Raw genomic sequence first — 57,671 nt, 5'->3', positions numbered from 1 at the left:
CAATTAGTTGATCCTGCTCGAGAATCTTTTAATGTTTCAGCCACGCAAATTCGCAATAACCCATTCCAATATTGGCGGTTTATTCCAAAAGAAGTTCGCCCATTCTTTGTGAAAACTATTGCTATTTTAGGGGGCGAAAGTAGTGGTAAATCGGTACTGGTAAGCAAACTTGCCAATGTGTTTAATACCACTTCAGCCTGGGAATACGGACGTGAATTTGTGTTTGAGCAACTCGGAGGGAATGAGCAGGCTATGCAATATTCCGATTATCCGCAAATGGTGCTAGGGCATCAACGTTATGTTGATTATGCGATGAAGCACGCTCATAAAGTTGCTATTATTGATACTGACTACATTACGACCCAAGCATTTTGCATTCAATATGAAGGAAAAGCACATCCATTCTTGGATTCTATGATTAGAGAATATCCTTTTGATGTCACAATTTTACTCTCAAATAACACCAAATGGGTGGATGATGGGCTGCGAAGCTTGGGTTCTCAGAAACAACGACAACAATTTCAACAACTTTTAAAAAGATTGCTAGAAAAATATCGTATTCCTTATATTGAGATTGAATCACCAAGTTATTTAGACAGATACAATCAAACAAAAGAAGTGGTAGAGGCTATTTTAAATGAAGAGCCAATTCCATTACAATTTAAACAACATAACCTTAATGAGTAAGCATAAAATCTAACGGAAAAATAAAATGATACTTTTTGCAGGTGATCCTCACGGTAGCTACGAGCATCTTTACCCAGTTCTACAACAACAAACTGAGGAAGTGGCATTAGTGATTTTGGGAGATCTCCAATTAACTACCCCTGATGAATTAGACAAACTTTCTAAATATTGTGATATTTGGTTTATTCACGGCAATCACGATAGCAAAACAGTCGCTGCATTTGACTCTATTTGGAATAGTGCTTGGAAAGAACGAAATATCCACGGAAAAGTTGTTGAAATTCAAGGTGTACGCATAGCTGGACTTGGCGGGGTATTTCGTGGTCATATTTGGATGCCGCCAAATCGCCCAATGTTTTTTGATCCAATTCATTTTTGCCAATACTCTTCGCAAGAAAAAATTTGGCGAGGAGGATTGCCACTTAGGCACCGCTCTTCAATTTTTCCATCTGATTTTGAAGCATTAGAAAATGAAACGGCGGATATTTTAATTACTCACGAAGCTCCAAGACCTCACCCACAAGGGTTTTCTGCTATAAATCAATTAGCACAAAAATTAGGGGCAAATAAAATTTTCCACGGGCACCATCACGATAACTTTAGTTATCAAAATATTAATCGAAGCAAAGAGTACGATATTTATAACATTGGCTTTCGTAGCCTTGCAGACATTAATGGCAATTACTTAATTTTTGGTGTGGATGATCGAGAGAAATAACCAAAAATTTGATTGAATTAAATAAATTGTCATTTTTATGCTTTCCATTCCGAAATTTATAAGTAAAATGCGAACAATTTGTAACACAAAAGTTATTAAAAAGAATTTATAAAATATATCAGAGGTTTAAAAGATGAAAACCCCACAAATCTTAATTGTTGAAGATGAGTTAGTCACACGTAATATGCTAAAAAGCATTTTTGAAGGAGAAGGCTATCAAGTATTTGAAGCTTCAAATGGTGCTGATATGCATTCTATCCTTGATGCACAAGAGATCAATCTTGTGATTATGGATATTAATCTCCCCGGTAAAAACGGTTTAATTCTGGCACGAGAAATTCGAGAAAATATGAAACTACCACTAATGTTTTTAACCGGTAGAGATAATGAAATTGACAAAATTCTTGGGTTAGAAATCGGAGCTGATGATTATATCACTAAACCATTTAATCCTCGTGAACTAACTATTCGTGCACGTAATTTATTGCAACGTACAATGAATAAAGAAAAAGCAGTAACGAAAGAACAAGTTGAAGTTGAAAGTTACCGTTTCAATGGCTGGACCTTAGATATTAACAGCCATAGCTTAATTTCACCAGAAGGAGAAATCAATAAACTACCTCGTAGTGAATTTAGAGCATTACTACACTTCTGTGAAAATCCAGGAAAGATCCAAACACGGGAAGACTTATTGAAAAAAATGGCTGGCCGTGAGTTAAAACCACACGATAGAACGGTAGATGTTACTATTCGCCGTATTCGTAAACATTTTGAAGATCATCCAAATACCCCAGAGATTATTGTTACCATTCACGGTGAGGGTTATCGCTTCTGTGGTAATATTGAATAATTAGATAGGAGTTATTTATGAAAAAACTAACACTTGCACTAGCGTGCCTCTTTTCTGTTAATGCATTTGCTGCTCCCGTTGGTAATACCTTTACAGGTGTTGGCGTTGGTGTTGATCTAGCAACGACAAAATATAAAGTTGATGGTGTAAAAGGAAAACAATCTACGGGCCCGGCTTTAATTGTTGATTATGGTATTGAGCAAGGTAATAACTTTGTGGGCATAGTACAAGGTAAAGCTAAAATTGGCAGCACAAAAGTATTTAACGATGTTAAGCAAAAAAATAAATACACTATTGCATACCAACAAGGTTACCGAGTTGGTTCAGATTTACTACCTTATATTAAAGTAGATGCGAGCTCAAGCAAAGTTGGAAATGAAACGTTCCGTGGCTTTGGTTTTGGTGCGGGTGCAAAATATGCTGTTTCTAGTGATATTGAAATTGGTGCAGAATACACAAGAGACAATTTAAAGCGTAGCGGCACCAAACTAAGAGGCAATGTATTCTCGGCGAATGCAGCTTATCGTTTCTAATGATATAGGTAATAGTAAATTTCTTATAAAATTCTACCGCTTGTATGTAAAAATAGCCTAAATGACGTCTTCATTTAGGCTATTTTAGTTTCTATAGCTGATTAAGTTAGTACAACACTCGAGCTCGAATAGTACCTTCAATCGCTTTCAAACTCTGTAATGCACTATCCACATTTTCAGATTCTACATCAATCACAACATAACCAATCGTTGGATCAGTTTGTAAATATTGTGCTGCAATATTCACATTTGAATCCACAAATATTTGGTTAATTTTATTTAAAATCCCTGGGCGGTTTTCGTGAATATGCAATAAGCGTTTTGTTTTGGTATGAATTGGCAATGATACTTCAGGGAAGTTTACCGCTGATAATGTCGAACCATTATCAGAGTATTTCACAAATTTATTAGCCACTTCTGTTCCAATGTTTGCTTGTGCTTCTGAGGTTGAGCCACCAATGTGCGGAGTTAAAATCACATTATCAAACTTACATAATGGTGATACAAAAGGATCATTGATTGACGCAGGTTCTTCTGGGAATACATCAATCGCGGCCCCTCTTAACGAACCTTCTTCTAAGCGACTTGCTAAAGCATCTAAATCGACAACAGTACCACGTGCCGCATTAATTAAAATTGAGCCTTTTTTCATTTGTGCAATACGTTCGGCATTCATTAAATTCTTGGTTGATTCAATTTCAGGCACGTGTAAAGAGATCATATCGCAAGTAGAAAGCAAACTTTCAAGCGTTGGTAATTGCTGTGCGTTACCAAGCGGTAATTTATTTTCCACATCGTAGAAATATACATTCATTCCGATTGCTTCAGCAAGCACGCTTAATTGTGAGCCGATATGGCCGTATCCGACAATCCCTAACTTTTTACCTCGAACTTCATTTGAACCAGCCGCTGATTTATTCCATACCCCACGATGCACCTCTGCATTCGCAGTTGGCACCTGACGCATTAATAAGATCATCTCTGCCAGCACCAATTCCGCAACAGAACGGGTATTTGAGAATGGAGCGTTAAATACCGGAATACCACGTTTTTTAGCCGCCTCTAAATTCACTTGGTTTGTTCCGATACAAAAACAGCCAACCGCAATTAATTTTTGTGCGTGAGCTAACACTTCTTCTGTTAAAAATGTACGAGAACGAATCCCAACAAAGTGTGCATCTTTAATTGCATCAAGTAGCTCTTGACCATCTAATGCTTTTTTATGCACTTCAATGTTAGTATAGCCTGCAGCTTGTAATACATCGATAGCGTTTTGGTGTACGCCCTCAAGCAACAGGAATTTAATCTTTGATTTATCTAAAGAGGTTTTAGCCATCTTTGTGCTCCTAATGATATGTGTGTTTGCAATATAAAATTATTCTAAAATAAGTGCACCATTTGGCGTGCCAACAATGGTTACATTGGCAAAACGCTGTGCAAAAATACCGTTGGTAACGACACCTGCAATATTATTGATAGTATGTTCCATTTTCAATGGTTCCATAATTTTAAAATTATAGACGTCTAAAATCACATTACCATTATCCGTTACCACACCCTCACGGTACTCAGGTGAACCGCCCAGTGCTACTAACTGACGGGCAACATAAGAGCGAGCCATCGGGATCACCTCTACCGGAAGTGGGAAGGTTGAACCTAATACATCGACTTGCTTTGAACTATCTACAATACAAACAAATTTTTTCGCCAGCGAGCTGACAATTTTTTCTCGAGTTAATGCCGCACCGCCACCTTTAATCATCGCACCTTGTGGGGTAATTTCATCGGCACCATCAATATAAACATCTAATTCTGCTACTTCATTTGCATTAAACACTTCAATACCGATAGCACGTAAACGGTCTTCTGACGCTTTCGATGCAGCCACAGCACCTTTAATTTGTTCTTTGATTGAAGCAAGGGCATCAATAAAGCAATTTACGGTTGAACCGCTCCCTACACCTACAATCGTATTTGGTGTCACAAATTTTAATGCAGCCTGTGCTGCAATTTTTTTCATTTCTTGTTGATCCATAATATCCTCCTTTTAAGCAACAAGCGGTTAAATTTTGCAAATTTTTTACAAAAAATAACCGCTTACCATTAATTACGTTTTACCGCTTCGACAATTTCTTCCGCACAGCTTTGTGCAAGTGCTGCGTCTTCACACTCAACCATTACACGAATTAACGGTTCAGTACCAGATTTACGCAGAAGAATTCTACCTTTTCCGGCTAAGCGTTTTTCTACTTCAGCCGCCACTGCTTTTACTTCATCGCTTTCTAATGGATTCTCTGCTCCTTTTTCAAAACGAACATTTAAAAGAACTTGTGGGAATAAAGGTACGGCTTTTGCTAAATCATTTAAGCTTAATTTATGGTTTGCCATTGCGGCTAATACTTGTAATGATGCGACAACACCATCTCCGGTAGTATTTTTATCTAATACGATAATATGCCCTGAATTTTCGCCACCGAGTTTCCAACCTTTCTCTTTAAGTTGCTCTAATACATAGCGGTCGCCAACATTGGCACGAGAGAACGGAATAGCTAACTCTTTTAAGGCTAACTCTAAGCTCATATTACTCATCAATGTACCCACTACACCGCCTTGTAATTTTCCAGAGCGTAGTGCTTCACGAGCTAAAATAAATAGAATTTGGTCACCATCAACTTTATTACCTAAGTGATCGACCATAATTAAACGGTCGCCATCGCCGTCGTAAGCTAAACCGACATCAGCCCCAGCTTCAACGACCACTTTTTGTAAAGATTTAATATCTGTTGCACCACATTTTTCGTTAATGTTTAAACCATCGGGTTTCGTGCCGATTTCGAGCACTTCTGCCCCTAGCTCACGCATTACGTTTGGTGCAATATGGTAAGTTGCACCATTGGCACAATCGACCACAATTTTATAGCCTTCAAGGCTTAATTCTGAAGGGAAAGTGCCTTTACAAAACTCAATATAACGCCCTGCGGCATCGTTGATACGGCTTGCTCGCCCAAGATTTGCCGAATCGACACAATCCATCGGCTGATCTAACATCGCTTCAATCGCTTCTTCAACTTCATCTGGTAATTTTTCCCCTACTGAAGAGAAAAACTTAATGCCGTTATCATAATAAGGGTTGTGAGAGGCTGAAATAACGATTCCTGCTTCTGCACGGAATGTACGAGTTAAATAAGCAATCGCCGGTGTTGGCATTGGGCCGACAAAAACGGCGGATAATCCGGCTGCGGTTAAACCTGCTTCCAAAGCAGATTCCAACATATAGCCAGAAATACGAGTATCTTTACCGATTAAAACTTTTTTGGTTCCTTGCGTTGCCAGCACTTTACCTGCAGCCCAACCTAGTTTTAATGCAAACTCCGGTGTAATCGGAAATTTACCCACTTCGCCACGAACACCGTCCGTACCAAAATATTTACGAGCCATTATAATTCCTTGTTTTATAAAATTTTATTTTAAAAAATATTGATAAGCAGGGCTTTCACTGACATTTTGGAAGCGATAGCCAAGCTGTTCTAAATGTTGATGTAATTCTACTTCATCGCCCTGATTTAATGCAAATGCCGCAAGAATATCGCCGTAATCGGCACCGTGTGCACGGTAGTGGAACAATGAAATATCCCAATTTGTAAGGGTTTGTAAGAATTTTAATAATGCTCCTTTTTGTTCAGGAAATTCAAAACTATATAGTTGTTCATTTTTAATTGAGGAAGCTCTTCCTCCCACCATATAGCGAATATGAGTTTTGGCAATATCATCATCGGATAAATCCGCTACATCATAACCTTGTTGCTGTAACTCTTTGATAATCTCTAATTTTTCTGCTGAACCCTCAATCCGAACCCCAACAAAAATACAAGCTTTTTTATTGTCAGCGTGGCGGTAGTTAAATTCAGTTACCGCTCGATTACCCAACGTCTCACAGAATTTTAAGAAGCTGCCTTTTTGTTCGGCAATGGTAACGGCTAATAATGCTTCCCGTTTTTCCCCTATTTCACAACGTTCTGATACAAAACGTAACGTATGGAAGTTTAAATTTGCCCCAGAAAGCACACAGGCTAAATTTTTGCCTTGTAATTGATGTAGTTTGACATACTTTTTCAAACCGGCTAATGCGGTTGCCCCAGAAGGTTCAGAAATTGCACGCACATTCTCAAAAATAAGCTTCATAGAGGCACAAATTTCATCATTATCTACTAAGATTACATCATCCACATATTGCTGACAGAGGCGGAAAGTTTCATCTCCAATACGTTTTACCGCAATCCCATCGGCAAATAATCCAACACGTTCTAAATCTGTTGGTTGCCCTTGCTTTAATGCGTGGTAAAGGCAAGCGGAATCTTTGGATTCTACTCCAATCACTTTAATATTCGGCATTACTTGTTTAATTAATACGGCAATACCAGCAATTAAACCGCCGCCCCCGACAGGCACAAAAACATAATCTAAATCAGATTTTTGTTGAATTAATTCCAACCCAATCGTACCTTGCCCTGCAATCACAGCTGGGCTATCAAATGGGTGAATAAAGGTCATTCCTAATTCATAAGAAAGGGAAATTGCTTTAGCTTTCGCTTCATCAAAATTTGCACCATAAAGTAATACTTCGCCACCAAATCCACGCACTGCATCAACTTTGATTGTAGGGGTATTTTGAGGCATTACAATTAACGCTTTTAATCCTAAATGTTTGGCAGAAAGAGCCACACCTTGAGCGTGGTTCCCCGCAGAAGCTGCGATCACCCCAGCTTGTTTTTGTTCTTCCGATAAATTGGAAATCATCGCAAAAGCACCACGCAGTTTAAAACTGTGTACTGGCTGACGATCTTCACGTTTAATAAAAATTTGATTTTCTAAACGTTCAGAGAGTTTTTCCATTTTTTGTAAGGGAGTAACTTGTGCTAAATCATAGATATTTGAACTGAGAATGGCACGCAGATAGTCAATATTTGATAAGGTTTGCTTAGTTTCACTCATAGTTTGAAAGGTTGTGTTATTTTGTTATTTTTAAAGACATTGGTAAATTTTCAGGTAAATTTAACCGCTTGTTTGACTATTTATCAATGGCTTTGAAATAAAGTAAATAGTTAAATTCCCCCTTCCATAAGGGAAGAGGGAATATTGTGAAATTAGTGATGACCACCGCAACCACAGCCACCGTGGTTGTGATGATGCTCGTGATCGTGTCCGTGACCACCACAACAACCTTCGTGATCGTGATGGTGATCGTGTCCACCACAACCACAACCGCCGTGTTCGTGCCCACCGTGAACGTGTCCGTGAGCGATTTCGTCAGCAGTTGCTTCACGCACGCTAACCACTTCTACTGAGAATAATAATTCCTGACCAGCTAACATATGGTTACCATCAACAACCACTTCATCACCATCTACTTCTGTAATAACAACCGGTAACGGGCCTAAATCAGTATCCGCAATAAAACGCATACCTACTTCCAACTCATCAACACCCATAAACACATCTTTTGGTACACGTTGAACCATATTGTCGTTATATTCGCCATAGCCTTCTTCTGGTTTTACACGTACTTCAAATACTTCGCCAACTGCTTTACCTTCAAGGGCTTTCTCTAAACCTTCTACTAGATTATTATGACCGTGTAAGTATTCTAACGGTTGATTTACCGGTGCTTCATCAACTAATACACCATCTTGGGTACGAACTTGATAAGCAATACTTGGCACTAAGTCTTTTGTAATTTTCATATTGAATCCTTTATTCACATTGTTTTACTAAAAATAACGAGTCATTGTAACGCTTTATTTTATATTTGCAATCGCTCGACGAATTTTAACCGCTTGTGTCATAAGTTAATCAATAATATCAGGAGTAACTGCATCTACAACATTGACAGCGGTGCCGACTACACCGCTTACAACAGATGTAACTAAGCAGCCACTTAGCACAAAAGAAATTGAAATAATACTGAGTATTTTTACTAAATTTCTCATTCTCGATCCTCAAAACAAAAATGCAGCCCTAAGTAGAGGACTGCATTAAAAAATAGCTAAAGATTATTTTTCTTCCGCAATAAAGCGATATGCGACTGCACCAATGATCGCCCCAACAATAGGAGCAACCCAGAACAACCATAATTGTTCAATCGCCCAACTACCTTGGAATAATGCAACGCCTGTTGAACGTGCTGGGTTTACAGAAGTATTAGTTACAGGAATACTAATTAAGTGGATTAACGTTAACGCTAAACCAATAGCAATAGGAGCAAAACCTGCAGGAGCACGTTTATCTGTCGCCCCCATAATGATAATTAAGAAAAATGCAGTTAAAACAACTTCAATTAATAATGCAGCCATTAAGCTATAACCGTGTGGAGAGTGTTCTGCATAGCCATTACTTGCAAAACCTGCTGTTACATCAAATGTAGGGATACCTGATGCAATAGTATATAGCACAGCACCTGCTGCAATCGCACCAATAACTTGTGCAACAATGTAAGGTAATAAATCTTTTGAGTTAAAACGGCCACCTACAAGTAAACCAATAGAAACCGCAGGGTTAAAATGCCCGCCAGAAATATGACCAACAGCATATGCCATTGTTAATACGGTTAAACCAAAGGCTAGTGAAACACCGGCATAACCAATTCCTAATTCAGGAATACCTGCTGCTAATACTGCACTACCACAGCCGCCGAATACTAACCAAAATGTGCCGAAAAACTCAGCGAAATATTTTTTCATTTTTTGTTTCCTATTTTAATTAAGATAAAACACAGTGTGTTTTCTACTTTCTCTATGCTATAAACATAGCAAAATAAAAATATGGGTACTTTAGAAACAATACCCATATTTCTATACCTGTAGTATAAACCTTTGTTTGTTGCTAAATAAGCATACATACAAATCTATACATTTCTATACAAATCTATACAAATCTATTCAAATTCCACATTGCCTGAAGCTGAGGCCGAAATAACCGTTTTTCCAGCTTCTAAAGGAAACTCTTCCATTTTTTGCCCGGCAGAACGCTCCATAGATGCTGCAGAATACATTACTGTATTACCGAAATAAGAAGAGCCATCATTAGGTGTCTCAATATTGATATTGCTTAACTTATAATTTTTAGCGGCTAAGCCTTTTTGGATAATATCCGCTTTATGTTGGAATTTACGAATGATCTCTAATGTCATTTCATCTTCTAATTCCGCCAATTTTTCTGGCGAAACACTGAAATTAATGTAGCTTATTGCAACGTCTTTACCTAAATTTTCCAATACTTTTGCCATTGATTCAAAATCCTTGCTTTTTAGGTTAATGCGTCCAATCGCTTCCCAACCTTCAATATTATTGCCTTTCGTATTGTAAATTGCTCGATTGCTCATTCCCTCTGTTTGTATTTCAATAGAAGGATATTTTTTCGCCTCTTCTACTACTTGATTTAAAGTTAATGAAACCCCTTTTTTTAAATCAATCAATGACTTTCCTGACTTTTGACTATATACACTTGCGTGCATTAAATCTTTATCTACTGTTCGTGTAACCTTTGTTGAAAAGTTAAAAGTTGATGGTTTAGTTTGATGAGTATCTGCTATAACCGTTGCGGTTGCCACGGCAAAAGGTATGATAGTTAAAAGATATGTTAATTTCATATAAGGTTATCCTAAAAGAATAAATGTACTGCTTTGATACACTAAAATGAAGAAAGTTCCGTTGCAAGAATAGAAAGCACTTTTGCATATTCTGTTTTTGTGTTCTCTGCGTATTTAACCTGCCACCGAATATTATAACCTGCTAAATTCATTCCATAGATTCTCTCTGAAGCTTTCCCTTGTTGATAGGCAGGTCTAGGGTCTTGTTGAATAATTTCCGTAATAAAAGTAAGTGGTTGCTCAATACCAAATTTTGCAAAATTTTGGCAAAACTCAACCGCTTGTTTAGCCTCTTCACTAAAGCTTACTTCCAACTTTGCTTCTGGCTTATGTTGAGCAAAACCAGAAATGGCATTGGGTTCACTATCTGCATAAGCAATATAAGGTTTAATATCAAAAATGGGGGTGCCATTAACTAGATCGACACTACCTAATTTTAAAAATACCTCGCCATTTTCCACTTCAACGGATTCTAATTTTACTTTAGATAAACCAAGTGGATTTGGGCGATGAGTCGCTCGACTTGCAAAGACACCAACACGCTCATTCCCACCTAGACGAGGGGGTCTTACCGTTGCGTGCCACTCTCTTTTTGGAATATGATGAAAGTGAAAAATTAACCAAATATGGCTAAATTGTGATAATCCTCGTACTGCATCTGCCGTATTGTAAGGTGGAATTAAACGTAAAACCCCCTTACCTTCTGCAACTAAGTTGGGCTGGCGAGGCACAGAAAATTTTTCATCATAAGGGCTTTCAATAACCCCGATTGGCGTTAATTGAATCGGTTCTAATTGTATTGAGGTAGAGTTCATTTGTGTTTTTTTCTGATAAAATAAAAGAGGTTATCGATATTTTAAATGAAATCTATTTTATGAACAAAAATTCTCTTTTTTCTATTTGGTTTAGTACCGCTCGCCCAAAAACATTACCTTTGGCATTAGCCTCTATTATTGTGGGATCTGCACTTGCTCATTGGGCTGGAAAGTTCGACTTTATCACAACCTTGCTTGCCTTTATCACTACCATTTTATTGCAAGTATTATCCAACTTTGCCAACGATTATGGCGATCATATAAAAGGCTCAGACACTAAAGAGCGTATCGGCCCCTTACGAGCCATTCAACACGGAGCGATTAACGGCGAGCAATTAAAAAAAGCGGTGATTTTGTTAAGCCTTCTCTCTTTCGCATCAGGGGTTGCATTAAGTGCCTATGCTTATGAAACTATTCAAGATCTGTTTTTCTTTATCGGGCTTGGTGTGGTTTCTATTATTGCTGCTATTACCTATACCGTCGGCAAAAAAGCTTATGGTTATTTGGGATTAGGCGATTTATTTGTTCTTATCTTCTTTGGCTTTGTTGCAGTTATTGGGGTATTTTATTTACAAGCTCATACTGTACCGACAATAATTTTCCTGCCTGCTTTCGGTTGTGGGCTACTTTCTGTTGCAGTGCTAAACATCAATAATTTAAGAGATATTAACCAAGATAGAGAGGCAGGGAAAAACACGCTCATCGTGCGAATTGGGAGTGAAAATGGACGAAAATATCACGTAGCACTTCTAGTGCTAGCGGTTATTTCTTATCTGATTTTTGCTATTTCTGAATTTCAGCATTGGTATAGCTTTGTTTTTCTTCTCGCTATTCCATTATTGGTTAAACACGCTCGTTTTGTCTATTTACATAAAGATCCAAAAGAACTTTATCCTATTTTAGGGCAAATGGCCGGCTTAGCATTGATTACAAACTTACTCTTTAGCTTAGGTATTATTCTGGGCTAATTTGCAAAAACCAGAAAAAAATGGCCCGCTTGTTATAAACTCAAGCGGGCTATTTTTTATAATTATTTACACTATAGCTTTATTTTCTTACTCATCCTCATAAAAACCATCTTTTTCAGTACGTTGATAATCAGGATTTAGTAACTGGTTTACCTCAAACCAGCCTGCCTCTACTTCAACATCCCCTTCAGCATAAGGCCCTAATTCATAAGGTGGATAGACAAAAGTTATTCCCGATAGCGAGAAATAAAATTCCGGAGAGAGACGAAAATCTTCTTTTTTCGCAAAACCGTTATATTTCCCATTTTCACCTAAGCGGTTCATTCTATAATTTTTCCACAGAATTGCTTTTAACTTTTCTTGATTTTGCGGACTTATTAACTCATTTAAATCAATCAACACTTCTTTATCTAAATTCACATTAATATATTGCGTATAGTGCAGGCCGTGAGCTCCACCACCATAGGTATAAAACTGCATCGTAAAAGTGGCAATATTGTTACGTTGCCCAATAAATTGGCTACTTATGCTATCTTCATACCCAATAACGGGCTCTTCTTTTACATTCTCAATCATCATTTGGTAAACATTTTCTCGATGAGTACGAAAGGCTTTTTCAGTAAACTCTTGAGAAACATTTTTTTGCTCTTCAGGGACTGAATATGCTTCTTTTATCAGTAATGAATTTAACCACGCTAAATTTGTTCTCGGGATTACTACCATTGATGCAATTTCAGACTCTTCTCGACCAAATTCATCATTAGGATCAACTTCGTGTTTAATAATTTCTTGTTTATCAAACAGCTTAACCATTTCGACTTGTAACGGAACAGCTTGTTTTGCTTTATCCAATTCGCTTTTTAACGCTTCATTTTCTGCTTTTAGATCAGCCAAAGTAGTCAATTCAGCCGATTGTTTTTCCAAATCTAACTTTACTGCCTTCAATTCATTACCTAATTGAGTAATTGTTTTTTCCGCATTTTGTAATTTTTGCGTATTCTCCTGATCTTCACAACCAGTTATAGCAATACTTGCTACAACTAACAGTGCTAACAATGATTTTTTCATATGGGATCCTTTTATATAAACTTGTTACTGATAATAACAAGTAAAAAATAAGAGAAAATAGACCGCTTACAACGGTTTGAATAAAAAAATCCCCCATACCGCAGGGTATAGGGGAGATAATTAGTCATCTAAGAAACTGCGTAATGTTTCTGAACGGCTTGGGTGGCGAAGTTTGCGTAAGGCTTTTGCTTCAATCTGACGAATACGTTCACGAGTTACATCAAATTGTTTACCCACTTCTTCAAGGGTGTGGTCGGTATTCATATCAATACCAAAACGCATACGTAATACTTTAGCTTCACGTGGGGTTAAGCCTTCAAGCACCTCATTCGTTGCCATACGTAAACTTTCTGCCGTTGCAGAATCTAATGGTAACTCAAGACTTTCATCTTGAATGAAATCACCTAAATGTGAATCATCGTCATCGCCAATCGGGGTTTCCATTGAAATTGGCTCTTTGGCAATTTTTAATACCTTGCGAATTTTATCTTCAGGCATTCCCATACGTTCTGCTAATTCTTCCGGTGTAGCCTCACGCCCCATTTCTTGTAAACATTGGCGAGAAATGCGGTTAAGTTTATTAATCGTTTCAATCATATGCACCGGAATACGGATTGTGCGAGCTTGGTCAGCGATTGAACGTGTAATTGCTTGACGAATCCACCAAGTTGCATAAGTCGAGAATTTATAACCACGGCGATATTCAAACTTATCTACCGCTTTCATTAAACCGATGTTACCTTCTTGAATTAAATCTAAGAATTGCAAACCACGGTTGGTGTATTTTTTCGCAATAGAGATAACTAAACGTAAGTTTGCTTCAACCATCTCTTTTTTCGCACGGCGAGCCTTTAATTCACCATTTGCGATACGTCCGCCAATTTCACGAATTTGAGCAATCGTTAAACCTGAGCTTTGCTCTAAACTTTGTAAATTAGCAATATTGGCACGAATGTTATCAATGTAATTGGCTAACTTAGGCGCACCATTTTTCTTTGCATTAATTGCTTTTTCAATCCAAGCTTCGCTTAATTCGTGGCCTTGGAAAGCTTTCAAGAAATCCGTTTTCTTCATACCTGCATATTCAACGGCATAACGCTGAATTTGGCGTTCTTCACGGCGTACTTTTTTCATTAGTGATTGCATTGACTCAACCAATAAATCAAATTGTTTTGGCACTAAACGGAATTCTTGGAAAATTGTAGAGAGAATTTCAATTTGCTCTTTTGATTTTTTACTAGTACGTCCGTGTTTTTGAATTACTAGTAATACTTTTTCGTGCTGACTACGTAATGCTTCAAATTTTTCACGAGCAACTTCAGGGTCGATTGAACTATCATCACTATTATCTGAACTGCTGTCATTATCTTCATCTTCGTCTTCATCATCAGAAACATCTGCACTATCTGATTCTTCGTCATCAATATCCACATCTAATTCTTCGCCAGAAGCTTCTTCAGATGCATTTGGATCAACAAACGCCGTTACCAAATCAGAAAGACGCATTTCCCCATTTTCAACCTGAGCGTAACAACTTAAAAGCCCTGATAATGCCTCTGGATATTCTGCGATGGCACATTGAACTTCATTAATACCGTCTTCAATACGTTTTGCAATATCAATCTCGCCTTCACGAGTTAAAAGCTCAACAGTTCCCATTTCACGCATATACATACGCACAGGGTCAGTTGTTCGTCCTAATTCTGATTCCACGGTAGAAAGCACTTTTGTTGCTTCCTCAACCACATCTTCATCAGCAATATTTTCAGCTAACATTAAGTCATCTGTATCTGGAGCAACTTCTAATACCTTGATCCCCATATCGTTGATCATTTGGATAATATCTTCAATTTGCTCTGCATCTACAAGATCTTCTGGCAGGTGGTCGTGAACCTCAGAAATTGTTAAATAACCTTGTTCACGCCCTTGAGCGATCAGAAGCTGTAATTGAGATTGCTGTTCTAATTGTTGATCTGCTTGGTTTTCCATAGTTTATCCATTTATTATGCGAGCAAAAATAGTAGTGGATTATACCATTAAATTCCTGCTTGCTAGGTAAATTTGCAAAAAATTTATGATTTTATTAAATGTCAGGAATCGAATGATTCATTATAGTACACATCAATTACTGAAACATTAAAAGTGCATATTCTTTCTTCTCTTCTGCAGTTAAGCCAACTGTTCTATCTTTAGCAATAAGTTCAGCCTTACGTAACTCTACTAATTTTGCATAAAGAAAATCAAGTGTTTCAATAAAAGTCGTCTCTATATTTTCAGGCAACACTAAGTGTTCCCAATTTGCTAAAGCCTCAATGATATTATATTGGGGATGCTCACGATAATGTTCAAGTAGCCCCCCCATACTTATACCTGTATTTTGCTGACAATTTGCGACTAGATCCGTTAATAAGTCAAAACCTGGTTCTTTTAGGGCTTGTAAGGTTTGAAGTGCGGAAATATCTGGCACAAATTTGACTAAATAGGGGTTTTGCAGTAAAAGAGCAATTAATAATCGCATTGGTGTGCGTTTGATCTTAACCCTTTGATACACTGGGGCCTCATTTACTTTTTTATTAGGTAGCATTGCTTCAAGCTGAGTCGGATCTAACACTCCCAGTTTTTGCCCTAAAATATTGCGTAAATAAACACGTAGCATTTCACCGGGAATACGATTGATTAACGGTACAGCCAAAGCTGCCAGTTTCGACTTACCTTCTTTAGAAGAAAGATCAACACCAGCTAACAAACTATCAAAAAGAAAATCACTCAGTGATTTGGCATTTTCTACAATATATTGCTCAAACCCATCCTTGCCTTGAGAACGTACAAAAGTATCAGGATCTTCACCATCAGGTAAAAAGATAAATTTAAGTTGGCGACCATCATGCAAATAAGGCAGTGCATTTTCTAATGCCCGCCAAGCCGCATCTCGCCCAGCTCTATCGCCATCATAGCAACAGATGATTTGCTCCGTGCAACGGAACATTTGTTGGATTTGCTCCCCTGTAGTTGCCGTACCTAGTGATGCCACCGCATTATTTACCCCAAATTGGGCTAATGCAACTACGTCCATATAACCTTCAACCACAAATAGATAATCAGGGTTTTCGTTAAGTTGTAAGGTTTGATACAGACCGTATAGTTCGCTCCCTTTATGATAAATCACGGTTTCAGGCGAGTTCATATATTTCGCCCCTTGATCATCATTTGGCAGAACACGTCCGCCAAAAGCAATCACTCGCCCACGTTTATCACGAATTGGGAACATAATACGGTTGCGAAATTTATCATAAATTCGACCGCTATCATTTTTGGTTAATACACCGGTATCTAATAATTTTTGAATATCTTCTTGTGATTGCCCAAAGGCTCTTAGAGTTGAGTCAAATGCATTAGGAGCAAAGCCAATTTCAAAACGCTCAATAACCTCTGTTGAAAGCCCCCGCTCTTGCAAATAACTCTGTGCAGGAATTTGATGAGCTAAATTCTGTTGATAAAACTTGGCAACCGCAGCCATCAACTCATATAAATTACGTTTTGTTTTATAACTTGCTTGAGGCTTTCCATCACGATTAACTACATTTTCTCTTGGCACTTCCAAACCGTGCATTGCTGCAAGCTCTTCTATTGCTTCTGGGAATTCAAGCTTATCGTAATCCATTAAAAAGCTAATTACATTACCGTGCACACCACAACCAAAACAGTGGTAAAACTGCTTAGATTGGCTAACTGAAAAAGAAGGTGTTTTTTCGTGATGGAAAGGACAACAGGCTTGGTAATCTCGCCCTGCCTTTTTGAGCTTAACTCGACTGTTGATAACTTCAACAATATCGGTACGAGCGATCAGATCATCAATAAATGAACGTGGAATCATACCTTTCATTGATTTCCTCCTGCTCTTTGGGGTTACGCAAGCGGTCGGATTTTTGCAAAATTTTACAAAAAAGTAACCGCTTGAAATAGGGGATAAAAACACCAAAACCGTGAGTCTGAAGGAATCACGGTTTCGATATATTTTTGCTAATTAGAGTCTCTAATTAGTATAAACGTGTGTTACGTGCGTTCTCACGGAAGTTACGTTTAGCGTGACGTTTCGCTAAAGATGCTTTCTCACGTTTACGGATTGTAGTTGGCTTTTCGTAGAATTCACGTGCACGAACTTCTGCTAATAAACCTGCTTTTTCGCAAGAGCGTTTGAAACGACGTAATGCTACGTCAAATGATTCATTTTCACGAACTTTAATTACTGGCATATGCCATCACCTCAGAAAAATATGATTAAATAAAACCGCTCACAATTTTGGCGGCATAGAACAAAAAAGGTAGTGCATTTTACCCTAACAAAAAAACAAAGTAAAGAGCAGATTAACGCCTAAAACCCAAAGTTCGTTAAGTAGAAATCGCACTTAGTAATATTCTACTTTACCTTTAAAAAGAGATAGCTAGACATACGATGATTAGCTAGAATAAACAAAATTCACCTGATTATTTTTAGGATAAATTAATGTTACTCAATTTCAAGAAAATAGAAAAAGCACACATTGTTTTTTTCTGCAACCTACTTATTGCTACCTTTTTTGTTACGGTACTTAGCTTTAAAAAAGGTTACAGCTATATTCCTATGGCACTAGGCATTATTGCAACCTTAACCTTTCTGTTTTACCGTTTTAAACTCAAAGTAAAATGGCAATTAGACAAAGAAGATAAGTATTTTATTTTCTCACTAATTGCTTATTTTTTAACGTTTGTTATGTCTGCCATTTTTAATGGCGATGGCTTCCGAGAAATTGATAACCCAAGCAGAATTTTACTGCTTATTCCTCTAATTTTCTTTTTTAACCTTTACCCTATAAAGAAAACAACTATTTTCCACTTTATTCCTATTGGGGCATTTATGGTGGGGGGCTTGGCTATTTACCAGAAGTTCGTGATGAAATTGCCGAAGCCTTTTCCTGAAACAATGCATATTCAAGCAGGCAATATTTCTATACTATTAGGCTTATTAAGCATTGCTATTGCTTTTTACTGGTTTTCTGAGAAGAAAAATAAAATAGGTATTTTATATATCGTATTTGCAGCCTTTGGACTACTCGCTAGTATATTAACAGGAGCAAGAGGTGGTTGGATTGCTTTCCCCGCTTGTTTCTTACTAATTTTCTTTTTTAATTTTAAAGTTATTAATAAGAAAATTATTTATTTTAGTACCTTATTATTAGCAGTTTCACTCTCATTATTTATCTATAAACCTGAGTTTGGTATTCAGAAACGATACAAAGAAGCAGAAAGAGATGTTATACATTATATTGAAAAAGGTAATAAAAATACCTCTCTTGGGGCTCGCTTTGATATGTGGGAAAATGCACTTATTGCAATTAGTGAGAAACCACTATTAGGTCATGGTAGTCGAGGCTATGAGAAATTTAAAAAGAAACAAGTTGAATCTAATCAAATGGCTAAAACTACTTTAGGATATAACAGTCTCCATAATCAATATTTAGAATCTTTTGTGAAAAGAGGAATTTTAGGATTTATTGCATTATTAGCAATTCTTATTACGCCATTTCTTATTTTCATAAAAAGGCTAAAAACAAATGATACAGCAATAAAATGCATTGCTATACTAGGTATTATTCATATTATATCGCATTCATTCTTTTTCTTAAGCCAATCATCTTTAGCTCATAATTCTGGCTCATTATTCTATTTCTTTGTACTAGTTGTAGTATACTATTTGATTAAAAAGAAAGAATAAAAATCACACATATAAAATAAGGCAGATAATTTCTGCCTTACTACTATTTTAACTTCTATTTAAATGTGATTGCATCCTTTAAAGTCTTACCAGCTAAATCTTTTACAGATAAACTAGGCTCTCCATCAAGCTGCCAATCAACCGCAACTGTCGGATCATTCCAAATCAGCGAATGTTCTGCTTTTGGGTTATAGTAATCAGTACATTTATACACAAATTCAGCTTCGTTGCTTAACACATAAAAACCGTGGGCAAAACCTTCGGGAACCCAGAGCTGACGTTTGTTTTCAGCCGATAAAATTTCCCCAATCCATTGTCCAAAAGTTGTCGAACTTTTGCGTAAATCCACAGCGACATCAAAAACTGCACCACTAACTACTCTGACTAACTTACCTTGGGTATTTTCAGTTTGATAATGTAAACCTCTTAAAACACCTTTGGTCGATTTGGAATGATTTTCCTGTACAAAGGTACGCTCTGCAATATTGGCTTTAAACCACTCATCACGGAACGTTTCCATAAAAAAACCACGCTCATCACCGAATACTGTCGGTTCTAATAATTTTACATCCGGTATTTTGGTTTCAATAATGTTCATTTTTATTTCTTAATAATATGCCTGAATATTTTCCAATGCTTTTTGCCAGTTACTCGGGGTTATATCAAAAGTCTTTTGGATCTTGGTTAAATCTAAACGTGAATTAGCAGGGCGTTTGGCTGGTGTCGGGTAATCGCTAGTCGCAATGCCATTCACAAGCGGTGCTTTTTCCAATACGTTTTGTGAAACGGCTTGATTAAAAATCGCTTGGGAAAATTCAAACCAGCTGACATAAGGAAAGCCAGTAAAATGATAAATACCGTAGCTTTTTTGACCACTTAACAAACTTTCTGCAATTTGAATCAAGGTAGAAGCAATATCGCCGGCATAAGTCGGCCCACCGAATTGATCAGCGACAACGCCTAAACTTTCTCGCTCTTTGCCCAAACGGAGCATTGTTTTCACAAAGTTATTGCCGTGCTCACCAAATACCCAAGCGGTACGCAATACGACTGTACGTTCGCAATGGCTCAATGCAACCTGTTCACCTGCTAGTTTAGTTTTGCCATAAACACCTTGTGGGACAGTAGTATCGTTTTCACGGTAAGGCTTTTCGCCTTCGCCACTGAATACATAATCCGTTGAAATATGTAGCAAAATAGCACCGTACTGTTGTGCTGCTTCGGCAAGGTATTGCACACCTTTTACATTGATCGCTTCGGAAAGTGCCTGTTCACTTTCAGCACGATCAACTGCAGTGTGGGCAGCCGCATTGATAATCACATCGGGGCGGAAAGTTTCAATCGTCTGAAAAACCTCATCACGGTCGGTAATATCCAATTTATCCCGATCAACCGCTAGAATTTCAGCTTTATTTTGCAATTGCTGAGTCAAACAGTAACCCACCTGACCATTTGCACCAGTAATTAAAAATTTTGCCATTATTTTGCCCCTTTGACCAAGCGGAGTAAATATTGCCCATAGGTATTTTTCTCCATCGGTTTTGCCAGAATTTCTACTTGCTCTGTGCTTAGCCAACCATTACGCCACGCAATTTCTTCCAAGCAAGCTACCTGCATGGCCTGTACATTTTCAATAGTACGAACAAAAGACGCTGCTTCGTGCAAGCTTTCGTGCGTGCCGGTATCCAACCACGCAAAACCACGACCAAGTAATTGAACATTTAATGAACCATCGTTAAGATACATTTCATTGAGCGTGGTAATTTCCAATTCTCCACGAGCAGATGGTTTAACTTGTTTGGCAAATTCCACCACTCGATTATCGTAAAAATACAGACCTGTTACTGCCCAATCAGATTTTGGTTGTTGTGGTTTTTCTTCAATGGAAAGGGCTTTGAAATGTTCATCAAATTCCACCACGCCAAAACGCTCAGGATCTTTTACTTGATAGCCGAAAACTGTTGCCCCATTTTGACGGGCAGCCGCCTCTTTTAAGGTTTTTGAAAAATGCTGACCGTAGAAAATGTTATCTCCCAATACTAAACAAACATTATCTGAACCGATAAACTCTTCACCGATCAAAAATGCCTGTGCCAAACCGTCCGGACTTGGTTGAATGGCATATTCCAAATGGATACCAAAATCAGAACCATCACCAAGCAAGCGCTTAAAACTATCATTATCTTCAGGCGTGGTAATAATCAAAATCTCATGAATCCCTGCCAGCATTAACACGGATAACGGATAGTAGATCATCGGCTTATCATAAACAGGTAACAGCTGTTTGGATACACCACGAGTAATAGGATAAAGGCGAGTACCTGAACCGCCAGCGAGAATAATACCTTTCATTTTATGTTATGCCCTTTATTTCGTACCTAAACGCTCACGATTATACGAACCGTCTAATACACGACTCCACCATTTTTTATTGGCGAGATACCATTCCACCGTTTTGCGGATACCGCTTTCAAAGGTTTCTTGCGGTTTCCAGCCCAATTCACGTCCGATTTTGGCAGCATCAATGGCATAGCGGACATCGTGGCCGGGGCGGTCGGTAACATAGGTGATTAAATCTTCATATTTTGCAACACCAGTAGGCTTGTTTGGTACAAGTTCTTCCAACAAGGCACAAATTGTCCGTACTACATCAATATTAGCTTTTTCATTATGCCCGCCGATATTGTATGTTTCGCCAATTTTACCCTCAGTAACGACGTTGTATAAGGCTCGAGCGTGATCCTCAACAAATAGCCAATCACGAATCTGCTGACCGTTGCCATAAACCGGCAGTTTTTTGCCATCTAAGGCATTTAAGATCATCAATGGGATTAATTTTTCAGGGAAATGGAAGGGCCCGTAGTTATTGGAGCAGTTGGTAACAATAGTTGGCAACCCATAAGTACGTAGCCACGCACGCACTAAGTGATCACTTGATGCTTTGGAAGCAGAATAAGGACTACTTGGAGCGTATGGAGTGGTTTCGGTAAACAGATCATCTGTCCCTTCCAAATCACCATACACTTCATCAGTTGAAATATGGTGGAAACGGAAAGCGGCTTTGCGTTCGCTTGACAAGCTATTCCAGTAGTGGCGAACGGCTTCTAATAGGGTATAAGTACCGATAATGTTTGTTTCGATAAAGGCAGCTGGACTATCAATAGAACGATCCACGTGGCTTTCTGCTGCTAAATGCATTACTGCATCGGGTTGATGTTCGGCAAAAACACAATCGAGTGCCATACGGTCGCAAATATCGACATGTTCAAAAGCATAGCGAGGATTATTTGTTACAGCTTCTAATGATTCTAAATTACCAGCATAGGTAAGTTTATCAACATTCACGACACTGTCTTGGGTGTTGTTAATAATATGACGAACAACGGCAGAACCGATAAAGCCGGCACCGCCGGTAACTAAAATTTTCATATTCATCCTATAATCAACGAAACATACTAAAATAATGCCAGTATTTCTTAGGTATTTTATTGGCATTTTTCCCAAAATAAAATCCCATTGCTTTACTGCAAATAGTTAAAAATGAGTAAGGCAACCATACAGGAGCATTCTTTAGTAAGTAATACCATTCTTTTAAAATTAATTTTTTTCCTTCACCACTAACATTTCCAAATGTTTCCATTATCCAAGGCTCCTCTAAATGAAAGCAGCCAGTATCAAAATAACGTTTAAACTCTTGGCAAAGAGTATAATTATGGGAATGATAAACAGTAGCCTCTGCACAATAAGCAACTTGATATCCAGCTAGTACTATTTTAGCTGCTAAATACATATCTTCAGCTAGGATAACATCATTTGGAAAGCCTCCTAGTTCCTCAAATATACTCTTACGATAAGCGGCAAATGAATTAGACATAAATGCTGTTTTAATACCCAATTTAGAAATATTTGTCTTATCTTTAATAGAAGATTCAGGGGGATAATTAAATTCTCGTATAAATGTTGCTAAGGGATTGGCATTTTTATGAGGTAACTGCCGTCCACATACCGCTGCAATATGAGATTGATTCAAATATTTTACTAATTTACGTAAAGATGACGGCTCAGATAAAATCGCATCTTGAGTAAGGTAAATAAGAATATCGCTATTTCGATCGCATAATACCGCAGCTTTATTACGAGTAGCACCATGATTGAATTCTGCTTTATCGATCTGTACAACTTTAAAACCGGCTTGTTTAGCTAACAAATCAGTTCCATCTGTAGAAGAGGAATCAATAACAATTACCTCTAATGGTTGAAGGTCTTGCATCTTAACAGCTTCAATCCATTGCTTCCACATAAAGCCTGCATTATACGTAGGTACAATTAAACTAAATTTCATTAGACTGTTTGTAATTTTGTAATTTATCTATCAGTTTTTTTTCGCTACCTTTAATCATCTCTGTATAAACACTATTATTTATACCCCAAAGAGTAGAATACGCATCTTCACGATGAGAAACTAAATAAGGTAATGTTGTAACAACTCTAAGCATCCCTTGGTTTTCTATATATCTATCTATTGCATTTTTAGAAACATCACGATCTTTTTCATTCCAATTTATTAATTTATCATAAAATGATTGATTATAAATATTCATAACCATACTAGTCATTTTATCTAGATAAATATATTCTTCCTCGTTTTTATTTTCAATATAAATAATTTCTGTTTTAGGATGTAAATCAGCGATCAATCCTGCGAAAATATTCCAATCATTTCTTTGATTGAGAAAGTTTTTTACTTGTAAATAGCGTGTGTAAAAGTCCTTATTGAATAATACATCATCCTCACAAATTGTTAGCTGTGGAAAAGATGATTCTTTTGCTTTTTTTAATAACAATTTATAGCTCATTCCACAGCCAACCCAACCGAATTTATGCCTTAATCCTGAAAAAAATTGAATTCCATACTGATTCTGATGTTCAAAAAGCGTTCTTCTTTCAACAGTCTCAGGTAAACCTAAACAAATAAAATCTTTCTCTAACTTAATATGATGAGAAACTAAATCATAAAAAACATCAAATTCAATCCAATCATTTGCCAACATAAAGCGTAAAAAGTAAAAATTAAATAGATTTGGAGAGGCATTAAGATAATCAATGTTATTGGTAACTTTTTCTTTTCTTATTTGCTCATTCTTAAGCCAGAAATTAACCCGGCTACACATCTCCTCAATATTACCTTCTTCGACAAAATCTACAGTTTCCTCAAGTTGTGGATACAAATATAAATCAGCACTTTTTTCAGAAATAACTAACTTATTAAGGGATAAACATTCATATAACCGAGTTGTTTCCAATAATGCATTATCATAATAATGGATATTAACGATGATCTTTGCTTTTGCAATTTCTTGATAAAGCTCATTACCAAAACTATTTTTTATTACTTTTACTCGATATTTTGATGCTAATTTATCAATATATTTTTTTCTTCTCTCATTTTTTATATCACCATAGAACAACACATCATATATTTCGTTTTCTTCCATATGATTAAAAAAAGAGGGGTAAAATCCTAAAGGAGAAAAAAATATTTTCTGAAAAGATAAGCCATTCTTTTGTAAAAAAGAAATATTATCTAAAGAATAATCAAGTACAGCATAAGCATTACTAAGTTTATTTAAATATTCTTTATTAAACCATCGAGAAGTTACTGACTGCTCTAATTGGAAAGCAATATATTGCTCAGGTAGTTCATTAAACATTTGTGGGCAAACCACAAAATGAACTCCATTTCCAAATCCATTCTGTGGTACATCAAAAACAATTTCACTTTGAAAAGAGAGATTATTTAACTGTTTTTGAATAAGTCTAGCAATAAAATAACAATGTCTTGTAGTTAAAATAAATATCTGTTTTTGCTCTTTGATATTTACCCATTCTAACTGCCTGTTAAAATTAGGCGTATAAGGCGTCAGTGCTTTTTTTAAAGCATATTTAATACCGTATTTTTTAGCCGATGTAACCCCCTTTAATATTAAAGAAGGTTTTTTCAGTAAATGAGAAACCAAATTTATTATTCTTTTATAATTCATAAACTTAACATTTTCTCTCTTAACTCTAATTTATATTGGTTACTTTATACATATAGCCCCAGCCCCTAAATTTTTAAACAAATTTGATTACCCTTGCAATAAACTTTAATGCCATTTACATTCTTAACTAACTCTCTATTAGTTACAAGTGGTACTCTCTTAGAAAGACCTTTAATCATTATATGGATAAACAGCTGATAATCTCCAGTAGGAACATCACTAATATCAATACCCTTATACTGATAAGTAGTAAACCAACCTTTATCGTAAATAACTAGATATTTACCATCGAAAAACTCTTTAGTTAAATAAGGTTTATGAGCTTTAGCAAGTGGTTTCACAATTTCTTTACTGCCTTTGAATATTAACTCGTACGCAACATCATTATAATCTACTAAATGATATCCTTTCAGTAAGGCAACACCATCAATAAATAAACGTCCATTTTTTATATCTAATAAATATGTATCTACAATCGGCTCTCCAGTTTTATTTTCTATCGGTAAAGGTTGTGAGCCAAAGAAATGGATTTCATTATTAGGGAAATGAGGTACACCACCTGAAGTTAAAAGATAATACAACCCAAGTAATGTTGATGTATGATGTGAAGTAATCTGATTATGCTCACGACAAAAAACCGAATAGCTTTTAATGAGATTAAAATTAGAGTATTTTCTAAGATCGTCTAGTATTGGCTTAATTTCTGACTCATACTGAATATCAGCTTCTGATGTTAGTAAATAGATATTCTTTTCTCTTCTAATATCTGTTCTCAATAATTGAATAATTAACTTGTCTAAATAATCTTGTTTAGCTTGGCTTAGCTCTCCCATCATATGAGAAGCCACCTGAGGCCAGTTCTTAACCACATAGCTACCGATTTTAATTTGAGGCACAGTCGTAACAATATTTGCTACAGGTAATTTTAAACCATAATAAAGAGCGGCACTTCCACCTTTACTAAAACCCGTTACTGTTACTTTCTCATAATCTAGTGACAATGCTTTAATTTGGATATCAATAAATTCTTTAATTGCTTCCTCAACCTTAAAATTCATATCAACACATAAATAATAAGTGTACATATCTTCAAAATTATCATTAATCCAAATGACATCGGCAGGACAATCATTTAAAGCATTATTAAAATCATAATTTCCTGGTTTTGCATTTAAAAAACCAGAAAAGACAACAATAAGATGATTAAAATCGTACTTTCTTGGTTTATGTTTATAAATCACTTTTACACCATTCGTTGCAGTATAAGTCTGTTCTAGTCTTTGCATTTCTATTCCTTATATTAATAAGGCGAGCTATGCTCACCTTATTAACGAAAGTTACTTAGATAATGAAATTAGCTTCATTAAATTATTTTCTTTATCTTTGGTTGGATATTTCGCAATCATCTGTCTTAAACAGTATTGTGCTAACTCTAAATTACCAAACATAATTGCCAAATCAGAAACTACTTCTAAGTAGCCATACTCAGTATTTTCTTTTGGTTGAATATGTAATTTATAAGCTTCATCTAGTTTACCAAGCCTTGTCTTCGAAAGCACTAATGGATAAATCATTGACTCCATACCATTTTCATAACACTCAGTTGAAAGTAATTCAAGTTTATTCCAGTTCTCTTGCTGAATCAGCATATTTGCAACAAGACTCATCAATGTTTCATCATTCTTGTATCGCTCTGAAATTTTAGCCAATAGTTTCATACTTTCAGAGCTATTACCAAGTTTTTCTGTTGAAATAATATATTCAGTTAAAGATGTTACAGGTAAATCCAATATATCTTTAAAAGCCGTTCTGTTTAACTGTGTAATAACCTTATCATTATTATTTTGCACAAATGCCAAATGAGCAATTTCTAATCTGCAATCAGTATCGCCTGCTATATGTTTTTCATAAGCAATCAACTGCTCGTGAGCTTTTGTATAATCTCCTACTACACGATAAGCTCGTGCTAATAAAAGTTGTAGTTTATCACGTTTTAATAAACTGATATCTAGTTCCTCAACCTTCGGTTCTAATAATACAATTACATCATACCAACGTTCCTCACTTATTGCTAACCAGCAATCTAAAAGCACTTTGTACTCTTCATCAAGCTCTAACTTTTCTTGTAAAGCGGCTAACTTACCTGTTTCATTTAATTCTGCATAGCATTGAGCCAACATCATTGCTTCATCACCAGATAATGTGTTTAATGTGTTTAGTACTGTAAATTTATTAGCTGCTGCTAACCATTTTTGCTGAATAAATAACTGTTTTGCTTTTAATGATAGTTGCTGTTGATGAGTAATATGCTCTAACGATATTTTCTCAAATTCTTCAAATTGATAAGCTCCTACTAATGCTTGTAGTTTTAGCTGTTTAGTCATTGCTTGATCTGCTTCATCTCCATATTTCTCTAACAACTCACAACGGGAGAGTAATAATGTCCAAGCTTTATTATTATAAGCTGATTTAACCGCTTCTCTTAGAATATCTAAATCAACTTCCTTCCTTTCTGACTCATTTAAAGCTTTGATAGCTTGATAAACACGCTCACAGTTATTCCCATCACGGAATGGGAAAGTATTTTCAATTCTTTGTTTATATGGCTCTACTGGTTCACCTGCTTTCTCTAAAATGTCTTTAAGAGATGCTAATAAATCATCTAAATTCTCAACAATAGGCCCGAATCCGTGATCTTCGTAAGAGAAATAGCCCTTTTGGTAAGTATGTTCGCCACCAAATACTAATTCTTTATCAAATTGATAATATAATACTTGTTTGCCTAAAAATGCCATTTCAAAGGCTACCGAAGAGTAATCGGTAATCATAAACTTTGCATTTCTAAAGAGATCTTGAATTTTGCCGTCTTTAGCTTTCCACACATTAATATAATCTGGAATAGAAAACTCATCTAAATAAGGCTCTATATTTGCGTGTGGTGCAAATGTAACTTTAAAACCAGATTCTTTAACTAAATGCTCCAATTCTGGGCTCGCTAAAAACTCAGACCAATGCTTATAGTATAAGGTTTCAGTAAAGAATTTATTTTTTTCTCGCTGAAATCCTCCAGCAATTACATTGCCCACAATATAACTACGCCAAGTTGGCATTATTAATATTTCTTTATTTGATAAAGTATTACCCTCTAATAAAGAATCGTGTCTAGGCAGGCCTGACAATATAGTATCACGCTCAGAAAAAATATAAGGTGATAAATTACCAGCAATAGACTGATATTCGCCTTCAGTTGTTGTAATAAAACAACTTATATCCTTTTTCTTATTTAACCAAGAAGACAAGTTATGTTTTATTACTCCGTGCTGTAAAAATATAAATTTCTTACTACCTGCATAATGATCTTGAAAATAATTATCCATATAATCATCAGCGTGACTACTAATAATTTTTGCTGATTTACATAGAATATCCTCGAACTCTTTTGTGCCATAATCTAAGAGATTAAACCCTTCTTTATATAAACGTTCCCAATCATGAGATTTAGAACTTAAAGCAAAATAAGCTTCTTGTTCTGGATAGTTAGCTTTAATATAACGATATAGATGCTCTGCATTATCATCTGCTTGCATATCTCTATCAATTAAAAGCCAAATATCTTTATGATGCTGGTTATATTTAGCGGGGACTTGAAAATCAGCTATAATTGTATTAAATGGTACCTCTTTATTATGCCATTTTCCTTTTAGATTTAGTTGGACATTTTTTCCATCAACTAGCAACTGAAAACTTTTACTCTCAATACCATCATAGGATAACCAAACTCGTTTTTCAAACAACACTGTTTTTCCTACAAAGACTTTATGCAAAGTTTTGCTCCAAATTGGTAATAACTCTTGACCATCAGATAGTATAAAACTCTCTAAATATTCTTTAGGTGAAGTAAAGTAAGAAATAAGAACCTGTTTTTTAGTTCTATCTATTTTCTCAATATAACCAAAATATCTAGGCAAATCTTCTTGTTTTAAACCTGCTATCATTGCAGCCTTATGCAAGAACCAAATGCCACATAATTCAAAGCTCATAATATTTTTGGTTTCAATATAAGTAAAAATTTCTAATAAAACATTATGGAAGTTTTCTTTTTCTTCATTATTTAAGAAACTGCTTCTTGATTCATTATCTAATAAGTGCTTAACATACCAACAAACATCATAAATAACAGTTCTTTGAATATGTAATGGGACTTTGCCATATTTAGCATAATAATCTTTTAGCATTGGTAAATATCCATAAGCTAAAACATTATAAAATTTTTCTTTTTTCTTCCAAGCAGTATCTAAAGTAGAACTACCATCTTCCCTTTTTCTATATAGATAATGGCTATCTCTCACAAAAGAAACCTTACCTCCTGATAAAGTAAGTAAGTAATCAGCAATAAATTTACCATCTTCAAATGTAGGCTTTACAGTGTGGTTAAATAAAAGTTGGTTTTCTAAAATATCACTAGTCTTAAAAATAGTGGCAGCTGCAGATAAATTAATGCAATTTTGTAGATCATTAGCATTAAGCTCTCTAACTTTATCTGAGAATCTATATTTTAGAGGGTGAGCATCTCTGTATGTTTTTGTTGCCTCCATCCAAAAAATAAAATTGGAGACTAGCATTTTGGTATTTTTATTAATCGCACGATCAATATTAAAAAAATAATCTCTATTAATAAAATCATCAGGATCGATAAAAGTTACCCAATCAGTTTTAACATAGTCAATTCCTAAATTACGAGCAGAAGCCTGCCCACCATTTTCTTTATAATAATAGTGAATATTATCTGGGTATTTTGATTGCCATTTTTTAATGGTCTCGGCAGTATTATCAGTTGAACCATCATCTACACAAATAATTTGAATATGTTTTTTAAAGTCTAAAGTTTGAGAAATAATACTAGTAAAAAACTCATCTAAATAATTACTAACATTATAACAGGCAGAGACAATAGAAAATTGGTTTTTACTTTTATATTTAATCGGAATATGTTTTCTAACACGATGATATAAATGTTTGGTATCTCCCTTAATATCAGATAAAATCATATTCAAAGCATCATTTGGATTTTGTTGAAATTTATATTTTACTTTTTTTATTGTTACCTTAGGCTCTAAAATAACCTGCTTTACACGACTTATAACGTTAGACATTTCTATTCTCCATAAAATTAATTACATAGCTCCTGTTCTTTTAAAAACAGCTGGTACAGTTTTACATAAAATTACTATATCATTCCAAACCGACCAATTTTTCACATACCAAGCATCAAAATAGACACGAGTATCATAACTGACATTATTACGCCCAGAAACTTGCCAAAGTCCTGTCATACCTGGTTTAGACATAAAATAATAATCTAAACTATTACGGTAATATTTAAGTTCATCGCTTGTTATAGGTCTAGGCCCAACTAAGCTCATTTCTCCAACTAATACATTATATAATTGAGGTAGTTCATCTAAACTAAACTTTCTTAGCAAATCTCCAAATTTAGTAATACGAGGATCATTTCTTAACTTTCTTTCTCTATACCATTCATCATAGGCTTGAGGATTTTCATCTAAATAAACTCGCAAAATCTCATCAGCATTTTTTTTCATTGAGCGAAATTTCCAGCATTGAAAAGGTTTTCCTTCACGTCCAATTCTAGTATGAGAATAAAGTGCTTTCCCTCCACTACAACTAATTATCAGCCAAATAAAAAATAAAATAGGAGAGAAGAAGAATAGCAATATAGAAGATAATGCAATATCCATTGTTCTCTTAATAATTTTTGAACTTCTCTTTGCTAAATTATGGTTAATTCTTAATAAAATAATTTCATAACTAAATAAGAACGACATATCTGTGCTATATAGCGGTAATCCTCTTAAACTTGGAATAATAGAGATAAAGCGGTAACCTTTTTTCGTTAAATTACGAATCCAAGTATCTCTTTTTGTATTTTCACTATCTTCTAATGCGATCATAAATTGCGTACTAGGAGCAAGTATTTTCCAATATTCATCTAACTGCTTATAAGAAAGAATATCTTTCCCTAGTGCTTTAAGATTAGCATCAGGTGTATCTGTAATAAAATATTTTATATTTAACCCTAAATAACGTTCATTAATAATAGCATTATAGGTATCAACAGCATTGGCTTTACCACCAATAATAACGGTGTCTTTTAAAAACCATCCTTTTCTTATTAAACAACTTTTTAATAAAATGCGACTTAATGGAAATAATACTAAAATAATTAGCCATGTAAAAAGCCAAACATACCGAGAAACATATAATTTAGATAAGCTCAAAATTGCAAGATCAATAACCGAGAAAATTAATAACGTTCTTAGAATTTCTTTTAATTCAAACCAAAATGGCTTTCTATATGTATAATGCCTTAATCTGCCCCAAAACCAGCCTACACAAAGCAGAGCAAGCCCGAAATGAATTAGGGCTCTTTCTTCCATTTCTCCTAATGGTATAAATTTACTAAGTTCACCAAATGTTGTTGAAATCAATAATAATACTAAAAAAAATGATAAACAGAATGAAAATAAATCCATTCCAATCATTGCATATTTAGATGCTTTTTGATGATTCATTATGCCTTTAAACTCTCAATGTATTTTGGTAAAACATCTTCTGTTTTCCCACATCCTTTGACTATGCCTTTATCAAGCCACAGTACATTTTTACATAATTGCTTTACTTGATGACTAGAATGAGATACAAACAATAAAGTTGTACCATCGGCCAGCATTTCAGTCATTCTTTTACGACATTTTTCTTGAAATGCTTGATCGCCAACAGCTAAAACTTCATCTACAATTAAAATTTCTGGCTTTACAATAGTTGCTATAGAAAACCCTAAACGAGCAGACATACCTGATGAAAAATTCTTAATAGGCATATCAACAAATTCAGATAATCCTGCAAATTCGACAATTTCATCAAAATGTTCTTGCATAAACGATTTCTTATGCCCTAAGAGTGCTCCATTTAAAAAGATGTTCTCTCTTGCTGTCAGTTCACGATCGAATCCTGCACCTAATTCAATTAATGGAGCTATATTTCCTCTCACACTCACCGTGCCTTTATAAGGTTTTAAAATTCCACAAATTAATTTTAAAAGGGTAGATTTACCAGATCCATTTGTCCCAATGATCCCCCAAGATTCTCCCCTTGCAATTTCTAAATTAATATCTTTTAATGCCAAAAACTCTTCAAACATTAGTTCTTTTTTAATAAGTCTAATAAAATATTCTTTTAAACCATTATAATGAATAGATGCTTTATTAAATCTTACCGTAGCATTCTTTACTTCAACAACAATGTCTCTTTTAATCATATATATAAAATAAACTCATCTTGTTTTTTATTAAATACCCAAGCACCAAAACAAAGTACCACAATAGCAAATAAACTTCCCATTAAAATTAATTGCGTATCAGGAAATCTTGCATACACTATGATATCTCGAGATTGAGTAACATACCAATACATAGGATTCAGCATTTTATAAAGCTCTCGATAACTCTCTGGAATAATAGAAACTGGATAAAAAATTGGAGTTAAATACATCCACATAGGTAAAATAACCCCCCATAAATATTGAATATCTCGAAAAAAAACTGACATAGAAGCTAATAAAAGGCCAACGCCTAGAACAAATACAAAGACCTGTAAAACGAGAAATGGGAAGAATAATAAATTCCAAGAGAAAGTGGCTTTAGTAAAAAGCATTACTAATAATAACGCCCCCATAGAAAATAAGAGATTTACTAAAGAACTACCAACTTTTGATAAAGTAAATATGTATTTAGGAACATAAGTCTTTTTAATCAAAGAAGCATTATTTGAAATAGAAGACACTGCCATATTAGTTGCTTCTGCCATAAAGCTAAAAATAATCTGACCTGAAATTAAATACAATGGAAAATTATCAATATCAAAACGTGTAAATAAATGTGAAAATACAATGACTAGTACCGTCATTGTCATAAGGGGGTTTAGAATACTCCAAATATAACCTAAGTAACTACGTCTGTATTTAATTTTAATATCTCGAATGATCAGTTGTTTAAGTAACTCATCAAATGCTCGAAGACGTGCTATTTTTCCTGATAATTTTAGAAACATAATTATAGAACCACAAAGCTGTTTATTTATTAAACAAAATGTTAGAAATTTAAAATTACTAGCAATTATAACATACAAAATCACTTAACCTATCCAATATTTTCCATTGCTCTTATATGATAATTATTAGATAATACTTAGAATTTTTAAGAAGTTTGATCTAAAACAAAATGAGTGATATCCAAATTCCTTTAATCTTTACCGATGCGGCAGCTCGTAAAGTAAAAAGCTTAATTGAAGGCGAAGATAACCCAAATCTTCGCTTGCGTGTTTATATTACTGGTGGTGGGTGCAGTGGGTTCCAATATGGTTTTACCTTTGATGATCAGGTAAACGATGGTGATTTAACTATTGAAAATCAAAATGTGGGCTTGGTGGTTGATCCTATGAGCTTACAGTATTTGATTGGTGGCACTGTAGATTATACTGAAGGGCTAGATGGTTCTCGCTTTGTGGTTATAAACCCAAATGCAAGTTCAACCTGTGGTTGTGGCTCTTCATTTAGTATTTAATTACCCCCTTTACATTTATACATCTGCGGTGCAGGTGGCCTTGTATATGCCTGCTAGTAAGTAAAATATTCTCTTTATCAAGACAGTCTAGATGCTTTGCTATTTAGGCTGTTTTTCATTTTTATGGTGTTTACAACTGCAAGGTGGGACAGGGTCATCTCCCCCTTCACTAAATGGATGGCAACGTAAAATGCGTTTCATTGCTAAATATCCACCTTTTACCGCACCGTGAATTTTAATAGCTTCAACAGCATAAGTTGAACAGGTTGGGTAAAAACGGCAACGGGGGCCTATAAGAGGGCTGATGGCATAACGATAGAAATAGATAGGTAACAAGAGGAGTCTTGCAAATAAACTAATTTTGCTTGGTTCTTTTACTGGTTTGTTTGAACCGTTTTTTTGCTTAGTCGAATGTGTCTTGCCCATAATTTTTCAAGCGTTTCAAAAATGGTTGCATTATCTAGCTTACCAATTCCACCTTTTGCAACAAATACAAAATCAAAATTAGGTAATTCGTGCTGTTTTAAACGAAAGCTTTCTCGCACAATACGTTTAATACGATTACGTTCGTGAGCCCGCTTTAGATGTTTTTTAGCAACGGTTAAACCAAGACGAGGATTCTCTGCCGTATTTTGTCTGGCAAGAAGTGTCATTTGAGGAGTGCTAGCTCGAAGAGGTTCTTCAAACACAGCTTTAAATTGAACGGGAGCTAACAAACGTAGCTCCCGAGAAAAGGCTTGCTTCTTCACACTTATATAAGGTGGTTGGGCTTTACTTTACTACAAATTATGCAGATAAAGATTTACGGCCTTTTGCACGACGGCGTGCTAATACTTGACGACCGTTTTTAGTAGCCATACGAGCACGGAAACCGTGAGTACGAGCACGTTTTAATACTGAAGGTTGAAATGTACGTTTCATTGCTTATCTACCTAAAAATTTAAAAAGTTGGCATATAAATTTTCTGCCAAACAAGGACCATAAAAAAGAGTTGCAATTCTACAAGCAAACGAAACAAAAAGCAAGAACGAAACTCACATCCTTTCTATATTGTTTGCAAACTTTTTAAAAAATTAGACCGCTTGTTATCTTCTAGCGATTAATTTTCGCAGAATTTTCTGTTTCTTTATGGCATAATTTAGCGTAATGATTCCATTTTCTACAAGAGCATAAAATGAGTGAACAAAAAATCGGTATTTTATTAGCTAATTTAGGTACACCCGATGAGCCAACCCCAAGTGCAGTAAAACGTTATTTGAAACAGTTTTTAAGCGACCCTCGTGTAATTGATTTACCGAAACTGAAATGGCAGGCAATTTTAAATTTTATTGTCTTACCAAAGCGCTCACCTAAAGTAGCTAAATTATATCAATCGGTTTGGAGTGAAGATGGCTCACCACTATTGGCTATTTCTCGCCAACAACAAAGAGCCGTTCAGCATTATTTTGATGTAAAAGGTAAAAATGTTGTGGTCGAATTAGGTATGTCTTATGGTAATCCAAGTATGGAAAGTGCAACAGATAGCCTTATCAAACAAAATGTTGATAAAATTATTGTACTGCCCCTTTACCCACAATATAGCAGCACGACAACAGCTTCGGTATTAGATGCCTTTGCTAATGGTCTAAAATCTCAACGTAATATTGTGCCATTTGAGTTTATTCATAGTTATCATAACGATCCGCTTTATATTCAAGCTCTTGCTAATTCTATTGCATTAGACCCCGATGAGCTATTGCTATTCTCATTCCACGGAATACCAAAACGTTATGCCGATGAAGGGGATTTTTATCCAAAACATTGTTATGAAACAGCAGAATTAGTTACTGAAAAATTAGGTTTAACTAAAGAACAATGGCTTTTATCCTTCCAATCTCGTTTTGGTGATGAAGAATGGCTACAACCTTATACAGATGAGACTTTAGAAGAATTCCCTAAAAAAGGGATTAAAAAAGTAGCAGTTATCTGCCCAGGCTTTTCCGCAGACTGTTTAGAAACTTTAGAAGAGATTGCAGAAGAGAATAAAGAAAACTTTGAACATGCGGGTGGCGAATCTTATCGCTATATTCCAGCACTTAATGCAACAGGTGATCATATCAAAGCATTAGTAAAGTTACTTGAGGCAAGAATGTAATTAAGAAATAGCGACTATAAAATANNTATTTTATAGTCGCTATTTTACCTATTTTCTACTCGCTTTTACCACGCCATTAACACTTAATAATTTACGTAAAATTGCGTCAAAGTGTTCTTTATCCAATACTGAAATTTGGATTTTCACTTGATATACATTCCCCTCCCTTGCCTCGCTGCTAATGCTGCCAATATTGCTATTCATTTTAGCAAGAGTGGAAGTAATGCCAGCAAGAACACCTGGTTCATTAATTATATCTAGCACAATTTCAGTTTCAAATTTAATCGCTTTATCTTTTGCTACTTCTTCCCAAACAACTGGTAAGTAGTGACGTTGGTCTGTTGCATAATCTTTTACATTTGGGCAGCAGGCATTGTGAATAATTAAACCTTTACCGGAACTCACATAAGCGATAATTTCATCCCCTGGCACCGGTTGGCAACATTTTGCAAAGCTAATTAAACGGCTTTCTACCCCTTCAATCACAAGTGGTTGGTTATTTTGTGGGTCGCCATCTGTATCAATTAATAACGGTTCTCCCAGTAATCTTTGTGCAACAACGCTACTTATTTGATTACCTAAACCGATTTCTGCTAATAAATCATCAAATGTAGCTAAACGTAATTCTTCTAATACTGCTTGGATAACCTCTGGTTTTAAATCATCAATCGAACGTAAATTCATTGCACGCACTAACTGACGACGCCCAAGTGCAATCGCATCATTGTGTTGCTGATTTTTAAGTGCCTGACGAATTTTAGAACGAGCTTTTCCACTCACGGCAAAATTGAGCCAAGACGCACTTGGACGTTTACCTTGCTCGGTAATAATCTCAACGGTTTGCCCTGTTCGTAGTGGCTGGGAAAGCGGATACGGATTGCGATCCACTATCGCACCAACACAACGATCCCCAATACCAGAGTGAACGGCATAAGCAAAATCAATCGCTGTGGCATTCGCCGGTAATTCAACAATTCTGCCTTTCGGTGTAAAGACGTAAATATCATCAGAGAATAGATCCGATTTTACACTTTCAATAAACTCAGCCGAGTTACCCGCACTGTTTTGCAATTCAACAATGCTTTGTAGCCATTGCTGAGCTTTTAGTTGCACCGTGGTGTTATGCCCTTCGCCCTCTTTATAACGCCAATGAGCCGCAACCCCCATATCCGCCATTTTATCCATATCTTCGGTGCGAATTTGCACTTCAACCGGCACGCCGTGAGGCCCGATCATAGAGGTATGGAGCGATTGGTAGCCATTGGGTTTTGGCACAGCAATATAGTCTTTCACTCGTTTTGGGCGAGGTTTATATAAAGCGTGCATTTGCCCTAATACTCGATAACAATTATCGACATTACCCACCACCACTCGGAATGCGTAAATATCTAAAATAGAGTGGAAATGCTGATCTTTTTGACGCATTTTTTGATAGATAGAGTAAAGATGTTTTTCACGCCCATAAACTCGAGCCTCAATTTTTACATCTTCTAAACGGCCTATAATTTCATTAGAAATACGCTGAATTAATTCTTTACGATGCCCTCTCGCACTGGCAATCGCCATCTTCAAGACTCGATAACGTTGTGGATGCATTGCCTCAAAGCCTAAATCTTCCAGCTCATTTTTGATATGCTCAATCCCTAAACGGTGAGCAAGGGGGCTGTAAATTTCAAGAGTTTCTTTAGCAATACGGCGACGTTTATCTGGACGAAGAGCCCCTAACGTTCGCATATTATGGGTACGGTCAGCAAGTTTGATAAGGACTACTCGAATATCTTTGGTCATCGCCAAAATCATTTTACGGAAGTTTGCTACTTCGGCTTCTTGGCGAGTGCGGAATTTTAATTTATCTAGTTTTGAGACCCCTTGCACAATATCTGCCACACTTTGCCCAAATTCTTCGGCAAGTTGCTCTTCGGTATAAGGTGTATCTTCAATCACATCGTGCAATAGTGCTGCAATCACGGCTTCGTGATCCAATTTCATTTCAGCAATAATAGATGCCACCGCCACAGGGTGCGTAATATAAGGCTCCCCACTTGAGCGTGTTTGCCCTTCGTGTGCATCACGAGCAATTACATACGCACGCTTTACACGTTCAATTTGTTCAGGCGGTAAATAGCCCTGAATAATTCGATCTAAAGGTTCAAAAAGATACACGTTATACCCCAAAAATAGATAAAAAATAGAAATAAAAATGGACAATGAATTTGCAAATTTCTAGGAAAATCCTACCGCTTGCAGACCCAGTTGTCCATTCTCTATCACTAAAAAAATAATTATTCGTTGCTCATTTCAGTTAAAAACGAAATTGCTTCTTGCTCTGCAACTTCTTGTTGAACTGAGTCGTGATTTTCTAGCTGATCCATAATCGCTGTGGTAATTAAACCATCTTCAATTTCACGTAATGCGATAACTGTTGGTTTATCATTTTCTTCAGGCACAAGTGGCTCACGTGTGTGAAGTTGTAATTGTCTTGCACGACGTGCGGCAATTAAAATTAAATCAAAACGGTTGCCAATTTTCTCTGCTGCTTCTTGTACGGTTACGCGAGCCATAAGTTTACTCCAAAGATATATACATTTTTTATTTATAAAAAAGATTTCCGATTATACAGAAATTAAGCAAATTCCGCAATTATAAAGGCTTAAATTCAGTGAATTTATTTTACGCTCGTAAGTATATTTAGTAATTCAGCTTCTACCGCTTTCCCAAATTTACCCATTCTGAAATCTGCTCTTAATTCGTCAAATTGCTCAGGATTTTCTTCCATTTTTGCTTTGAGAAATTGTGGAAACTCGCATAACACCAATTCTGTTTTGCCATTGCGAATATCAAAAATACTTGGAATTTTTTGGGCAGAAATGACCGCTTGTTGTTGCTCATCGCTGTCAAAATATTTGCGTTCGTTGTTGTCTTTGCGAGAAACATATTTCACATTGATATTTGGGTTTAGCTTTGCCATACGTTGGAAATAAGCCACAATCTCGACACAATCGGGGCAGTAAGGCTCCGCCATTACAAGCCAATCGCCTTGCACAGCAAGGGCTTTTATTTTTTCTTCTGTTTCATCTTCAAGTTTGACATCAACATACACTTCCAGTTGATTTTCTCTATCTTCATCGCTATTAAATTCTAAATATTCGTAAAAATGAGCCATAACGTCCTCTTAAATTGATTTTCGCCATAAAATTTCACAATCCACTTTCACACTTTCTACCGCTTTATCTGCCAATTTTTGCTGAATTAAAGCAAAAGTTTGCTCGGCAATTTGCTGGTGTTCCTGCTTAATTGAATGAATATGGAAAGGTAAAGCATTTAGTAAATGATGGTCGTCAAACGTTGCTAGATGTAATTCTTGTGTGAGTAATTTATCCATCTGATTATGTTCGCTTAAATAACGCATCACCCCTTCTAGCAAGGTAAAAGATGCCGTAAATACAGCCTCAGGTAATCGCCCTAGTTTCTCAACAATTTGGGAAAACATTTGATAACCCGATTCCGGTTGGTAGTCTTGATGTAAAATCCAATCTTCTTGCAGAGCTAAGTGTGATTGTTCCAGCCCTTCACGAAATCCTTTTAAACGATTTTGGCTTGGTGAAAGGGCGAGTTGCCCGCCTAAATAAAAGAATTCTTTCGGCTGGTAAGCTCGTACAATATTCTCAACCAAAACACCGATACTTTGAGTATCGTTACTGGTAATAGAAGGAATATTAAGCCCTGAGATATAACGGTCGAGATGTAACATTTGCGTATATTGCACTACGTTGTGATAATAACTCGGATCATTATGGGTTGGTGCTGTAATAAGAATATCTACTCGCCTGTCTAATAACTGCTCTATCGCCTTTTTTTCAAGCTCAGGGTTATCGTCCGAACAAGCAATCACTAGCTGTAAGCCATTATCTCGGCATAAACGCTCTAATGCTTTTGAAGTTAATGCAAAACCGTAGTTGGTAAAATCGGGAATAACCAAACCAATTACGTTCGTTCGCTGGGCTTGTAATGCCTTGGCATAAACATTGGCACGGTAACCATATTTTTCCGCAATCTCTTTTACTTTTTGGCAAGTTTCAGGCTTAATTCTAAAATCACTGCTCCGCCCATTTAAAATCATACTTGCCGTTGTTTTAGAAACACCACTCAGTTCGGCAATATCGCTTAGCGTTAAGCGTTTTTTATTCACACTTATCTCCTTTTTTATTATAAAGAGGCATTCCTGCCTCTCTTTTTATTCTACGCTAATTGCTGCAACATTTGCCACTTTTGCGTTTAGCAAGCGGGTCGATTTCACACAATTTTGACGATTCGCAATAAAGAAGCGAGAAGTCAGCACTTTCTCTCCGCCATTTAAGAAAATTTCGACAATAGAACGGTCGAAGAAAATCTCGATAGTGTCTAATTTTTCGATTTTACAATGGCGAACGGAGCCAAATTTTTCCATTAGTTCGGTTTGTTCGCTTTGGCTACGATCTAAGCTAAATACGCCATTTTCAAAACGCATTGTCAGATGTTGCCCAAACTCATTTTGGAAAAATTCAAGTGCAAGCGGTTGATTTTCAATAGAAATTTGTAAATAACTGGTATCTAACTGCTCAATCGCAATTTTCTCTGAAATTTCGACTGCTTGTAATTGACCAATATTAACGATTGGCTGTTGCACCACCTTGCCGTTTTTAAGCGATAATTTACGTGGCAAAGTCAGCATTGAATGCCATTGATATTGATCCGTCGGGTAAGTTAAATCCGGTAAGCCTACCCAGCCAAACATTATGCGGTTGCTATTTTCAATGGTTTGCGGAGCATAAAAATCAAAGCCGTAATCCAGTTCTTCAATATGCTCTGCGGTTAATTCATTTCCAGCCAGTTCCCCCACTGCATAGGTTGCGTGGTAATTATTTTGGAATTGGTGGCTTTCTCGCAGTTTTCCTTGTGGCGACCAAACAAACAGATCTTTACCCGATAATTGAAAGAGATCCGGACATTCCCACATAAACACATTGCTGTTATCAAAATCTTTCACTTCAAGCTCGGCAATTAAGCGTGGCATTGCTTCAAGATTTTCCATTTCATAAATTAACGCTGTGCCTGTTAAGTTTTCACGCTGAGCCCCTAATACAAAGCGAATTTTGCCTTCTTTGGTAATATAAGGTTTCGGATCACGCACGTGTTCGGTATAGCCTTCGGGTGCTTGGTCGATAATGCAACGTTTTTCCAATAATTTGCCTGCTTTATCGAAAATCGCAATATTTTGATGCGGAATACGAGCATTGTCTGACGGGCGACGAGTGTTCCCCGTGTAAAAAGCAACAATCTTATCTTGCCATAAAATCGCCCCACCTGAATAGCAGCCGTGCGATTCAAACAGTTCATCAGGAATCAGTAAATCGCCTTTGCTAAAAGTTTGGAAATCTTTGGTAATAAAATGTTGCCAATGCTTCATTCCGTGCAATGCACCGTAAGGAAACCATTGGGCAAAAATATGGTATTTCTCGCCATCAAAAATCAAACCGTTCGGGTCGTTAAACAACCCTGTTTCAGGGGCGAGATGATAGGTTGGGTAAAAGTCGGAATCGGTCAGTACCGTTTGACGAATGGCTTGTAATTCACCCTCTGTTTGAGCGTAGAGGCTTTTGTATTTACCGTTATTGAAAATATGCATAGGGAATCCTAACAATCAAAATGATGGTGCTCGTCTTTGACGAGTACCCTAGATAAATAATAAGCACTCGTCAAAGACGAGCGCTATCACAATTCTATTCCGCCAAAAATGCTTCGAGCTGTACTTTGTTTGGCAAGGCGGACATTGCACCTTTGGCAGTGGTGGCTAAAGCTCCCGAAGCGTTGGCTTTGCGGATAACGTCGGTTAAAACGTTTTCATTTTTCCAGTCTGAAACTTGAGCCAGCCCGGCGAGTAATCCGCTCACAAAAGCATCGCCAGCACCTGTGGTATCCACCGGTGTTAACGCTTTACCGGCAACGACTTTGCTTGAACCGTTTAAGTGATAAATTGCACCGTCTTTGCCTAAGGTAATAATAATAAGTTTTTCCGGATATTGTGCGGTAATTGCTTGAGTTGCCTCTTCAAGAGTCGCTTTATCGGTTAAAAGCGTGAGTTCTTCTTCAGAAAATTTAAGAATATCCGCCATTGCCACCACGGAATTTACCACGGTTTTCATTTCATCTAGGCTTTTCCAAAGTGACTCACGTAAATTTGGGTCGAAAGAAACAAATCCACCAGCATTTTTGATTCTGCGAATCGCTTCAATAGTAGTAGAACGTGAAGGGTCGTTGATTAGTGCAATAGAGCAAAAATGTAAAAAATCGCCCTGTTTAAATTCAGGTAAATCGCCCACTTCTAAGAATTGGTCTGCACTAGGGTTTACCATAAAAGTAAAACTGCGTTCGCCGTTATCTAACCCAACAACCACAGTTGATGTGCGATGAGCATCGTCTAAAATCATATTGTCGGTTGAAACCTTTTCTGCCGCCAATACGTCTTTCATAAATTGACCTAATGGGTCATTCCCTACACGTCCAATAAAACCGGCTTCCACACCTAAACGAGAAACCCCCACCGCTACATTAGCTGGGGCTCCACCAGCACATTTTAAATAATGGTTTTCGCCATCGGGAATTAAATCCACAACGGCATCGCCTGTTACCCAAATCTTACTCATTATTCTTTCCTCTTTAAATCAAGATAATTTCGCATACTAAAACGTTTTAGCGTCTTTTCCTAATACTAATCTATTCTTGAATTTTATGAAATATGAACTGCGACAAAAATAAGGCTTTTTAAAGAAAATATTTGTAATATTTTCCTAAAAAATAACCGCTTGAAAGTTATAACAAGCGGTTATTTTTACGTTTTTTTTACAGATTTACGACGTATTTGCCTACGCCTAGTTCATCTTCTTTACGAGTACGAGCAATCACACTTTCTGCCGATTCCACCACTCTTAAGCCCATTTCATCTTCGGTACGAATTACCTCGCCTCTTAGTGAGTTGGTGTAAACATCGGTAATTTTTACGTCCACAAATTTACCGATCATATCTGGTGTGCCAACAAAGTTCACAACACGGTTAGTTTCAGTACGACCGGTTAATTCCATTAAATCTTTTTTCGATGGGCCTTCAACAAGAATACGCTGTTCAGTGCCTAACATCGCACGGCTAAACTGCATTGCTTGGTGGTTAATGCGTTGTTGCAGGCGAGATAGACGCTCTTTTTTTTCATCTTCCGTTACATCATCAGGCAAGTCCGCAGCTGGGGTACCCGGGCGAGCGGAGTAGATAAAGCTAAAGCTCATATCAAAATTCACTTGCTCGATAATCTTCATTGTTTGTTCAAAATCTTCCGCAGTTTCGCCCGGGAAGCCGACAATAAAGTCAGAGCTAATTTGAATTTCAGGGCGAACTTCACGCAGTTTGCGGATAATCGCTTTATATTCTAATGCCGTGTGGTTACGCTTCATCATCGTTAAAACACGGTCGGAACCACTCTGGATTGGTAAATGTAAGAAACTTACTAATTCAGGAGTATCACGATAAACTTCAACAATATCATCGCTAAATTCAATCGGGTGGCTTGTGGTATAACGTAGGCGGTCAATACCGTCAATCGCTGCCACTAAACGTAATAATTCTGCAAAGGTGCAAATACCGCCATCGAAGGTTTCACCACGATAAGCATTTACGTTCTGACCTAATAAATTTACTTCACGCACACCTTGTGCGGCTAATTGTGCAATTTCAAATAGCACATCATCTACAGGGCGAGAAACTTCTTCGCCACGGGTGTAAGGCACCACACAGAATGAGCAGTATTTATTACAACCTTCCATAATCGAAACGAAGGCAGTCGGGCCTTCCGCACGAGGCTCTGGCAAGCGGTCAAATTTTTCAATTTCTGGGAATGAAATATCAACAATCGAGCTTTTACCGCCACGAATCTGATTAATCATTTCTGGTAAGCGGTGCAACGTTTGTGGCCCAAACACAATATCAACAAAAGGTGCACGCTCACGAATATGCTCACCTTCTTGTGAAGCTACACAACCGCCCACCCCAATAATCAATTCAGGTTTGGTTTTCTTCCAGTTTTTCCAACGTCCAAGCTGTGAAAATACTTTTTCCTGTGCTTTTTCACGGATAGAACAAGTGTTTAACAGTAAAACATCTGCATCTTCTGGGTTTTCGGTTAGCTCAAAACCGTGAGTAGAATTAAGAAGATCTGCCATTTTTGATGAGTCATACTCATTCATTTGACAGCCCCAAGTAGTAATATGTAATTTAGCCATAGTCTTCAAAAAATAATAAATATCTTAATAATTAGAAAAGAAAAGCGTAAAGCAATTTATTATTTTAAATAAAAATAAACTCTTTACGCAAAATTTGTGGCATATTCTACCTTGTTGTCTATTTTTTATCTATAAATAATCTTCATAAAGCTGATATTGCTCAAAAAGAGCAAACAAAAAAGCCACGATATTTGATACCGTGGCTTTAGCAATAACGTTCTATTATTTAGTTAATGTTAAAACAACACTTTCACCTGCAACAACTGAACCACTTTTCTTCGTTAAGTTGTTGATTTCATCCATATTAGAAATGACGATTGGTGTTAATACTGATTTAGCTTTTCCTTCAAGTAATGCTAAATCGAATTTAATGATAGGATCGCCCGCTTTTACAGTTTGTCCTTCTTGTGCAACACGAGAGAAACCTTCACCTTTTAACTCAACGGTATCAATGCCAAAGTGTACGAATAATTCTACACCATCTTCAGATTCAATAGAGAATGCGTGGTTAGTTTCAAAAATTTTACCAATGGTACCATTTACTGGTGAAACGATAGTATCGCCAGCTGGGCGAATAGCTACGCCATCACCTACGATTTTTTCAGAAAAAACAACATCTGGTACATCTTCAATATTTACAATCTCGCCTGATAATGGCGAATAGATTTGAATTTCTTTGCTTGCTTTTTGTTTTGAGCCAAATAATTTATCAAATAAACCCATATTAAAATCTCCCTCAAGATATTAGATACAAAATTCTCGTATATTCTATACGAGAATTTTGATTTTGTATGCTAAATAATTTGAATTAGCTTAATTTTTGATAAAATTCATCAACTAAACGCTCAACATCCGCAGCTGTTGGTTGTGCAAGTGCTTCCTCAGCTAAAGATTTAGCATCTGCAAAGTTCACTGAACGAATTAATTTTTTCACGTGAGGAACAGAAATACCGCTCATACTGAATTCATCTAATCCCATACCTAACAATAATGCCGTTGCACGTACATCGCCAGCAAGCTCACCACACATTCCAGTCCATTTACCTTCTGCGTGCGAAGCATCAATAACTTGCTTGATTAAATTCAACACTGATGGGCTTAACGGGTTATATAGATGTGCAATAATTTCATTACCACGATCAACAGCTAACGTATATTGCGTTAAGTCATTAGTACCAATACTAAAGAAGTCTGCTTCTTTCGCTAAATGGCGAGCATTTACCGCAGCCGATGGAGTTTCGACCATAATACCTAATTTAAGGTTTTCATCAAATGCGTGGCCTTCTGCACGTAATTGTTCTTTTAATTCTTCAACGATAGATTTTAATAAACGAATCTCTTCAACAGAAATAATCATCGGGAACATTACCGCTAGGTTACCAAATGCTGATGCACGCAATACCGCACGTAATTGAGTATCTAAAATTTCACGACGAGTAAAACCGATACGCACTGCACGCCAGCCTAAGAATGGGTTCATCTCTTTTGGTAAATCTAAATAAGGTAATTCTTTATCGCCACCGATATCCATAGTACGAAGAATAACCATTTTATCGCCCATCGCTTCTACAATTTCTTTATAAGCTTGGAACTGCTCTTCTTCGCCTGGTAATTGGCTACGATCCATAAATAAGAATTCGGTACGGTATAAACCAACTGCCTCGCCACCGTTGCGTAATACACCGTCAATATCACGGATAGTCCCGATATTCCCAGCTACATCAACTTTATGACCGTCTAAAGTTTGAGCTGGCAGATCTTTTAATTTGGCAAGTTCTGCTTTTTCTGCATTAAGCTTGTCTTGTAACGCTTTAAATTCTGCAATTTCTTGCTCAGAAGGATTTAAGTGTACCTCGTTATTTACTGCATCTAAAATAAGCATATCGCCCGTTTTAACTAAAGAGGTTACATTGTTAGTACCAACAATCGCAGGAAGCTCTAGTGAACGAGCCATAATAGAGGTGTGCGATGTACGACCACCAATATCAGTTACAAAACCTAATACTTTATCAAGGTTTAATTGTGCTGTTTCAGAAGGGGTTAGATCGTAAGCGACTAAGATCACTTCTTCTTGAATATCGCCTAAATCCACAATATGCATATTTAAAATATTACGCACTAAACGATTACCGATATCACGAATATCGCCTGCACGCTCTTTTAAATATTCATCATCAATTTCTGCAAGCATTGAGGCTTGCATTTCAATTACTTTACTCGCTGCAACATCTGCTGTTACAAGGTTATCGGCAATATAGCCTAAAATTTCTTCTTCAAGCTCTTCATCTTCTAAGATCATTAAATGACCTTCGAAAATAGCTTCTTTTTCTTCGCCTAATGTGCGACGTGCTTTTTCTTTAATTGCTGTTAATTGTGTAGCTGCTTTAGCACGGCCGTCAAAGAATTTTGCTTTTTCTGCTTCTACTTCATCTGAAGTAATTTTACGAGTGTTCAGTATAATTGGTTCTTCTTTTAAAACTAAAGCTTTACCAAATACTGCACCTGGAGAAGCTGCGATACCTGTAATCATAATTGTGTCCTTATTCTAAGATAGTATTAAGACTATCTAGATGTTGCATAGCAAAAGCTTTATCGCAGGCAACCACGATAAAGTTACATAAATATTGATTCAATAATCAAAAAATTATTCTAAAGTAGGGATTAAATCCACTAAAAAATCAACGGCTTTTTGCTCGTCTTCACCTTCTGCAGAAATGGTAATTGTTGTGCCTTGAGTTAAACCTAATGTTTGTAATTTGAATAAGCTTTTTGCACTTGAACCCTTGCCACCTGAAGTAACAGTGATGTCAGAAGCAAACCCTTTTGCTGCCTTAACAAACTCAGCTGCAGGGCGAGTATGTAAACCATTTGGAGCAGTAATAACAACGTCTTTTGAGTACATAAAATATTCCTCTTAATATTGAAAGTTAAAAAATTTGGTTTAATCAATCATTCAGTAGTTTGCAACTTTACTACAAATTTAACCTAAATACACGCTAAAAAGCACAAAAACTTGCTAACTCAGCACCTATTATTGTCTAATAAACAAACAAGTGTAAAAATCCTTTGTTAAAGGTCAAGATTTTAGCACATTGCTAAATTGAAATGTTACAATAATTTCCTAACCTTATTTTATCTACATTTGGAGCAATAATAATGCTAAGAGCATTAACTAAAACAACTGCTTGGTTTATTTACTTCGGCATTATTGCTTTATATGCTTTCAGCTTGTGGGCATTAGTTGGGTTTCACGAAAATAGTACTTTTATTTCATTTAGCGATGTACTAAAAATTATCAGTTATAGCCTACTTCAAGCCACACTCTCCGCTTCAATTTCACTTTTATTAGGCTGCTTACTAGCAAGATCGTTTTTCTATTTAGAATTCAAAGGTAAAGATTTACTCTATAAAATCATCTCTTTTGTTTGGGCGTTGCCTTCACTTGTCATTATTTTTGCGGTAATCGAGGTATTTGGTAATGCGGGTTGGTTAGCTCAACTATTTCAGCAATTAGGTTGGGAATGGCAATTTAATTTATATGGTTTACAAGGTATTCTTATTGCCCACTGTTTATTTAATATTCCATTGGTAATGAAATATTATGTCAATGGGCTTAAGCTAATTCCAAGTAGCCAATATCAACTTGCTGCACAACTTAATTTAGCAGGCTGGCAATATATTAAAATTGTAGAGATGCCAACAATTAAAACGCTCTTACCTTATCTGTTTATGACGGTGTTTTTAGTGTGCTTTACTAGCTTCCCTATCGTATTAATGTTAGGTGGTAGCCCTAAATATAGCACGTTGGAAGTTGCCATCTTCCAAGCGGTTACTTTTGAATTTGATTTTGCAAAAGCCATTATTCTAATTGCAGTCCAATTTTTAGTGGGTATTTGCTTACAAGTAATAATGAGCATTATCTCCACTCAATCTCTCAAGCAATTTAAGCAAATTCCAAACAGAATTGATATTTGGAAACCTACACCCACAGGCTTTAATAAATATCTATTACAAGCGGTTATTTTTTTGCAAAGTTTTACCATTATTCTACCGCTTGCAAGTGTGGTTTGGAGCGGTATTAGTGTTTCAAAATTGAGTGATCGTTTACTCAATCCTTTACTCTGGCAAGCTATTCAATTCTCCTTATTATTAAGTTTAATTGCCTCTGTTTTTGTCGTTAGTATCAGTTATCTTATTGCTTTAGAAACTCGCCAACAGCTACATAAAAAAGCCAAAATTTTACATAGCGTATTAAGTAGTGTCGCAATTTATCCGCTATTACTCCCCATTTTTTTATTATCTGTCGGTTTATTTATTTTACTAATGAACAGTGATACTTCGGCAGTTCAGCTACTTATTTTGGTTGGTATTTGTAATGGTTTAACGCTACTACCTTTTATTTATCCAATGTTATTCTCTGCAATGTGGAATAGCTTCACATCTCATTATAAATTAGCTCAAAGCCTAAATCTAAAAGGAATAAAAGGTTGGTGGATTGTGGAAAAAAACTATCTAATTCGACCGCTTGCAAGTACCTTTGCCCTTGCGATGTCTTCTAGTCTAGGGAGTTTTACTGTTATCGCCTTTTTTGGTAATGCTGATTTTACCTCTTTACCTTACTTACTTTACCAACAACTAGGCAGTTACCGCACTGAAGATGCAGCCGTTACTGCATTGGTACTAATGTTTACTTCACTTCTCCCCTTTTTATGTATAAAGGATAAAATATGATAGAGCTTGACTTAGAATTTACCTACGAACAAATGCAGATGCATTTTCAATTATCCGCTAAAAAAGGGGAAAGAATAGCGATTATTGGAGAGAGTGGTGCAGGAAAAAGTACCTTGCTTAACCTAATTGCTGGCTTTGAAAAAGCTGAAAACGGCTCACTATTTTTAAATGGCGAAAACCACTATGCCACAGAAATTGCCAAACGACCGGTTTCAATGCTATTTCAGGATAACAATGTCTTTCCTCACTTAACGGTTGAGCAAAATATTGGTTTAGCATTAACACCAAGTTTATCGCTGAACGCTACACAAAAAGTACAAATCAAAGAAATTTCTGAACAAATGGGGATTGCCGAATTTCTACACCGCCGAACCGATCAACTTTCTGGAGGGCAAAAACAACGAGTTGCCCTTGCTAGAACACTATTAAGAGATAAGCCGATTTTATTGTTAGATGAACCCTTTTCAGCGTTAGATCCGAAGCGTAGAGAAGAATTACAAATCCTTGTTAAAGAGATTTGTCAGAACCGAAATTTAACGCTTTTAATGGTGACTCATCAATTTGAAGAAAGCCTGTTTTTATTTAATCGGGTCATTACTATTGATAACGGAAATATTATTCAAGATCAAAAAATTGAAAATAATGTGATCTAGTTAACAGTTTTGAATAATTTTTAAAATATTTTCTTTTTTAGCTAAACCGTTTTAGTTAAAATACAACCATCTCATTCTAATAAAGGTAAACACTATGAATTATGCAAAAATCGCTGAGCAAACTATTGCCAAATTAGGCGGCAAAGAAAATATTACCGCTCTTGCACATTGTGCAACACGCCTTCGTTTAACTATTGCTGATGAATCAAAAATTGATAAAGAAGGCATTGAAAATATCGAAGGGGTAAAAGGTCAATTTTCAACCTCTGGCCAATACCAAATTATTTTTGGTTCAGGCACGGTAAATGAAGTACACGCTCAAATGCAAAAACAGATGGGAGTTGGTGATATGTCCACCTCTGAAGTTGCAGCTGCAAGTGCAGAAAAACAACCATTACTACAACGTTTAGTTAAAGGTTTAGCTGATATTTTTGTACCAATTATTCCAGCTATCGTTGCTGGCGGTTTGTTAATGGGTATTCACTCAATGCTTACAGCGGTTGGTTTCTTCTGGGAAGGCGAATCCGTTGTTAGCAGATACCCTGGCATCTCAGACTTAGTTGATTTCATCAACACCATCGCAAACGCACCATTCGTATTCTTACCTGTTTTATTAGGATTCTCTGCAACCCGCAAATTTGGCGGAAACCCATTCTTAGGGGCAGCATTAGGTATGTTATTAGTTCACCCTGCTCTTGCAGATGGCTGGAACTACGCAAAAACCTTAATGGAAGGCAAAATCACTTACTGGAACGTATTTGGTTTAGAAATTGAGAAAGTAGGCTACCAAGGTACGGTAATTCCAACTATCGTTTCTGCTTGGGTATTAGCAACTCTTGAAAAAACATTCCGTAAATTCGTACCTTCTTACTTAGACAACCTAGTTACTCCGATGATGTCTTTATTCATCGCAGGTTTCTTAGCCTTTACTGTAATTGGCCCATTCGGTCGTGAAGCTGGTTCTGCCATCTCTGCGGGTTTAACTTGGTTATACGATTCTCTTGGCTTTATCGGTGGTGCAATTTTCGGTACATTCTACGCACCAATCGTAATTACCGGTATGCACCAAACCTTTATTGCGGTTGAAACCCAATTATTAGCAGAAGTAGCTCGCACAGGCGGAACATTTATCTTCCCAATCGCAGCAATGTCTAATATTGCACAAGGTGCAGCCTGTTTAGGTGTTGCTTTCGCAATGAAAGATGCAAAAGTACGTGGTTTAGCGGTGCCATCAGGTATTTCAGCATTATTAGGTATTACCGAGCCTGCAATGTTCGGGGTGAATTTACGCTACCGCCAAGCCTTCATCGCAGCGATGATTGGTTCAGGTTTATCAAGTGCATTCATCGCATTCTTTAACGTAAAAGCGATTGCTTTAGGTGCGGCTGGTTTCTTAGGTATTCCATCTATCAAACCTGATAGCCTTGCAATGTATGCGGTTGGTATGGTTATTTCATTTGTGGTTGCATTCTCAATTTCAGCAATCTGGGTGAAAAAAGCACAAGCTAATAAATAATTGTTGAGTAGTTAAATTAAAAGGGCATATAGGACAAAATAGTTGGTCTTTTTGCATTTTATATGCCTATAGGACAAAACAGTTGGTAATGAATATTTTTGTTTATTCTTACCAACTCTTTTTATTCAAAAAATCCTGTATAAACAATATCTTATGTATTCTCGTTAAACCGCTATATGGACGTAGTTTATCCTTTAATTCCTTAAATAATCCTTCTATTCTATTTGTTGTCTTTTCAATATTTAACTCAGGGTATTTTTCATAGGTAAATAAATAATCAAAATACCGATTGATACTCGCTAATGCACTTCTTACATTTCGATGTTTATAGGGATATTTCCCTTTTTCATTTGGTTTATCTGAACGTTCATTTAAAAAATGTTTATGTTTTATTTTCCAATGATATATTTTTAAATAAAATTCATTTTTTGAACTTGTTTTTAATGTTTTAATAATTGTTTTTAATTCTCTACCGGCATGAGATTGATGTTTCTTTCTTAACGCTCTCATTACTATTGCAACCAAATGAAATTGACACATTTGAGTCGGCGTATTTAATATATCTTTTAACAAGCCTCTCCGTCCGTCACAGGTAATTGATTGAATTATATAGCCTTTTTCTCGTAAACGATTTAAGGCTTTCTTGTAGTAAATATCTTTCTCTGTTTTAACTATTTGATGATAAACCACCTTTTTAGACAATGAATCTATGAATACCATTACACCAAAATCTCGATGAAAGAAGGTCGTATCAATAATTAAATTAAGATATTGATGAGAAGGAGGATTTAATAACGATTTAGGGGATTTTTCTAAATATCGGCGAATTGTACGAGGAGAACAATGATATTTATTTGCTAATTGTTGTTGTGTCTGTTTTCCAACAGAATAATCATACCAAATTAATTCAGCATTTAATTTTTATTTAAACGTAAAGGTTTTATTACAACTTAAACATTTATAACGTTGAGTATTATTTTGAGTGCCATATTTCTGTATTAGGGAATATTGGCAAAAAGGACAGTTTTTTGTTCATTTTTCAAAAAGGTGGCTTAAAGCCTTGTAATATAAGGTATTAAGCCACTTTTTACCAACTATTTTGTCCTATATGCCATTTCTACCGAAGTTATGATGTGCTTGATGTAAGTGAATTTAACCATTTTCGCATCAATCACAGCACGCACTTCGCAGAAAAACATAATCATATTAACGGAATTGAGAATTTTTGGAGTCAAGCCAAACGCCATTTACGCAAGTTTAACGGTATTCCGAAAGCCCATTTTGAGCTGTATTTAAAGGAATGTGAATGGCGTTTTAACAATAGTGACTTAAAATATCAAATTTCCATTTTAAAACAATTAGTTAAGGGTAGTTTAGCCTAGTTATCTAGGACAGCCCCTAAATTTAAGATAAAGAATCTGCATCTTAATTCGTTAATATTTTAATTCAACGTTTAAGATGCAGATTAATGGAATCTTCTCTAAATCAATAAATTTATGATTAATTAATACCAATCCAATTTGGTAATGCTAGAGAGATAGCAGGAATATAAGTAATCAATAATAAGAAGCTTAGTAATAAGAGCAACCACGGAAGAGCTGCCTTAATAACTTGTTCTAATGGCATTTTAGATACAGCAGATGCTACAAATAAATTTAAGCCGATTGGTGGTGTAATCAAACCAATTTCCATATTCACCACCATAATGATCCCTAAATGGATAGGGTCAATACCAAGTTGTACTGCAATTGGGAATAGGATTGGTGCGAGAATCAGAATAATTGCAGAAGGCTCCATAAAAGCTCCTGCAATTAATAATACGATATTTACCACTAATAGGAATGTCCAAGGTTGTAGATTCCATTCAATTACCGTTTCTGTAATTAATTGAGGAATCTGCTCGGTCGTTAATACGTGAGCAAATAACATTGCATTAGCAATAATAAACATCAACATTACGCTTAATTTTGCTGACTCTAACAATACTTTTGGACAATCACGTAATTTCACATCTTTATAGATAAATACTGCAACAAAGAATGAATATACAGCAGCAACTGCAGCAGCTTCTGTTGGGGTAAAAATACCACTATAAATTCCGCCTAAGATGATTACCATCAGCAATAAGCCCCAAAGAGCTTTACGTGCAGCTCGGAACCATTCCTTTGCTGTTGCTCTCGGTTGAGCTGGAAGGTTTTTTACTCGTGCTACAATATAAATTGCAATCATCAATGCTAAACCAAGTAATGTACCTGGTACGACCCCTGCCATAAATAGCTTACCTACTGAGGTTTCTGTTGATGCTGCATAAACAACCATTACGACAGATGGTGGAATAAGAATACCAAGTGTACCAGCATTACAGATAATCCCCGTACCAAAGCTGACTGGATAACCAGAACGTACCATTCCTGCAATCGCAATAGAACCAACAGCTGCCACTGTTGCAGGGCTTGAGCCTGAAAGTGCAGCAAATAGCATACAAGACATTACAGCAGCGATCGCTAGTCCACCACGAATATGACCTACCGTTGCATTTGCAAAATCAATTAAGCGTCTTGCTACACCGCCTGTAGTCATAAATGCACCTGCAAGCAAGAAGAAAGGAATCGCTAAAAGCGTATAATGTTCTGAGGTTTCAAACAACTTAATAGCTAGTGAGCTTACAGAGTCTTGACTAAATAGCATAATAGTTAGAGCACCTGAAAGTCCTAATGAAATAGCAATAGGTACACCAAGGAACATAAATAAAAAGAGTAAACTGAAAAGTGCAAAAATAGTCATTATTCTTCTCCTTGTGCCAATTTCATTGCATCTTCACTTTCATCAGCCAATCCTAAGCCTGTTTGCTTGCCAGTTAAGATACGCACGAGAATTTCAATAAAACGAATTCCAATTAAGCCAAAACCAAGTGGCATAATTAGCCCAACGTGCCACTGTTTTAAATGGAATTGATGTAGATCTTCTGCTCCAATATCTGCCACATACATTGCAGCGATCCATTCATAACTAGCTCTGGCAATTAAAAACGCATATGTCAAGGAAGCCAATACAGCAATAATACCAATAATTTTTTGCCCTGAACGAGAGAAGCGTTTAACTAAAACATCAACACCAATATGGCCTGCAGTACGAACGCCGTAAGATGCACCAAAGAAGATAAGCCACCCAAAGCAAAGTTTAGTTAAAGCAATACTCCAAGTCATTGATTGAGCTGCTTCCATAACCCATTCGCCAGTAGGTTCAGCAAAACTTGCCGTAAATGGTAGTGTTTCGGCTAAGTCAAAGAAAACGTTATAAAGGTTGTTAAATACGACATAAGAGAAAGTAACAAACGTCATTACTGTCAATAAAATCACTATAAAACACTCTTCAAAACGTTCCCAAATCCATTTTAAAGAAGTCATTTTTTGCTCCCAAATAGTCGATAAATAAAAAATATAGGGGCGAATACGCTTCGCCCATAAATTAATAAAATAGGACGAATCTAACTCGCCCTAAAGTAAAGAGTTATTGTTTATTAGATTCTTCGGCAGCTTTAATTAAGTCAGCACCGATTGCAGCCTCAAATTGTTTCCATACAGGTCGCATTGCTTCACGCCACTTTTCTCGTTCTTCCGCAGTTAAGGTAATAATTTGTGATTTGCCTGAATCAACAATTTTTTGTTTATCACCTAAATTAAGCTCGTGAGACTGTTTATTCACTTCGATAGATACTTCATCTAAGATTTTAGTCAGTTCAGTACGCACATCCTCTGGTAATTTATTCCAGAAATCGGTATTAACAATAACCATATAAGAGAGTAAACCGTGATTAGATTCGGTAATAAATTTTTGTACTTCGTGAATTTTTTGTGAATAGATATTTGAGTATGGATTTTCAGCTCCATTTACTACGCCTGTTTGTAAACCTTGATACATCTCCCCAAATGCCATTTTACGAGGTACCGCTCTAATCGCTTTAAATTGAGCATCTAACACTTCTGATGCTTGCACTCGGAATTTTAAACCACGAGCATCTTTTGGTTCCCGCAATTCTTTATTTGCTGATAGCTGTTTTAAATCGTTATTCCAATAGGCTAGGCCTGTAATACCTTTATCTTCCATTGATTTTAGTAGTGATTGTCCAGCATCACTTTGTTCAAAACGTTCTACCGCTTTAATGTCATCAAATAAAAACGGTAAATCAAAAATCTGGATTTTTGAGGTATATTTATCAAATTTAGCTAAAGACGGTGCTAGCATTTGTACATTATTTAATAGTAATGCTTCCATTTCTTTGCCATCTGCATAAAGTGAAGAGTTAGGATAAACCTCTACTTTTACTTTGCCGCTTAAACGCTCATCCACTAGTTTTTGGAACATCAATGCACCTTGGCCTTTAGGTGTTTCATTGGCTACTACATGTGAAAACTTGATCACAATCGGCTCATTTGAAAAAGCAGATAATGAAGAAAAAGTCAGAGCAGCTCCAACCGTTAATGTACTAACTAATTTTTTTAAGTTTTTATTCAAAAGCATAGTTCACTCCCTTTTTATGTGATTAAATTGCGTTCAATTTGCCTGATTTATAAAAAAAGTAAACAGAAAACATACAAAAATTTGAACTACCTCTCAAAATTTTTACATTTTTGCAATATTAAGGATGAATGATTGGCTTAGATATATGAGAAATAACCCTGCTATTTACTACAATAGCAGGGTTATTTTTGATTCTATCAATGCTTTCTGATTTATAACAACCAAGTTGTCGGGTTAATTGCTCTATCACTATGTAATTTAAGCCCCCCTGCCACACTTCTAACAAGAAACCATATACTTGCGATAGCAATAATGATAAGACCAATACCTAAAAAAGAAGTTAATAATCCAATAATACCAACAATAAAGGCAATCCAGAATGTTCTAATCAAGAATGTACAGTGATCATAATAAATTGTACCTTGGAATTCATTACGTTTTAAATAAACAATAATTAATCCAATAAGGCTAGGAATGCCACCTAAAAAAGTACTTAAAACATAGCAGATATAAGCAACATAAAGCAGTTGCTTATTTTTTTGAAGCTCAATTTGATTTTCCATTTTCTTTCTTCCTATTAACTAGCATCATTTTGCATTATATAGCGTTTATTTTTATGCAACAATATGCCGATTTCTATACAAAAATGGGATTAAACCTCACGTTTAATCCCATTATGCTATTTACAAGCGGTTATTTTTACTTAAAAACTTGCAAATTAAGTGTATGTTTATGGCATCTAACTCACTCTAACTATTTTTCATAATGCGAGAAATTCGCCCTTCAGCAATTTCTTCATCACGAATAGTCATCACTTCACAACCTTCTTTGGTCACAACAATCTGATGCTCATATTGAGCAGAATGACTACGGTCTTTTGTTTTTACTGTCCAACCATCGCCCATTAAACGTACTTCTTTCTTGCCGGCATTAACCATTGGCTCAATGGTAAATACCATTCCTTCTTTAAGCACTACCCCGCCATCATCTGTTGCGTAGTGAACAACTTGCGGGTCGCAATGGAACTCTGTACCAATACCGTGTCCACAATATTCACGCACTACCGAAAAGCCTTCTTTCTCTACATATTTTTGAATTGCAGTACCAATTTCTTTTAAGCGAACACCCGCTTTGACAGTACGAATACCGATATAAAGCGATTCTAATGTCACTTCCATTAAGCGTTTATCACGCACGCTTGGCTCGCCTACCACATACATCATAGAGTTATCGCCAAAGTAACCATCTTTAATAACCGTAACATCAATATTTAAAATATCGCCTTTTTTCAGTTTTTTATCATCGCTAGGAATACCGTGGCAAACCACTTCATTTAGTGAGATACAAACTGATTTTGGAAAGCCGTGATACCCCAAACTTGCAGAAACTGCACCATTTGCCAAAATATAATCGTTACAGATTTTATCCAATTCGCCTGTTGTGACACCTTCTTTCACATAAGGAGCAATCATTACTAATACATCTGAAGCTAGCTTACAAGCCTCTCTTAATTTTTGAATTTCATCTTCATTTCTTAATGGAATATTATTCATTATGCGACTCTCTTAATAAAAAAATTATGGGGATTATACTCTTTTTAAGCATAATCCCCAAACCGTTGGCTTTAAATTTCTATCGTAAATCCAATTTCTTTAAGATCAGATTCAATACGACACCATAAAGTGGCAAGAATAACAATAGACTAACAAAGAGTTTAAATGCGTAATCTACTGAGCCAATAGTAAACCAATGCTCTGCCATATATTCGTCTGTGCTTTGGTAGAATGCAACTGCAAAAAAGACAAAAGTATCAATCAGTGTACCAAAAATAGTCGAACACATTGGAGCAAGCCACCAGCGTTTTCCCTGTCTTAATCGGTTAAATACAAAGACATCAAGCAACTGCCCTACTACATAGCCACTAAAGCTTGCTAAAGCGATACGAAACACAAAAAAGTTAAACTCTGATAGTGCAGAGAAGCCTTGAAATTGGGTCTCAAAAAATAAAACGGAAATCAGATAACTGATGATTAATGCAGGAAACATCACAACAAAAATAATTTTGCGGGCAAGTTCTGCACCGAATACTC

The 57,671-nt window shown here is 36.2% G+C and carries 56 protein-coding genes and 1 pseudogene (2 of these 57 running past the window's edge); 12 read left to right on the top strand and 45 right to left on the bottom strand.

Annotation, left to right across the window (positions count from 1 at the left end; genetic code table 11):
- The 4 genes from nadR to PTQ27_RS02980 form a co-directional block, all read left to right on the top strand.
- Nucleotides 1-687, top strand: partial view of a multifunctional transcriptional regulator/nicotinamide-nucleotide adenylyltransferase/ribosylnicotinamide kinase NadR gene (gene nadR, locus PTQ27_RS02995; protein WP_273749523.1) — the 3' portion only. The gene continues 582 nt to the left of window position 1, outside the view; the window shows 687 of its 1,269 coding nt (coding positions 583-1,269); its start codon lies beyond the left edge, outside the window; the stop codon is at nucleotides 685-687.
- A 25-nt stretch (nucleotides 688-712) separates the two neighbouring features.
- The gene (locus PTQ27_RS02990) at nucleotides 713-1,405 is read left to right on the top strand and encodes a metallophosphoesterase family protein (protein WP_273749524.1); all 693 of its coding nucleotides are present in this window, start codon (nucleotides 713-715) and stop codon (nucleotides 1,403-1,405) included.
- A 133-nt stretch (nucleotides 1,406-1,538) separates the two neighbouring features.
- Complete coding sequence (gene arcA, locus PTQ27_RS02985) at nucleotides 1,539-2,255, top strand: two-component system response regulator ArcA (RefSeq protein ID WP_273749525.1); 717 nt, start codon at nucleotides 1,539-1,541, stop codon at nucleotides 2,253-2,255.
- A gap of 17 nt (nucleotides 2,256-2,272) precedes the next feature.
- Nucleotides 2,273-2,788, top strand: a complete 516-nt coding sequence (locus tag PTQ27_RS02980) for a porin family protein (protein WP_273749526.1) — start codon at nucleotides 2,273-2,275, stop codon at nucleotides 2,786-2,788.
- A 106-nt stretch (nucleotides 2,789-2,894) separates the two neighbouring features.
- On the opposite strand, the gene serA is transcribed toward PTQ27_RS02980, so the two are convergent.
- From serA to tsaA, 9 genes are all read right to left on the bottom strand, one after another.
- Complete coding sequence (serA, locus tag PTQ27_RS02975; protein ID WP_273749527.1) at nucleotides 2,895-4,124, bottom strand: phosphoglycerate dehydrogenase; 1,230 nt, start codon at nucleotides 4,122-4,124, stop codon at nucleotides 2,895-2,897.
- A gap of 39 nt (nucleotides 4,125-4,163) precedes the next feature.
- Nucleotides 4,164-4,823 (bottom strand): ribose-5-phosphate isomerase RpiA, encoded by a 660-nt coding sequence (gene rpiA, locus PTQ27_RS02970; RefSeq protein WP_273749528.1) that lies wholly within the window; start codon nucleotides 4,821-4,823, stop codon nucleotides 4,164-4,166.
- A 68-nt stretch (nucleotides 4,824-4,891) separates the two neighbouring features.
- Nucleotides 4,892-6,229, bottom strand: coding sequence for a phosphoglucosamine mutase (glmM, locus tag PTQ27_RS02965; protein WP_273749682.1), 1,338 nt, complete (start codon nucleotides 6,227-6,229; stop codon nucleotides 4,892-4,894).
- A 21-nt stretch (nucleotides 6,230-6,250) separates the two neighbouring features.
- A complete protein-coding gene (gene ilvA, locus PTQ27_RS02960; protein WP_273749529.1) occupies nucleotides 6,251-7,780 on the bottom strand; it encodes a threonine ammonia-lyase, biosynthetic in 1,530 nt (509 codons plus the stop codon).
- A gap of 152 nt (nucleotides 7,781-7,932) precedes the next feature.
- Nucleotides 7,933-8,529 carry a peptidylprolyl isomerase gene (gene slyD / locus PTQ27_RS02955; protein WP_273749530.1) on the bottom strand — a complete coding sequence of 199 codons (597 nt, stop codon included), beginning with the start codon at nucleotides 8,527-8,529 and terminating at the stop codon, nucleotides 7,933-7,935.
- A 105-nt stretch (nucleotides 8,530-8,634) separates the two neighbouring features.
- Nucleotides 8,635-8,775: a hypothetical protein gene (locus tag PTQ27_RS02950; protein WP_273749532.1), complete on the bottom strand. Its 141-nt coding sequence runs from the start codon at nucleotides 8,773-8,775 to the stop codon at nucleotides 8,635-8,637.
- A 63-nt stretch (nucleotides 8,776-8,838) separates the two neighbouring features.
- The gene (gene aqpZ / locus PTQ27_RS02945; RefSeq protein WP_273749534.1) at nucleotides 8,839-9,525 is read right to left on the bottom strand and encodes an aquaporin Z; all 687 of its coding nucleotides are present in this window, start codon (nucleotides 9,523-9,525) and stop codon (nucleotides 8,839-8,841) included.
- A 194-nt stretch (nucleotides 9,526-9,719) separates the two neighbouring features.
- Nucleotides 9,720-10,433: an SIMPL domain-containing protein gene (locus PTQ27_RS02940; RefSeq protein WP_273749535.1), complete on the bottom strand. Its 714-nt coding sequence runs from the start codon at nucleotides 10,431-10,433 to the stop codon at nucleotides 9,720-9,722.
- A gap of 41 nt (nucleotides 10,434-10,474) precedes the next feature.
- On the bottom strand, nucleotides 10,475-11,248 hold the full coding sequence (gene tsaA, locus PTQ27_RS02935; protein ID WP_273749536.1) for a tRNA (N6-threonylcarbamoyladenosine(37)-N6)-methyltransferase TrmO: 774 nt from the start codon (nucleotides 11,246-11,248) through the stop codon (nucleotides 10,475-10,477).
- Between the two features lie 59 nt (nucleotides 11,249-11,307).
- Here tsaA and PTQ27_RS02930 point away from each other — a divergent pair, with 59 nt between their 5' ends.
- Nucleotides 11,308-12,216, top strand: coding sequence for a 1,4-dihydroxy-2-naphthoate polyprenyltransferase (locus PTQ27_RS02930; RefSeq protein WP_273749537.1), 909 nt, complete (start codon nucleotides 11,308-11,310; stop codon nucleotides 12,214-12,216).
- Between the two features lie 87 nt (nucleotides 12,217-12,303).
- Here the strand turns inward: PTQ27_RS02930 and PTQ27_RS02925 are convergent, their stop codons facing one another.
- The 4 genes from PTQ27_RS02925 to rpsU all read right to left on the bottom strand — a co-directional run bounded on the left by PTQ27_RS02925 (nucleotide 12,304) and on the right by rpsU (nucleotide 17,537).
- The gene (locus PTQ27_RS02925) at nucleotides 12,304-13,284 is read right to left on the bottom strand and encodes a DUF3298 domain-containing protein (protein WP_273749538.1); all 981 of its coding nucleotides are present in this window, start codon (nucleotides 13,282-13,284) and stop codon (nucleotides 12,304-12,306) included.
- A 120-nt stretch (nucleotides 13,285-13,404) separates the two neighbouring features.
- The gene (rpoD, locus tag PTQ27_RS02920) at nucleotides 13,405-15,273 is read right to left on the bottom strand and encodes an RNA polymerase sigma factor RpoD (RefSeq protein ID WP_273749539.1); all 1,869 of its coding nucleotides are present in this window, start codon (nucleotides 15,271-15,273) and stop codon (nucleotides 13,405-13,407) included.
- A gap of 136 nt (nucleotides 15,274-15,409) precedes the next feature.
- Complete coding sequence (gene dnaG / locus PTQ27_RS02915) at nucleotides 15,410-17,167, bottom strand: DNA primase (RefSeq protein ID WP_273749540.1); 1,758 nt, start codon at nucleotides 17,165-17,167, stop codon at nucleotides 15,410-15,412.
- Between the two features lie 154 nt (nucleotides 17,168-17,321).
- Complete coding sequence (gene rpsU, locus PTQ27_RS02910) at nucleotides 17,322-17,537, bottom strand: 30S ribosomal protein S21 (RefSeq protein ID WP_005712190.1); 216 nt, start codon at nucleotides 17,535-17,537, stop codon at nucleotides 17,322-17,324.
- Between the two features lie 251 nt (nucleotides 17,538-17,788).
- Here rpsU and PTQ27_RS02905 point away from each other — a divergent pair, with 251 nt between their 5' ends.
- The gene (locus tag PTQ27_RS02905; RefSeq protein ID WP_273749541.1) at nucleotides 17,789-19,036 is read left to right on the top strand and encodes an O-antigen ligase family protein; all 1,248 of its coding nucleotides are present in this window, start codon (nucleotides 17,789-17,791) and stop codon (nucleotides 19,034-19,036) included.
- Nucleotides 19,037-19,091: 55 nt separating this feature from the next.
- On the opposite strand, the gene rfbC is transcribed toward PTQ27_RS02905, so the two are convergent.
- The 11 genes from rfbC to PTQ27_RS02850 form a co-directional block, all read right to left on the bottom strand.
- A complete protein-coding gene (gene rfbC, locus PTQ27_RS02900; protein WP_273749542.1) occupies nucleotides 19,092-19,634 on the bottom strand; it encodes a dTDP-4-dehydrorhamnose 3,5-epimerase in 543 nt (180 codons plus the stop codon).
- Between the two features lie 9 nt (nucleotides 19,635-19,643).
- Nucleotides 19,644-20,516, bottom strand: coding sequence for a dTDP-4-dehydrorhamnose reductase (rfbD, locus tag PTQ27_RS02895; RefSeq protein WP_273749543.1), 873 nt, complete (start codon nucleotides 20,514-20,516; stop codon nucleotides 19,644-19,646).
- The gene (gene rfbA, locus PTQ27_RS02890; RefSeq protein WP_273749544.1) at nucleotides 20,516-21,388 is read right to left on the bottom strand and encodes a glucose-1-phosphate thymidylyltransferase RfbA; all 873 of its coding nucleotides are present in this window, start codon (nucleotides 21,386-21,388) and stop codon (nucleotides 20,516-20,518) included. The genes rfbD and rfbA overlap by 1 nt, the downstream gene beginning before the upstream one ends.
- Before the next feature lie 15 nt (nucleotides 21,389-21,403).
- Nucleotides 21,404-22,465, bottom strand: a complete 1,062-nt coding sequence (rffG, locus tag PTQ27_RS02885; protein WP_434802820.1) for a dTDP-glucose 4,6-dehydratase — start codon at nucleotides 22,463-22,465, stop codon at nucleotides 21,404-21,406.
- A gap of 13 nt (nucleotides 22,466-22,478) precedes the next feature.
- Nucleotides 22,479-23,378: a glycosyltransferase family 2 protein gene (locus tag PTQ27_RS02880; protein WP_273771107.1), complete on the bottom strand. Its 900-nt coding sequence runs from the start codon at nucleotides 23,376-23,378 to the stop codon at nucleotides 22,479-22,481.
- A complete protein-coding gene (locus PTQ27_RS02875; RefSeq protein WP_273749547.1) occupies nucleotides 23,368-25,077 on the bottom strand; it encodes a glycosyltransferase family protein in 1,710 nt (569 codons plus the stop codon). Before PTQ27_RS02875 ends, PTQ27_RS02880 begins: the two co-directional genes overlap by 11 nt.
- Nucleotides 25,078-25,142: 65 nt before the next feature.
- Complete coding sequence (locus PTQ27_RS02870) at nucleotides 25,143-26,363, bottom strand: hypothetical protein (protein WP_273749548.1); 1,221 nt, start codon at nucleotides 26,361-26,363, stop codon at nucleotides 25,143-25,145.
- A gap of 51 nt (nucleotides 26,364-26,414) precedes the next feature.
- A complete protein-coding gene (locus PTQ27_RS02865; protein WP_273749549.1) occupies nucleotides 26,415-30,230 on the bottom strand; it encodes a CDP-glycerol glycerophosphotransferase family protein in 3,816 nt (1,271 codons plus the stop codon).
- Nucleotides 30,231-30,251: 21 nt separating this feature from the next.
- Nucleotides 30,252-31,670 (bottom strand): undecaprenyl-phosphate galactose phosphotransferase WbaP, encoded by a 1,419-nt coding sequence (gene wbaP, locus PTQ27_RS02860; RefSeq protein WP_273749551.1) that lies wholly within the window; start codon nucleotides 31,668-31,670, stop codon nucleotides 30,252-30,254.
- Nucleotides 31,670-32,416, bottom strand: coding sequence for an ABC transporter ATP-binding protein (locus tag PTQ27_RS02855; protein WP_273749552.1), 747 nt, complete (start codon nucleotides 32,414-32,416; stop codon nucleotides 31,670-31,672). Before PTQ27_RS02855 ends, wbaP begins: the two co-directional genes overlap by 1 nt.
- Nucleotides 32,413-33,207: an ABC transporter permease gene (locus PTQ27_RS02850; RefSeq protein ID WP_273749553.1), complete on the bottom strand. Its 795-nt coding sequence runs from the start codon at nucleotides 33,205-33,207 to the stop codon at nucleotides 32,413-32,415. The genes PTQ27_RS02855 and PTQ27_RS02850 overlap by 4 nt, the downstream gene beginning before the upstream one ends.
- Before the next feature lie 170 nt (nucleotides 33,208-33,377).
- On the opposite strand from PTQ27_RS02850, the gene erpA reads away from it, so the two are divergent.
- On the top strand, nucleotides 33,378-33,719 hold the full coding sequence (gene erpA, locus PTQ27_RS02845) for an iron-sulfur cluster insertion protein ErpA (RefSeq protein WP_273749554.1): 342 nt from the start codon (nucleotides 33,378-33,380) through the stop codon (nucleotides 33,717-33,719).
- Between the two features lie 99 nt (nucleotides 33,720-33,818).
- On the opposite strand, the gene yidD is transcribed toward erpA, so the two are convergent.
- From yidD to rpmH, 3 genes are read right to left on the bottom strand one after another with little or no spacing between them, the layout of a single operon-like run.
- Nucleotides 33,819-34,145 carry a membrane protein insertion efficiency factor YidD gene (yidD, locus tag PTQ27_RS02840; protein ID WP_273749555.1) on the bottom strand — a complete coding sequence of 109 codons (327 nt, stop codon included), beginning with the start codon at nucleotides 34,143-34,145 and terminating at the stop codon, nucleotides 33,819-33,821.
- Entirely contained in the window at nucleotides 34,094-34,468 is a 375-nt protein-coding gene (gene rnpA, locus PTQ27_RS02835) for a ribonuclease P protein component (protein ID WP_273749556.1), read from the bottom strand. The genes yidD and rnpA overlap by 52 nt, the downstream gene beginning before the upstream one ends.
- Before the next feature lie 37 nt (nucleotides 34,469-34,505).
- Nucleotides 34,506-34,640 (bottom strand): 50S ribosomal protein L34, encoded by a 135-nt coding sequence (gene rpmH / locus PTQ27_RS02830; protein WP_005599701.1) that lies wholly within the window; start codon nucleotides 34,638-34,640, stop codon nucleotides 34,506-34,508.
- Nucleotides 34,641-34,893: 253 nt separating this feature from the next.
- On the opposite strand from rpmH, the gene hemH reads away from it, so the two are divergent.
- Nucleotides 34,894-35,853, top strand: coding sequence for a ferrochelatase (gene hemH, locus PTQ27_RS02825; protein WP_273749562.1), 960 nt, complete (start codon nucleotides 34,894-34,896; stop codon nucleotides 35,851-35,853).
- A 48-nt stretch (nucleotides 35,854-35,901) separates the two neighbouring features.
- On the opposite strand, the gene spoT is transcribed toward hemH, so the two are convergent.
- The 10 genes from spoT to PTQ27_RS02775 all read right to left on the bottom strand — a co-directional run bounded on the left by spoT (nucleotide 35,902) and on the right by PTQ27_RS02775 (nucleotide 47,062).
- Entirely contained in the window at nucleotides 35,902-38,016 is a 2,115-nt protein-coding gene (gene spoT, locus PTQ27_RS02820) for a bifunctional GTP diphosphokinase/guanosine-3',5'-bis pyrophosphate 3'-pyrophosphohydrolase (RefSeq protein ID WP_273749563.1), read from the bottom strand.
- 119 nt (nucleotides 38,017-38,135) lie between these two features.
- On the bottom strand, nucleotides 38,136-38,414 hold the full coding sequence (gene rpoZ, locus PTQ27_RS02815; RefSeq protein ID WP_273749564.1) for a DNA-directed RNA polymerase subunit omega: 279 nt from the start codon (nucleotides 38,412-38,414) through the stop codon (nucleotides 38,136-38,138).
- 104 nt (nucleotides 38,415-38,518) lie between these two features.
- On the bottom strand, nucleotides 38,519-39,016 hold the full coding sequence (locus tag PTQ27_RS02810) for a thioredoxin family protein (RefSeq protein ID WP_273749565.1): 498 nt from the start codon (nucleotides 39,014-39,016) through the stop codon (nucleotides 38,519-38,521).
- Between the two features lie 9 nt (nucleotides 39,017-39,025).
- Entirely contained in the window at nucleotides 39,026-40,042 is a 1,017-nt protein-coding gene (locus tag PTQ27_RS02805) for a LacI family DNA-binding transcriptional regulator (RefSeq protein ID WP_434802819.1), read from the bottom strand.
- A 45-nt stretch (nucleotides 40,043-40,087) separates the two neighbouring features.
- Nucleotides 40,088-41,518: a glycoside hydrolase family 32 protein gene (locus tag PTQ27_RS02800; protein ID WP_273749566.1), complete on the bottom strand. Its 1,431-nt coding sequence runs from the start codon at nucleotides 41,516-41,518 to the stop codon at nucleotides 40,088-40,090.
- Between the two features lie 94 nt (nucleotides 41,519-41,612).
- Nucleotides 41,613-42,536, bottom strand: coding sequence for a fructokinase (cscK, locus tag PTQ27_RS02795; protein ID WP_273749567.1), 924 nt, complete (start codon nucleotides 42,534-42,536; stop codon nucleotides 41,613-41,615).
- A 196-nt stretch (nucleotides 42,537-42,732) separates the two neighbouring features.
- On the bottom strand, nucleotides 42,733-44,160 hold the full coding sequence (miaB, locus tag PTQ27_RS02790; RefSeq protein ID WP_273749568.1) for a tRNA (N6-isopentenyl adenosine(37)-C2)-methylthiotransferase MiaB: 1,428 nt from the start codon (nucleotides 44,158-44,160) through the stop codon (nucleotides 42,733-42,735).
- 222 nt (nucleotides 44,161-44,382) lie between these two features.
- On the bottom strand, nucleotides 44,383-44,883 hold the full coding sequence (gene crr / locus PTQ27_RS02785) for a PTS glucose transporter subunit IIA (RefSeq protein ID WP_273749569.1): 501 nt from the start codon (nucleotides 44,881-44,883) through the stop codon (nucleotides 44,383-44,385).
- 85 nt (nucleotides 44,884-44,968) lie between these two features.
- Nucleotides 44,969-46,690: a phosphoenolpyruvate-protein phosphotransferase PtsI gene (gene ptsI, locus PTQ27_RS02780; protein ID WP_273749570.1), complete on the bottom strand. Its 1,722-nt coding sequence runs from the start codon at nucleotides 46,688-46,690 to the stop codon at nucleotides 44,969-44,971.
- Nucleotides 46,691-46,804: 114 nt separating this feature from the next.
- Nucleotides 46,805-47,062 carry an HPr family phosphocarrier protein gene (locus tag PTQ27_RS02775; RefSeq protein WP_273749571.1) on the bottom strand — a complete coding sequence of 86 codons (258 nt, stop codon included), beginning with the start codon at nucleotides 47,060-47,062 and terminating at the stop codon, nucleotides 46,805-46,807.
- Between the two features lie 254 nt (nucleotides 47,063-47,316).
- On the opposite strand from PTQ27_RS02775, the gene PTQ27_RS02770 reads away from it, so the two are divergent.
- The 3 genes from PTQ27_RS02770 (at nucleotide 47,317) to PTQ27_RS02760 (ending at nucleotide 51,060) form a co-directional block, all read left to right on the top strand.
- On the top strand, nucleotides 47,317-48,891 hold the full coding sequence (locus PTQ27_RS02770; protein ID WP_273749572.1) for a thiamine/thiamine pyrophosphate ABC transporter permease ThiP: 1,575 nt from the start codon (nucleotides 47,317-47,319) through the stop codon (nucleotides 48,889-48,891).
- Nucleotides 48,888-49,544 (top strand): thiamine ABC transporter ATP-binding protein, encoded by a 657-nt coding sequence (thiQ, locus tag PTQ27_RS02765; RefSeq protein WP_273749573.1) that lies wholly within the window; start codon nucleotides 48,888-48,890, stop codon nucleotides 49,542-49,544. The genes PTQ27_RS02770 and thiQ overlap by 4 nt, the downstream gene beginning before the upstream one ends.
- Before the next feature lie 94 nt (nucleotides 49,545-49,638).
- Nucleotides 49,639-51,060 (top strand): sucrose-specific PTS transporter subunit IIBC, encoded by a 1,422-nt coding sequence (locus PTQ27_RS02760; protein WP_273749575.1) that lies wholly within the window; start codon nucleotides 49,639-49,641, stop codon nucleotides 51,058-51,060.
- A 108-nt stretch (nucleotides 51,061-51,168) separates the two neighbouring features.
- On the opposite strand, the gene PTQ27_RS02755 is transcribed toward PTQ27_RS02760, so the two are convergent.
- The gene (locus PTQ27_RS02755; protein WP_353617060.1) at nucleotides 51,169-51,963 is read right to left on the bottom strand and encodes an IS256 family transposase, variant Zn-binding type; all 795 of its coding nucleotides are present in this window, start codon (nucleotides 51,961-51,963) and stop codon (nucleotides 51,169-51,171) included.
- An 18-nt stretch (nucleotides 51,964-51,981) separates the two neighbouring features.
- On the bottom strand, nucleotides 51,982-52,059 hold the full coding sequence (locus PTQ27_RS11560; protein ID WP_434802823.1) for a transposase-like zinc-binding domain-containing protein: 78 nt from the start codon (nucleotides 52,057-52,059) through the stop codon (nucleotides 51,982-51,984).
- Nucleotides 52,060-52,175: 116 nt separating this feature from the next.
- On the opposite strand from PTQ27_RS11560, the pseudogene PTQ27_RS02750 reads away from it, so the two are divergent.
- Nucleotides 52,176-52,442, top strand: a pseudogene (locus tag PTQ27_RS02750) (transposase); the annotation flags it as partial.
- A 118-nt stretch (nucleotides 52,443-52,560) separates the two neighbouring features.
- Here PTQ27_RS02750 and dctM read toward each other — a convergent pair.
- The 6 genes from dctM to PTQ27_RS02720 form a co-directional block, all read right to left on the bottom strand.
- Nucleotides 52,561-53,844, bottom strand: a complete 1,284-nt coding sequence (gene dctM, locus PTQ27_RS02745; protein WP_273749577.1) for a C4-dicarboxylate TRAP transporter large permease protein DctM — start codon at nucleotides 53,842-53,844, stop codon at nucleotides 52,561-52,563.
- Nucleotides 53,844-54,467, bottom strand: a complete 624-nt coding sequence (locus tag PTQ27_RS02740; RefSeq protein WP_273749579.1) for a TRAP transporter small permease — start codon at nucleotides 54,465-54,467, stop codon at nucleotides 53,844-53,846. Before PTQ27_RS02740 ends, dctM begins: the two co-directional genes overlap by 1 nt.
- Before the next feature lie 103 nt (nucleotides 54,468-54,570).
- Complete coding sequence (locus PTQ27_RS02735) at nucleotides 54,571-55,581, bottom strand: TRAP transporter substrate-binding protein (protein ID WP_273749580.1); 1,011 nt, start codon at nucleotides 55,579-55,581, stop codon at nucleotides 54,571-54,573.
- A 212-nt stretch (nucleotides 55,582-55,793) separates the two neighbouring features.
- On the bottom strand, nucleotides 55,794-56,144 hold the full coding sequence (locus PTQ27_RS02730; protein WP_273749582.1) for a DUF4870 family protein: 351 nt from the start codon (nucleotides 56,142-56,144) through the stop codon (nucleotides 55,794-55,796).
- A gap of 186 nt (nucleotides 56,145-56,330) precedes the next feature.
- On the bottom strand, nucleotides 56,331-57,134 hold the full coding sequence (map, locus tag PTQ27_RS02725) for a type I methionyl aminopeptidase (protein WP_273749583.1): 804 nt from the start codon (nucleotides 57,132-57,134) through the stop codon (nucleotides 56,331-56,333).
- Nucleotides 57,135-57,213: 79 nt separating this feature from the next.
- Nucleotides 57,214-57,671, bottom strand: the 3' portion of a protein-coding gene (locus PTQ27_RS02720; RefSeq protein ID WP_273749584.1) for a 7-cyano-7-deazaguanine/7-aminomethyl-7-deazaguanine transporter. Its footprint extends 208 nt past the window's final position; 458 of the gene's 666 nt are visible here — the last part of the coding sequence; its start codon lies beyond the right edge, outside the window; the stop codon is at nucleotides 57,214-57,216.

It is taken from the genome of Mannheimia cairinae (genome assembly GCF_028649535.1).
Lineage (GTDB): Bacteria > Pseudomonadota > Gammaproteobacteria > Enterobacterales > Pasteurellaceae > Mannheimia > Mannheimia cairinae.
Note: the sequence above shows the minus strand (reverse complement) of the source record. Positions and strands in the feature narration are given on the sequence as shown.

What these genes read in the sequence shown, in the direction of transcription:
- PTQ27_RS02990 (WP_273749524.1), top strand. Translation starts at nt 713, where the DNA reads ATGATACTTTTTGCAGGTGATCCTCACGGTAGCTACGAGCATCTTTAC.
- arcA (WP_273749525.1), top strand. Translation starts at nt 1,539, where the DNA reads ATGAAAACCCCACAAATCTTAATTGTTGAAGATGAGTTAGTCACACGT.
- PTQ27_RS02980 (WP_273749526.1), top strand. Translation starts at nt 2,273, where the DNA reads ATGAAAAAACTAACACTTGCACTAGCGTGCCTCTTTTCTGTTAATGCA.
- serA (WP_273749527.1), bottom strand. Translation starts at nt 4,124, where the DNA reads ATGGCTAAAACCTCTTTAGATAAATCAAAGATTAAATTCCTGTTGCTT.
- rpiA (WP_273749528.1), bottom strand. Translation starts at nt 4,823, where the DNA reads ATGGATCAACAAGAAATGAAAAAAATTGCAGCACAGGCTGCATTAAAA.
- ilvA (WP_273749529.1), bottom strand. Translation starts at nt 7,780, where the DNA reads ATGAGTGAAACTAAGCAAACCTTATCAAATATTGACTATCTGCGTGCC.
- slyD (WP_273749530.1), bottom strand. Translation starts at nt 8,529, where the DNA reads ATGAAAATTACAAAAGACTTAGTGCCAAGTATTGCTTATCAAGTTCGT.
- PTQ27_RS02950 (WP_273749532.1), bottom strand. Translation starts at nt 8,775, where the DNA reads ATGAGAAATTTAGTAAAAATACTCAGTATTATTTCAATTTCTTTTGTG.
- aqpZ (WP_273749534.1), bottom strand. Translation starts at nt 9,525, where the DNA reads ATGAAAAAATATTTCGCTGAGTTTTTCGGCACATTTTGGTTAGTATTC.
- PTQ27_RS02940 (WP_273749535.1), bottom strand. Translation starts at nt 10,433, where the DNA reads ATGAAATTAACATATCTTTTAACTATCATACCTTTTGCCGTGGCAACC.
- tsaA (WP_273749536.1), bottom strand. Translation starts at nt 11,248, where the DNA reads ATGAACTCTACCTCAATACAATTAGAACCGATTCAATTAACGCCAATC.
- PTQ27_RS02930 (WP_273749537.1), top strand. Translation starts at nt 11,308, where the DNA reads ATGAACAAAAATTCTCTTTTTTCTATTTGGTTTAGTACCGCTCGCCCA.
- PTQ27_RS02925 (WP_273749538.1), bottom strand. Translation starts at nt 13,284, where the DNA reads ATGAAAAAATCATTGTTAGCACTGTTAGTTGTAGCAAGTATTGCTATA.
- rpoD (WP_273749539.1), bottom strand. Translation starts at nt 15,273, where the DNA reads ATGGAAAACCAAGCAGATCAACAATTAGAACAGCAATCTCAATTACAG.
- dnaG (WP_273749540.1), bottom strand. Translation starts at nt 17,167, where the DNA reads ATGAAAGGTATGATTCCACGTTCATTTATTGATGATCTGATCGCTCGT.
- rpsU (WP_005712190.1), bottom strand. Translation starts at nt 17,537, where the DNA reads ATGCCAGTAATTAAAGTTCGTGAAAATGAATCATTTGACGTAGCATTA.
- PTQ27_RS02905 (WP_273749541.1), top strand. Translation starts at nt 17,789, where the DNA reads ATGTTACTCAATTTCAAGAAAATAGAAAAAGCACACATTGTTTTTTTC.
- rfbC (WP_273749542.1), bottom strand. Translation starts at nt 19,634, where the DNA reads ATGAACATTATTGAAACCAAAATACCGGATGTAAAATTATTAGAACCG.
- rfbD (WP_273749543.1), bottom strand. Translation starts at nt 20,516, where the DNA reads ATGGCAAAATTTTTAATTACTGGTGCAAATGGTCAGGTGGGTTACTGT.
- rfbA (WP_273749544.1), bottom strand. Translation starts at nt 21,388, where the DNA reads ATGAAAGGTATTATTCTCGCTGGCGGTTCAGGTACTCGCCTTTATCCT.
- rffG (WP_434802820.1), bottom strand. Translation starts at nt 22,465, where the DNA reads ATGAAAATTTTAGTTACCGGCGGTGCCGGCTTTATCGGTTCTGCCGTT.
- PTQ27_RS02880 (WP_273771107.1), bottom strand. Translation starts at nt 23,378, where the DNA reads ATGAAATTTAGTTTAATTGTACCTACGTATAATGCAGGCTTTATGTGG.
- PTQ27_RS02875 (WP_273749547.1), bottom strand. Translation starts at nt 25,077, where the DNA reads ATGAATTATAAAAGAATAATAAATTTGGTTTCTCATTTACTGAAAAAA.
- PTQ27_RS02870 (WP_273749548.1), bottom strand. Translation starts at nt 26,363, where the DNA reads ATGCAAAGACTAGAACAGACTTATACTGCAACGAATGGTGTAAAAGTG.
- PTQ27_RS02865 (WP_273749549.1), bottom strand. Translation starts at nt 30,230, where the DNA reads ATGTCTAACGTTATAAGTCGTGTAAAGCAGGTTATTTTAGAGCCTAAG.
- wbaP (WP_273749551.1), bottom strand. Translation starts at nt 31,670, where the DNA reads ATGAATCATCAAAAAGCATCTAAATATGCAATGATTGGAATGGATTTA.
- PTQ27_RS02855 (WP_273749552.1), bottom strand. Translation starts at nt 32,416, where the DNA reads ATGATTAAAAGAGACATTGTTGTTGAAGTAAAGAATGCTACGGTAAGA.
- PTQ27_RS02850 (WP_273749553.1), bottom strand. Translation starts at nt 33,207, where the DNA reads ATGTTTCTAAAATTATCAGGAAAAATAGCACGTCTTCGAGCATTTGAT.
- erpA (WP_273749554.1), top strand. Translation starts at nt 33,378, where the DNA reads ATGAGTGATATCCAAATTCCTTTAATCTTTACCGATGCGGCAGCTCGT.
- yidD (WP_273749555.1), bottom strand. Translation starts at nt 34,145, where the DNA reads ATGGGCAAGACACATTCGACTAAGCAAAAAAACGGTTCAAACAAACCA.
- rpmH (WP_005599701.1), bottom strand. Translation starts at nt 34,640, where the DNA reads ATGAAACGTACATTTCAACCTTCAGTATTAAAACGTGCTCGTACTCAC.
- hemH (WP_273749562.1), top strand. Translation starts at nt 34,894, where the DNA reads ATGAGTGAACAAAAAATCGGTATTTTATTAGCTAATTTAGGTACACCC.
- rpoZ (WP_273749564.1), bottom strand. Translation starts at nt 38,414, where the DNA reads ATGGCTCGCGTAACCGTACAAGAAGCAGCAGAGAAAATTGGCAACCGT.
- PTQ27_RS02810 (WP_273749565.1), bottom strand. Translation starts at nt 39,016, where the DNA reads ATGGCTCATTTTTACGAATATTTAGAATTTAATAGCGATGAAGATAGA.
- PTQ27_RS02800 (WP_273749566.1), bottom strand. Translation starts at nt 41,518, where the DNA reads ATGCATATTTTCAATAACGGTAAATACAAAAGCCTCTACGCTCAAACA.
- cscK (WP_273749567.1), bottom strand. Translation starts at nt 42,536, where the DNA reads ATGAGTAAGATTTGGGTAACAGGCGATGCCGTTGTGGATTTAATTCCC.
- miaB (WP_273749568.1), bottom strand. Translation starts at nt 44,160, where the DNA reads ATGGCTAAATTACATATTACTACTTGGGGCTGTCAAATGAATGAGTAT.
- crr (WP_273749569.1), bottom strand. Translation starts at nt 44,883, where the DNA reads ATGGGTTTATTTGATAAATTATTTGGCTCAAAACAAAAAGCAAGCAAA.
- ptsI (WP_273749570.1), bottom strand. Translation starts at nt 46,690, where the DNA reads ATGATTACAGGTATCGCAGCTTCTCCAGGTGCAGTATTTGGTAAAGCT.
- PTQ27_RS02775 (WP_273749571.1), bottom strand. Translation starts at nt 47,062, where the DNA reads ATGTACTCAAAAGACGTTGTTATTACTGCTCCAAATGGTTTACATACT.
- PTQ27_RS02770 (WP_273749572.1), top strand. Translation starts at nt 47,317, where the DNA reads ATGCTAAGAGCATTAACTAAAACAACTGCTTGGTTTATTTACTTCGGC.
- thiQ (WP_273749573.1), top strand. Translation starts at nt 48,888, where the DNA reads ATGATAGAGCTTGACTTAGAATTTACCTACGAACAAATGCAGATGCAT.
- PTQ27_RS02760 (WP_273749575.1), top strand. Translation starts at nt 49,639, where the DNA reads ATGAATTATGCAAAAATCGCTGAGCAAACTATTGCCAAATTAGGCGGC.
- dctM (WP_273749577.1), bottom strand. Translation starts at nt 53,844, where the DNA reads ATGACTATTTTTGCACTTTTCAGTTTACTCTTTTTATTTATGTTCCTT.
- PTQ27_RS02740 (WP_273749579.1), bottom strand. Translation starts at nt 54,467, where the DNA reads ATGACTTCTTTAAAATGGATTTGGGAACGTTTTGAAGAGTGTTTTATA.
- PTQ27_RS02735 (WP_273749580.1), bottom strand. Translation starts at nt 55,581, where the DNA reads ATGCTTTTGAATAAAAACTTAAAAAAATTAGTTAGTACATTAACGGTT.
- PTQ27_RS02730 (WP_273749582.1), bottom strand. Translation starts at nt 56,144, where the DNA reads ATGGAAAATCAAATTGAGCTTCAAAAAAATAAGCAACTGCTTTATGTT.
- map (WP_273749583.1), bottom strand. Translation starts at nt 57,134, where the DNA reads ATGAATAATATTCCATTAAGAAATGAAGATGAAATTCAAAAATTAAGA.